The 57,671-nt window shown below is 37.9% G+C and carries 52 protein-coding genes (2 of these 52 running past the window's edge); 34 read left to right on the forward strand and 18 right to left on the reverse strand.

The annotated features are described in order from the left end of the window. Positions 1-699, reverse strand: partial view of an MFS transporter gene (locus I6F54_RS08010; RefSeq protein ID WP_197140664.1) — the 5' portion only. The gene continues 474 nt to the left of window position 1, outside the view; 699 of the gene's 1,173 nt are visible here — the first part of the coding sequence; the start codon lies at positions 697-699; the stop codon falls past the left edge of the window. A 106-nt stretch (positions 700-805) separates the two neighbouring features. Here I6F54_RS08010 and I6F54_RS08015 point away from each other — a divergent pair, with 106 nt between their 5' ends. Continuing rightward, a complete protein-coding gene (locus I6F54_RS08015; protein WP_197140666.1) occupies positions 806-1,729 on the forward strand; it encodes a LysR family transcriptional regulator in 924 nt (307 codons plus the stop codon). 100 nt (positions 1,730-1,829) lie between these two features. On the opposite strand, the gene I6F54_RS08020 is transcribed toward I6F54_RS08015, so the two are convergent. Next, positions 1,830-3,038 (reverse strand): porin, encoded by a 1,209-nt coding sequence (locus tag I6F54_RS08020; protein ID WP_010552780.1) that lies wholly within the window; start codon positions 3,036-3,038, stop codon positions 1,830-1,832. A 902-nt stretch (positions 3,039-3,940) separates the two neighbouring features. Here I6F54_RS08020 and I6F54_RS08025 point away from each other — a divergent pair. The 5 genes from I6F54_RS08025 to I6F54_RS08045 all read left to right on the forward strand — a co-directional run bounded on the left by I6F54_RS08025 (position 3,941) and on the right by I6F54_RS08045 (position 11,262). After that, positions 3,941-5,530 (forward strand): ABC-F family ATPase, encoded by a 1,590-nt coding sequence (locus I6F54_RS08025; protein ID WP_076916407.1) that lies wholly within the window; start codon positions 3,941-3,943, stop codon positions 5,528-5,530. A gap of 161 nt (positions 5,531-5,691) precedes the next feature. Further along, entirely contained in the window at positions 5,692-6,174 is a 483-nt protein-coding gene (gene purE, locus I6F54_RS08030; RefSeq protein ID WP_002962540.1) for a 5-(carboxyamino)imidazole ribonucleotide mutase, read from the forward strand. 2 nt (positions 6,175-6,176) lie between these two features. After that, positions 6,177-7,325 (forward strand): 5-(carboxyamino)imidazole ribonucleotide synthase, encoded by a 1,149-nt coding sequence (locus tag I6F54_RS08035; protein ID WP_197140668.1) that lies wholly within the window; start codon positions 6,177-6,179, stop codon positions 7,323-7,325. 124 nt (positions 7,326-7,449) lie between these two features. Next, a complete protein-coding gene (locus I6F54_RS08040) occupies positions 7,450-8,625 on the forward strand; it encodes an endonuclease/exonuclease/phosphatase family protein (RefSeq protein ID WP_197140670.1) in 1,176 nt (391 codons plus the stop codon). A 132-nt stretch (positions 8,626-8,757) separates the two neighbouring features. Next, the gene (locus I6F54_RS08045) at positions 8,758-11,262 is read left to right on the forward strand and encodes a S9 family peptidase (protein WP_197140672.1); all 2,505 of its coding nucleotides are present in this window, start codon (positions 8,758-8,760) and stop codon (positions 11,260-11,262) included. An 88-nt stretch (positions 11,263-11,350) separates the two neighbouring features. Here I6F54_RS08045 and rrtA read toward each other — a convergent pair whose 3' ends face one another. Then, positions 11,351-11,935 (reverse strand): rhombosortase, encoded by a 585-nt coding sequence (gene rrtA, locus I6F54_RS08050; RefSeq protein ID WP_197140674.1) that lies wholly within the window; start codon positions 11,933-11,935, stop codon positions 11,351-11,353. A gap of 97 nt (positions 11,936-12,032) precedes the next feature. Between rrtA and ggt the strand changes: the two genes are divergently transcribed. The 3 genes from ggt to I6F54_RS08065 all read left to right on the forward strand — a co-directional run bounded on the left by ggt (position 12,033) and on the right by I6F54_RS08065 (position 16,527). After that, entirely contained in the window at positions 12,033-13,811 is a 1,779-nt protein-coding gene (ggt, locus tag I6F54_RS08055; protein WP_197140676.1) for a gamma-glutamyltransferase, read from the forward strand. A 142-nt stretch (positions 13,812-13,953) separates the two neighbouring features. Next, positions 13,954-15,648 (forward strand): NAD-dependent malic enzyme, encoded by a 1,695-nt coding sequence (locus I6F54_RS08060; RefSeq protein WP_007586692.1) that lies wholly within the window; start codon positions 13,954-13,956, stop codon positions 15,646-15,648. 153 nt (positions 15,649-15,801) lie between these two features. Continuing rightward, positions 15,802-16,527 carry an SIMPL domain-containing protein gene (locus tag I6F54_RS08065; protein WP_007586691.1) on the forward strand — a complete coding sequence of 242 codons (726 nt, stop codon included), beginning with the start codon at positions 15,802-15,804 and terminating at the stop codon, positions 16,525-16,527. 15 nt (positions 16,528-16,542) lie between these two features. On the opposite strand, the gene I6F54_RS08070 is transcribed toward I6F54_RS08065, so the two are convergent. Next, on the reverse strand, positions 16,543-17,895 hold the full coding sequence (locus I6F54_RS08070) for a DUF2254 domain-containing protein (RefSeq protein ID WP_197140678.1): 1,353 nt from the start codon (positions 17,893-17,895) through the stop codon (positions 16,543-16,545). A gap of 153 nt (positions 17,896-18,048) precedes the next feature. Here I6F54_RS08070 and I6F54_RS08075 point away from each other — a divergent pair, with 153 nt between their 5' ends. From I6F54_RS08075 to I6F54_RS08140, 14 genes are all read left to right on the forward strand, one after another. Beyond that, the gene (locus I6F54_RS08075) at positions 18,049-18,420 is read left to right on the forward strand and encodes an MAPEG family protein (protein WP_007586689.1); all 372 of its coding nucleotides are present in this window, start codon (positions 18,049-18,051) and stop codon (positions 18,418-18,420) included. A gap of 14 nt (positions 18,421-18,434) precedes the next feature. Beyond that, entirely contained in the window at positions 18,435-19,067 is a 633-nt protein-coding gene (locus I6F54_RS08080) for a sulfotransferase (RefSeq protein ID WP_197140680.1), read from the forward strand. 47 nt (positions 19,068-19,114) lie between these two features. Then, the gene (locus I6F54_RS08085) at positions 19,115-19,687 is read left to right on the forward strand and encodes a tRNA-(ms[2]io[6]A)-hydroxylase (RefSeq protein WP_007586685.1); all 573 of its coding nucleotides are present in this window, start codon (positions 19,115-19,117) and stop codon (positions 19,685-19,687) included. Positions 19,688-19,900: 213 nt separating this feature from the next. Further along, positions 19,901-21,820, forward strand: coding sequence for a pilus assembly protein N-terminal domain-containing protein (locus I6F54_RS08090; RefSeq protein ID WP_165728636.1), 1,920 nt, complete (start codon positions 19,901-19,903; stop codon positions 21,818-21,820). Then, positions 21,817-22,494, forward strand: a complete 678-nt coding sequence (locus tag I6F54_RS08095) for a tetratricopeptide repeat protein (RefSeq protein WP_165728635.1) — start codon at positions 21,817-21,819, stop codon at positions 22,492-22,494. The genes I6F54_RS08090 and I6F54_RS08095 overlap by 4 nt, the downstream gene beginning before the upstream one ends. Positions 22,495-22,866: 372 nt before the next feature. Beyond that, complete coding sequence (locus I6F54_RS08100) at positions 22,867-23,256, forward strand: hypothetical protein (protein WP_010552792.1); 390 nt, start codon at positions 22,867-22,869, stop codon at positions 23,254-23,256. Positions 23,257-23,353: 97 nt separating this feature from the next. Beyond that, positions 23,354-24,118: a hypothetical protein gene (locus I6F54_RS08105; RefSeq protein WP_165728634.1), complete on the forward strand. Its 765-nt coding sequence runs from the start codon at positions 23,354-23,356 to the stop codon at positions 24,116-24,118. 6 nt (positions 24,119-24,124) lie between these two features. Next, on the forward strand, positions 24,125-25,423 hold the full coding sequence (locus I6F54_RS08110) for a CpaF family protein (RefSeq protein WP_165728633.1): 1,299 nt from the start codon (positions 24,125-24,127) through the stop codon (positions 25,421-25,423). Further along, a complete protein-coding gene (locus I6F54_RS08115) occupies positions 25,416-26,291 on the forward strand; it encodes a type II secretion system F family protein (RefSeq protein WP_197140688.1) in 876 nt (291 codons plus the stop codon). Before I6F54_RS08110 ends, I6F54_RS08115 begins: the two co-directional genes overlap by 8 nt. Next, positions 26,288-27,103: a type II secretion system F family protein gene (locus I6F54_RS08120; RefSeq protein ID WP_165728631.1), complete on the forward strand. Its 816-nt coding sequence runs from the start codon at positions 26,288-26,290 to the stop codon at positions 27,101-27,103. The genes I6F54_RS08115 and I6F54_RS08120 overlap by 4 nt, the downstream gene beginning before the upstream one ends. A gap of 9 nt (positions 27,104-27,112) precedes the next feature. Further along, a complete protein-coding gene (locus I6F54_RS08125; RefSeq protein WP_197140691.1) occupies positions 27,113-28,279 on the forward strand; it encodes a hypothetical protein in 1,167 nt (388 codons plus the stop codon). Next, positions 28,276-31,155 carry an ATP-binding response regulator gene (locus I6F54_RS08130; RefSeq protein WP_197140694.1) on the forward strand — a complete coding sequence of 960 codons (2,880 nt, stop codon included), beginning with the start codon at positions 28,276-28,278 and terminating at the stop codon, positions 31,153-31,155. The genes I6F54_RS08125 and I6F54_RS08130 overlap by 4 nt, the downstream gene beginning before the upstream one ends. Positions 31,156-31,192: 37 nt before the next feature. Then, positions 31,193-31,618 (forward strand): response regulator, encoded by a 426-nt coding sequence (locus tag I6F54_RS08135; RefSeq protein ID WP_010552799.1) that lies wholly within the window; start codon positions 31,193-31,195, stop codon positions 31,616-31,618. A gap of 460 nt (positions 31,619-32,078) precedes the next feature. Next, complete coding sequence (locus I6F54_RS08140; RefSeq protein ID WP_165742007.1) at positions 32,079-32,903, forward strand: alpha/beta fold hydrolase; 825 nt, start codon at positions 32,079-32,081, stop codon at positions 32,901-32,903. A 420-nt stretch (positions 32,904-33,323) separates the two neighbouring features. Here I6F54_RS08140 and I6F54_RS08145 read toward each other — a convergent pair whose 3' ends face one another. The 6 genes from I6F54_RS08145 to I6F54_RS08170 all read right to left on the reverse strand — a co-directional run bounded on the left by I6F54_RS08145 (position 33,324) and on the right by I6F54_RS08170 (position 40,180). Continuing rightward, a complete protein-coding gene (locus tag I6F54_RS08145) occupies positions 33,324-34,283 on the reverse strand; it encodes a sugar-binding transcriptional regulator (RefSeq protein ID WP_197140696.1) in 960 nt (319 codons plus the stop codon). A 248-nt stretch (positions 34,284-34,531) separates the two neighbouring features. Then, a complete protein-coding gene (locus I6F54_RS08150) occupies positions 34,532-35,533 on the reverse strand; it encodes an ABC transporter ATP-binding protein (protein WP_007377154.1) in 1,002 nt (333 codons plus the stop codon). Between the two features lie 10 nt (positions 35,534-35,543). Beyond that, positions 35,544-36,374 carry a carbohydrate ABC transporter permease gene (locus I6F54_RS08155; RefSeq protein ID WP_197140699.1) on the reverse strand — a complete coding sequence of 277 codons (831 nt, stop codon included), beginning with the start codon at positions 36,372-36,374 and terminating at the stop codon, positions 35,544-35,546. Between the two features lie 2 nt (positions 36,375-36,376). Next, positions 36,377-37,249, reverse strand: coding sequence for a carbohydrate ABC transporter permease (locus I6F54_RS08160; protein ID WP_002960879.1), 873 nt, complete (start codon positions 37,247-37,249; stop codon positions 36,377-36,379). Between the two features lie 145 nt (positions 37,250-37,394). Then, positions 37,395-38,699, reverse strand: a complete 1,305-nt coding sequence (locus tag I6F54_RS08165) for an ABC transporter substrate-binding protein (protein WP_197140702.1) — start codon at positions 38,697-38,699, stop codon at positions 37,395-37,397. A 152-nt stretch (positions 38,700-38,851) separates the two neighbouring features. Then, entirely contained in the window at positions 38,852-40,180 is a 1,329-nt protein-coding gene (locus I6F54_RS08170; RefSeq protein WP_197140705.1) for a hypothetical protein, read from the reverse strand. A gap of 529 nt (positions 40,181-40,709) precedes the next feature. On the opposite strand from I6F54_RS08170, the gene I6F54_RS08175 reads away from it, so the two are divergent. The 5 genes from I6F54_RS08175 to I6F54_RS08195 are packed head-to-tail and all read left to right on the forward strand — an operon-like array spanning position 40,710 to position 46,305. Next, positions 40,710-41,093 (forward strand): response regulator, encoded by a 384-nt coding sequence (locus tag I6F54_RS08175; RefSeq protein ID WP_197140708.1) that lies wholly within the window; start codon positions 40,710-40,712, stop codon positions 41,091-41,093. Positions 41,094-41,106: 13 nt separating this feature from the next. Beyond that, on the forward strand, positions 41,107-42,012 hold the full coding sequence (locus I6F54_RS08180; RefSeq protein ID WP_197140711.1) for an AAA family ATPase: 906 nt from the start codon (positions 41,107-41,109) through the stop codon (positions 42,010-42,012). Between the two features lie 6 nt (positions 42,013-42,018). Continuing rightward, positions 42,019-43,005, forward strand: coding sequence for a DUF58 domain-containing protein (locus I6F54_RS08185; protein ID WP_197140721.1), 987 nt, complete (start codon positions 42,019-42,021; stop codon positions 43,003-43,005). After that, entirely contained in the window at positions 43,005-44,975 is a 1,971-nt protein-coding gene (locus I6F54_RS08190) for a transglutaminase family protein (RefSeq protein WP_197140731.1), read from the forward strand. The genes I6F54_RS08185 and I6F54_RS08190 overlap by 1 nt, the downstream gene beginning before the upstream one ends. Before the next feature lie 7 nt (positions 44,976-44,982). Further along, the gene (locus I6F54_RS08195) at positions 44,983-46,305 is read left to right on the forward strand and encodes a Na+/H+ antiporter family protein (RefSeq protein WP_010552808.1); all 1,323 of its coding nucleotides are present in this window, start codon (positions 44,983-44,985) and stop codon (positions 46,303-46,305) included. A gap of 271 nt (positions 46,306-46,576) precedes the next feature. Here I6F54_RS08195 and I6F54_RS08200 read toward each other — a convergent pair whose 3' ends face one another. Genes I6F54_RS08200 through I6F54_RS08210 form a run of 3 tightly spaced genes read right to left on the reverse strand, consistent with a single transcriptional unit; the run spans position 46,577 to position 48,682 of the window. Then, the gene (locus I6F54_RS08200; protein WP_010552809.1) at positions 46,577-47,008 is read right to left on the reverse strand and encodes an acyl-CoA thioesterase; all 432 of its coding nucleotides are present in this window, start codon (positions 47,006-47,008) and stop codon (positions 46,577-46,579) included. A gap of 5 nt (positions 47,009-47,013) precedes the next feature. Then, positions 47,014-47,832 carry a M23 family metallopeptidase gene (locus I6F54_RS08205; RefSeq protein ID WP_197140734.1) on the reverse strand — a complete coding sequence of 273 codons (819 nt, stop codon included), beginning with the start codon at positions 47,830-47,832 and terminating at the stop codon, positions 47,014-47,016. After that, on the reverse strand, positions 47,825-48,682 hold the full coding sequence (locus tag I6F54_RS08210) for a 6-carboxytetrahydropterin synthase (protein WP_166378931.1): 858 nt from the start codon (positions 48,680-48,682) through the stop codon (positions 47,825-47,827). The genes I6F54_RS08205 and I6F54_RS08210 overlap by 8 nt, the downstream gene beginning before the upstream one ends. A gap of 203 nt (positions 48,683-48,885) precedes the next feature. On the opposite strand from I6F54_RS08210, the gene fabA reads away from it, so the two are divergent. Further along, positions 48,886-49,401: a bifunctional 3-hydroxydecanoyl-ACP dehydratase/trans-2-decenoyl-ACP isomerase gene (gene fabA, locus I6F54_RS08215; protein ID WP_007582756.1), complete on the forward strand. Its 516-nt coding sequence runs from the start codon at positions 48,886-48,888 to the stop codon at positions 49,399-49,401. 67 nt (positions 49,402-49,468) lie between these two features. On the opposite strand, the gene rmf is transcribed toward fabA, so the two are convergent. After that, the gene (rmf, locus tag I6F54_RS08220) at positions 49,469-49,639 is read right to left on the reverse strand and encodes a ribosome modulation factor (RefSeq protein WP_002960897.1); all 171 of its coding nucleotides are present in this window, start codon (positions 49,637-49,639) and stop codon (positions 49,469-49,471) included. A 409-nt stretch (positions 49,640-50,048) separates the two neighbouring features. Here rmf and acuR point away from each other — a divergent pair, with 409 nt between their 5' ends. The 3 genes from acuR (at position 50,049) to I6F54_RS08235 (ending at position 52,215) form a co-directional block, all read left to right on the forward strand. After that, positions 50,049-50,684, forward strand: a complete 636-nt coding sequence (gene acuR / locus I6F54_RS08225; protein ID WP_197119871.1) for an acrylate utilization transcriptional regulator AcuR — start codon at positions 50,049-50,051, stop codon at positions 50,682-50,684. 49 nt (positions 50,685-50,733) lie between these two features. Beyond that, positions 50,734-51,726: an acrylyl-CoA reductase (NADPH) gene (gene acuI, locus I6F54_RS08230; protein WP_197140737.1), complete on the forward strand. Its 993-nt coding sequence runs from the start codon at positions 50,734-50,736 to the stop codon at positions 51,724-51,726. Between the two features lie 72 nt (positions 51,727-51,798). Next, positions 51,799-52,215 (forward strand): VF530 family DNA-binding protein, encoded by a 417-nt coding sequence (locus tag I6F54_RS08235; RefSeq protein WP_007582761.1) that lies wholly within the window; start codon positions 51,799-51,801, stop codon positions 52,213-52,215. A 102-nt stretch (positions 52,216-52,317) separates the two neighbouring features. Here I6F54_RS08235 and I6F54_RS08240 read toward each other — a convergent pair whose 3' ends face one another. Next, on the reverse strand, positions 52,318-52,749 hold the full coding sequence (locus I6F54_RS08240) for a DUF3859 domain-containing protein (RefSeq protein ID WP_166378937.1): 432 nt from the start codon (positions 52,747-52,749) through the stop codon (positions 52,318-52,320). A 206-nt stretch (positions 52,750-52,955) separates the two neighbouring features. Between I6F54_RS08240 and I6F54_RS08245 the strand changes: the two genes are divergently transcribed. Beyond that, positions 52,956-53,963 carry a YHYH protein gene (locus I6F54_RS08245; protein WP_197140741.1) on the forward strand — a complete coding sequence of 336 codons (1,008 nt, stop codon included), beginning with the start codon at positions 52,956-52,958 and terminating at the stop codon, positions 53,961-53,963. A gap of 13 nt (positions 53,964-53,976) precedes the next feature. Continuing rightward, a complete protein-coding gene (locus tag I6F54_RS08250) occupies positions 53,977-54,501 on the forward strand; it encodes a hypothetical protein (RefSeq protein ID WP_197140744.1) in 525 nt (174 codons plus the stop codon). A 110-nt stretch (positions 54,502-54,611) separates the two neighbouring features. On the opposite strand, the gene I6F54_RS08255 is transcribed toward I6F54_RS08250, so the two are convergent. The 3 genes from I6F54_RS08255 to I6F54_RS08265 all read right to left on the reverse strand — a co-directional run. Continuing rightward, on the reverse strand, positions 54,612-56,429 hold the full coding sequence (locus I6F54_RS08255; protein ID WP_197140748.1) for a protein kinase domain-containing protein: 1,818 nt from the start codon (positions 56,427-56,429) through the stop codon (positions 54,612-54,614). Positions 56,430-56,628: 199 nt separating this feature from the next. Continuing rightward, on the reverse strand, positions 56,629-57,078 hold the full coding sequence (locus I6F54_RS08260; protein ID WP_166420336.1) for a hypothetical protein: 450 nt from the start codon (positions 57,076-57,078) through the stop codon (positions 56,629-56,631). A 267-nt stretch (positions 57,079-57,345) separates the two neighbouring features. Next, positions 57,346-57,671 carry the 3' portion of an NADPH-dependent FMN reductase gene (locus I6F54_RS08265; RefSeq protein ID WP_197140752.1) on the reverse strand. The gene runs 334 nt beyond the window's last position, so 326 of the gene's 660 nt are visible here — the last part of the coding sequence; its start codon lies beyond the right edge, outside the window — the gene reads right to left on this strand; its stop codon occupies positions 57,346-57,348.

The following is a 57,671-nucleotide window of genomic DNA, read 5'->3' on the forward strand; positions in this document are numbered from 1 at the left end:
CCAAAGCACATTAAATGATGCAAACCAAAATGCGCCCGAAAGTGTAAAATGCTGCAGTGATTTATGTTTAATAAACAACGCCAACATACTTTTAATGAGAGGCCAGTAACGCAAATTAGTGTGTGGCTTATTGCTAGGTAAAAACACGCGCAGTAATATACCAAATAATGCTGCGAGTACTGCCGACATTAAAAATACACTTCGCCAACCAAATTGCTCACCTACAAACCCACTTAACGTTCTTGAAAGTAAAATACCGATAGTTAAGCCCATCATTAATGTGCCTAACGTGGCACCTTTTTGCTCGCTCGATACAAGCGATGCTGCAAAGGGTATTAATTGCTGGGTTATATTGGCGCTTACACCAATTAAAAATACCGATATAAGTAATAAAGGTAAGTTAGGTGCAAGCATTGCTGCACTACAAGCCACTACTAATAAGCACGACAAAATAGTAATTAAATGCCTGCGAGCAATCGAGTCACCCAAAGGAGAAATAAATAATAACGCAAACGCGTAACCAATTTGTGTAAGCGCGGGAATACTCCCAAGCTGCGAATCAGTTAAATTAAATTCGTTCGCTATAAGCGGTAAAATAGGCTGGTTGTAGTACAAGTTTGCTGCTGTTGCTGCAATTGCAGTGGTCATTAGTAATAAAATAAATCGACTTAATGACTGATTTTGTTTGGGTTTGGTCATAGCTGTCTTGTGTTGTTAACATATAGCTATGGTATGAGTTCTTTACCTATAACAAAAATGATATTATTTTATAGAATCTATACAGATAATGTATTTAAGGTGCATGATGGATATTAAAACATTAAAAAGTTTTGTCAGCGTGGCTAAGCATCAGAGTTTTTCAGAAGCGGCCAAAGAGCTACACACCGTGCAACCTGCAATAAGTAGGCATATTGCACAGCTCGAAAGCGAGCTTGATGTTGTGCTGTTTATAAGAAACTCACGCGATGTTGCAATAACTCAAGCGGGTGAGCAGCTATTAAAAGATGCACGCGCTATTTTGGCTCTAGCTGACAAAGCTAAAACTCAGGTTAAACGTGCCCACAACGGGCAGGTAGGTACACTTAATATTGCGCACTTAAGCTCGGCATGTTTAACCTTTATGGCAGCACTGGTTCGAGAATATAAACAGCAATACCCAAGCGTGCACGTTACATTGTTTGAAATGACTGCAACTGAGCAGATACATGCGTTTAAAAATGATTTAATTGATGTGGGTTTTTCACGGCCTTTACCTGATTCAATTAATGATGAATTTGTAAGTCATACTATTTATGTAGATTCATTGGTGGCCATCGTTAATCAAAACCATGCGCTGGCAAATTATAAAAATATTGATTTAGCTAAGCTAAAAAATGAACCCTTTATTATTTTTAATAGAGAGGAAGCACTTGGTCTTTTTGATGAAACCATTTTGCAATGCAAACAAGCTCATTTTTCACCTAACATTATTAGCCAACCTAGGCATATGCAAACATTAGTTACTGAAGTGGCTGCTGGCCTTGGTGTGGCCATTGCGCCTTATTGCGTACGTAAATTATATAGTGAAGGGTGCCATTTTATAAAACTGAGCGACGTACTCACGCAAATCCCGGTGCTATTACAAATTAAAAAAGCAGATACCAATGCGGCTGTTAATGCATTTGTTGAAATAGCCTTAAATGCAAAATTGAGTATTGAAAAAAGTATGGCAGAAAAAAAGCCCAGTTAAAAAAGTTAAAAGGGCTAAAAGGGTTGTGCTTAGGGAAGTTGTAGTCGTTTTTAACTTATATTTAGAGCTTATATTTAGAGCTTATATTTAGAACTTATATTTAGAACTTATATCTAAAACCAAATGCTATACCGTCATCTTCCGACTGCTCCATTTGTGCTTGTTGATCGTCGTTATCACTTTCAAAGTCGCTAAAGTCTTTACGCGCTTCTACGTAGGCAATAGTGTCTTCGTCAATTAAGTAGTGAAGGCCAATAACAGCAAACTGACGCTTAAATACATCGTCTGGATCGGCGTTAAAGTTTGGCTGAATTACGTAGTCATCACCTGCATCAAACACGTTGTAGGCAATAAAAGGGCGAAAATCGTTATCAAAGCGGTAAGATGCAAATGTTTCTACACCTATTGCGTCATCAATTAAGCGACCAATATTATCGGTGTCGTGGTTTTTGTTTTTATTTATGTTGGCAGCAACGTAAAGGCCGGGCTTATCAATATTGCCCCACATAATGCCTGCACCGTAAATTAAATCTTCAACATTGCGAGTAGAACCATCGCCAAACGTTAAATCAAACTCGCCACGGTTAATACCCGCTGTAAGCGTGAGCATATCGGTAGGGGTATATGTTACAGATGCACCAAATGTGTAGTTAAATTCAACTTCTTGGGCTGCACTATCGCCAGAGTTCCATAGCGTTTCGCATTCTTCTTCTGAAATATCGCTTACGTCACAGGTATAAAATTCGCTGTTTTTAAGCTGCGCTTGTACTGCAAAACTAAAATCGTTATAGCTATTGCGGTACTGCACTAACTTATCGCCACGGCCAGTGCCATTTACAGCGCCATCGTCTTTGTTATAGGTGTAAACGCCAGCTGCATTACCATCCCATACAAAGCTATTATTTGTGCCATAAACTACGTCGTACCATGCACCCCATTGTTTACCAATGGTAAGTTGACCATACTTTTCGTGTGAAAGGCCTGCGTAACCTAAACGGTTATACAAAAACTCGTCCTGAATTGACTCAAAACGATTGTTATAAATTATATCGCTACTGCCTACAGGGTTTACACCCCATTCTACGAGTGCAAGGGCAGTCCAGTCTTTCTTGAGCTTTCGGGTAAAGCCAAAGTTAATGCGCGAAGTACCGTTAACAACTTCGGTTTCGTTTTGTGTGTTAATTACACGCACATCAAGATATCCACCTACTTTTAGAGTGTTTTTATCATCTTTGTATAACTCTACCGCCGAAACAGCGGGTGCTAATACAATACTTGCGCTAATCAGTGTCGCTAATTTTTTGCTCATCTTGTGTGTTGCCCTGTGTAAATTTCAGTGTTTTTACGTAGGTAAAAATTCAGGTTCGAAGATTAACAAAGCAATAAACGGCTCAAAAGTGAAAAAAAATCAACAAAATTGGACGGCAAACTTAATTGACATTCACTCGAGGTTAATTTTGTTTTTCAGGTGTTGCTGAGGTTTGTTTTTTTAGTTGTTTTGTAGGTAAAAAGGATTGGTAATAAGTGGTGTGTTAAAATTCTAATTTGAATTAATTTCATCTTGGTTAAAAAATAGCGACTAGTGCAAAAGCTCTAAAAGTGCTTTATTTTCATAAATATAACTTTTTATTGTTATAGGTTGTACAAAAATGAGTTAAGTAAACACACAAACACGTTAAAAGTGTTTTTACTCTAGGGTCTGTTGATCTTTGCGGATTGAAATTTGTTCAAACTAGGGGCTATTTAATTGCGGCGCGAAGTTTGTAACCTAGTGGGCTAAGTAAAAACCGAGCAACAAAGAGTAAATAGCCCCTAGGGAGAACCCTTTGGGCAGCGCCTGTTTGGCATTAATGCTACGTTATCGCCCATTTATGGGGAATAACCACACTGTATAGGCTCTGCCTTGCCTAAATACCAAACAGACTGCTGGAAATTCAACCTTAAAAGATCAACAGACCCTATTTATATACCAAATTCTAAACGCTCATATCGGTTTATTATGAATGTATTTATGAATTTTAATTTATCTAAGTTGAATAACAATTTGCAAAAACACTAAATCTAATTTGTTATTTTAATTACGAGTAGCTCAGTGATAATAATTGCCTTAAACGACGAGGTTTGCCTTTAAACTTTCATAGAAAAACAGGCCATTTTGGTTTAAACTGCGCGCAATTTAAATACATCATTACTCCTTTGGAGGGTAGCGCTATTATTAGTACAGCTAATGTCACCATGCAATTTGGTGCTAAACCATTATTTGAAAATATCTCAGCAAAATTTGGCGACGGAAACCGTTACGGTTTAATCGGTGCAAATGGTTGTGGTAAATCAACATTTATGAAGATTCTAAGTGGTGAGCTCGAAGCGTCTTCAGGTAATGTAAGTACTGATCCAAATGAACGTGTTGCTAAACTAAACCAAGACCAGTTTGCCTACGAAGAATACTCAGTAATTGATACTGTGATCATGGGTCACAAAGAGCTGTGGAAAATAAAACAAGAACGCGACCGCATTTACTCTTTACCAGAAATGAGTGAAGACGACGGTATGAAAGTAGCCGATCTTGAAACTGAGTTTGCTGAAATGGATGGTTACTCTGCTGAATCTAAAGCAGGCGAGCTTCTATTAGGCGTAGGTATTGGCACAGACCAACACTTTGGCCCAATGTCAGAAATTGCACCTGGTTTTAAACTACGTGTGCTACTTGCACAGGTGTTGTTTTCAGACCCAGATATAATGCTACTTGATGAGCCTACCAATAACTTGGATATTTACACCATCAAGTGGTTAGAAGACGTGTTAAACCAACGCGACTGTACCATGATAATCATCTCGCATGACCGTCACTTTTTAAACTCTGTGTGTACTCACATGGCCGACATTGACTACGGTGAGCTACGTATTTACTCAGGTAACTACGACGAATACATGTTTGCAGCAACGCAAGCACGTGAGCAACTACTTAGCGAAAACGCGAAGAAGAAAAACCAAATTGCTGAACTTCAACAGTTTGTATCACGTTTCTCTGCTAACGCATCTAAAGCTAAGCAGGCAACATCGCGCGCTAAACGTATCGACAAAATTCAGTTAGACGAAGTTAAAGCGTCTTCACGCCAAACGCCGTTTATTCGCTTCGACCAAGAAAAGCAGTTATTCAGAAACGCGCTTGAAATGAATAACTTAACGCAAGGTTTTGAGGACAATACGTTGTTTTCTGGACTTGAAGGTTTAGTAGAAGTTGGCGAACGTATTGCTATTATTGGTGAAAATGGTGTTGGTAAAACAACATTACTTAATACATTAGCAGGGCGCTTAGCTCCTAAAGCCGGTGAGTTTAAGTTCTCTGAAAACGCGAACATTGGCTACTACGCGCAAGACCACGCTGATGAGTTTGCGACCGACATGAACTTGTTTCAGTGGATGGAGCAATGGCAACAAGAAGGCGACGACGAGCAAGTGGTTCGTAGCTTCTTAGGTCGTATGTTGTTCTCTCAAAACGATATTAAAAAGTCAGTTAAAGTAATTTCAGGTGGTGAGCAAGGCCGCATGCTGTTTGGTAAAATTATGATGCATAAACCAAACATATTGCTAATGGATGAGCCAACCAACCACATGGATATGGAATCTATTGAAGCGCTTAACTTAGCACTTGAAGCCTACGAAGGCACATTAATGTTTGTATCGCACGATCGTCAATTTGTATCATCGGTAGCTACCCGAATTTGGGAAGTTAAAGATGGTAAAATCATTGACTTTAGAGGCAACTACGCAGAATACCTAGCGAGTAAAGAAGCTTAATTAGCTATTTACACGTTAACCCTAAAAAGCCATGTTTAAACATGGCTTTTTTTGTTTTTGTGGCTTTGTATTAGTCGCAATTAATATGGCTTTGGGTATAATACCCGGCTTAAACAGGACATAAGTCCGCTATTTTAAAAATACATTACTGAGGAGTATTTATGACTGTTGGCATTATTATGGGTTCTAAATCAGATTGGCCAACCATGGAACATGCAGCACTTATGCTTGAGCATTTTGGCATTAAGTACGAAACTAAAGTCGTGTCTGCACACCGCACTCCTCAATTACTTGCTGATTACGCAAGTTCAGCCGCAGAACGCGGTATTAAAGTTATTATTGCTGGCGCTGGCGGCGCGGCTCATTTACCAGGTATGGCTGCTGCTTTTACGTCGCTTCCTGTACTGGGCGTGCCTGTAAAATCAAAAGCATTAAATGGTGTTGATTCACTTTTATCTATTTGCCAAATGCCTAAAGGCGTTGCAGTGGGCACACTTGCAATTGGTGAGCCGGGCGCAGCAAACGCAGGTTTACTAGCCGCACAAATTTTAGGGTGTCAAAATCCAGAAATTTTTGCAAAAATTGAAGCGTTTCGTAAAGCTCAAACCGATACTATATTAGCTAATCCAAACCCTGCAGAGTAATAATGAATATTTTAATATTAGGTGCAGGGCAACTTGCACGTATGATGAGCCTTGCAGGCGCGCCACTTAATTTAAACGTAGTGGCGTACGATGTAGGCAGCAAGCAAATTATGCACCCGCTAACTGGCGAGGTTTATACCACATCACTTGAGCAAGCAATATCAAACGCAGATGCAATTACTGCAGAGTTTGAGCACATTCCTGATGACGTACTAACACTTTGCTGCAACAGCAATAAGTTTTACCCAGGAAAAGCCGCGATTAAAACCGGTGGCGATCGCTCGCTTGAAAAGGCATTGCTAGATAAAACAAACGTAACTTGTGCGCCGTACCAATTAATTACTGAAAAAGCGCATTTAGAACTTGCCGTTAAAACCCTAGGTAAGCCACTTGTTATTAAAACATGCCAAGCGGGTTACGATGGAAAAGGCCAATGGCGTTTAAAATCGGATAGTCAAATAGACGAAATTTGGTCACAAATGTCTGATTTTATTGCATCGGGCACCGAGCTTGCGCCACATACAATTATTGCAGAAAAAATGATCCCGTTTGATCGTGAAGTATCTATTATTGGTGCGCGCGATAAACACGGTAACGTTGCTATTTATCCGCTAACAGAAAACGAGCACACAAATGGTGTATTAACGCTTTCTATTGCTGGTAAAAATAATCACAGCGTTGAAGCGCAAGCAAACGATGCATTTACAAAAATAGCAAACGAGCTTAACTACGTTGGCGTATTAGCTATTGAGTTTTTTGATGTACAAGGTACGTTACTCGTTAACGAAATTGCACCGCGCGTACATAACTCAGGCCACTGGACGCAACAAGGCTGCCATTGCTCACAGTTTGAAAACCACATGCGTGCTGTTGCAGGTTTACCGCTTGGTAATACAGAGCTTAAACACATTACCGCGATGATAAACGTACTAGGGCAACCTAATATTCCAGCTGACGTACTAAAATACGCAGATGTGACTAGCCATTGGTACGGTAAAACTGCAAAACCAGGTCGTAAAATGGGCCATATAAACGTATCAGCCACTAGCATGAACGACCTAGCAGATAAATTAGGTGAGCTTACTGAATATTTACCTGAGCAAGACTACCCAGGTATTTTAAAAGCGGCAGCTAATTTAATCCTTCATTAAACGGCTAAATACTCGTTTTATTAAATGCCGAGCTTGCTCGGCTTTTTTATGTTTAAAAAAGGCGCGTGGATACCCAGTTTGTGAAATAATGATTGAGTCTAAAATTTTACAGTGAAATTATTTAATGAAACTTAAAGCAATTTATAGCGCACTACTTGTTGCCGCTTCTTTTAGTACTTTTTTTAGTAACAGTGCATTTGCATCAGACTCTCTTCGTGTTGCTACATTTAATGTAAGTATGGATGCAACTAATCACACGCCTAAAGGTGAGCAAATTAAAAGTGATGCTTTAGTTAACGCACTTAAAGCAAACCACCAGCAAATTAAAAACATAGCCGAAATTATTCAACGTGTTCGCCCTGACATTATTTTACTTAACGAATTTGATTACATCCCAAAAGAGCAGGGCATTGAATACTTTAATAAACATTTTTTAAATGTAGGTCAGCAAAAACAAAAGGCTATTAACTATCCTTACTCTTATATAGCCCCGGTAAATACAGGCCTAGCTACCGAGTTTGATTTAGATAATGATGGCAAAAAAAATGGCGTGATGGGCGATGCACAAGGCTTTGGTTTTTTTGAAGGCCATTATGGTATGGCTATTTTGTCAAAATACCCAATCGATTTTGATAAAGTAAGAACTCTTCAAACCTTTAAATATAAAGACATGCCAAATGCACTAATGCCAGTGATGCCTAAAACAGGCGAAAACTGGTATAACGCGCAAGAATGGCAAGCACTTAGGCTCAGCTCTAAATCATTTTGGGATTTACCTATTACCGTAAATGATAAAACCATTCATGTTATTGCATCTCACCCAACACCGCCTGTATTTGATAGCGAAGAGGACAGGAATGGCAAGCGTAACCACGATGAAGTAAGGCTAATTGCCGACTATGTATCAAACGCCAAGTATATTTACGATGATAAAGGCCAAAAAGGCGGATTAAAAACTTACTCTCGTTTTGTTATTTTAGGCGATTTAAATGCCGCACCAGAGGGCGATAAAGCGCGTACAAATACCACCGACCAACTGCTTAAAAACCCACTTATTAACGCTCAATTTGTTCCAAAAAGTGAAGGCGCTAAAGAGCAATACGATGTACCTTATGCACAAAATTACAGTGCTAATTGGCAAGCGCGTGTTGATTACGTACTACCGTCAAACTATGGCTTAAAAATTAAAGACGGTGGGGTGTTTTGGCCAACTAAAACCAGCGATGAATATCGTTTAATTAAGGACAGAAACGCATCGAGCGATCACCGTATGGTGTGGCTTGATTTAATAGTTGAATAGCGTCCACTAATAAAGGGGGCGTTAGTAAACTGAGCTTTACCCTGTTTAATGGCTATTTATCTTAAAAAATTGCAATAACTTGAGTGCTTCTGCTTAAATACGGCTTAATTATAATAACCGTATAGAAGCACTATGATTTTTAATTTTTCTTCATCTAAAACGTTAGTGGCCTTAGCTGTTGCCTCAAGTGTAATGCTTGCAGGTTGTAGCGCTACTGCTAACACCTCTTCAACACAGCAAAGTGTATTACCAGCAACTAAGATTGCTGCGGTTGTAAACACACCAGCAGATATCGGCTCACAAAAAATAACGCTAGAACAAGCAATGGCCGATCCAGATTGGATGGGTAATCAGCCAGAGAGTGCTTACTGGGCTAGCGATTCGGCTACTATTATTTATGCTCAAAAAGAGCAAGGTAATACACTACGCGATTTATTTAGCCAATCGGTTACTAGCCAAACAGCAGAGCAAGTAGCACTTAATAAGCTTCATACTGTGGGTTCAAATAAAGCTGTTTATTCAAAAAATAAAACAATGGCGGCCTACACGTTTAAAGGCAATGTATTTGTTAAAAACCTAAAAACGGGTGAACTTAAACAAATTACAGCGACATCAGCAAGCGAGTCTAAACCACAATTTTTAAACAATGGCGATTTAGTTTATCGCCAAGGCAATGTATTTTTTAAAGTTGATTTAAAAACAGGTTTAACGAGCGAGCTTGCTAACTTAAAGCTTGCCGATGAGCCTAAAGGCATTGAAGAGCCAAGCACTTATATTGCTAAAGAGCAGCATAAACTGATTAAATTTGTGGCGCTTCAGCAAAAAAACAAAAAAGATAAGCAAGCGCGCAGTGAGCAAATTAATGAACAAAACGATTCAATTGCTAACACGGCTTATTACTTAGGTGACGGTAATAAAGTATCTGAGGCACAACTTTCGCCAAATGGTGATGCGCTGTTAGTTGTTGTACAAAAGCAAACAGATTGGCGTGGTGAGGGCGATATTATGCCTAACTACATTACAAATGACGCCACTATAGAGCCTAAAAAAGCACGCCGCCGTGTAGCCGATGCTAAAGAAGAAACCTCAAAGCTTGTGTACATCAATTTAACTAATAAAGAGCAAACATCACTTAGCTTTAATACCTTACCGGGTTTTGATGAAGATGTTTTAGCCGCAGTTAAAAAAGAAAATTATGCACGTGATGGTAAAACATATAAGTCTAAAAAGGCGCCTCGTGGCATTAACCTTATTATGGACTGGGGTTTTGAGCAAAGCCCAATAGTATGGAACGATGACGGGTCACAAGTTGCTATCATGCTTGAAGCCTGGGACAACAAAGATCGTTGGCTTGCAACTGTAGATTTTAAAAACAACAAACTTGTTTCGCAGCACCGCCTACATGACGATGCATGGATTGCTTATGCATTTAATGACTTTGGTTGGTTGCATAACTCAAACACGCTTTATTATCTATCGGAAGAGTCGGGTTATAGCCAGCTTTATAAAAAACCAGTAAATGGTAAAGCAACTGCGCTAACACAAGGCCAATTTGAGGTTTCTAATTTAACGCTTACCAGCGACGACAGCGCTATTTATTATAAAGCGAATGTTGAGCACCCAGGTCTTTACGAAATTTACCGTGTTAACCCGCAAACAGGTAAGAGTGAGCAAGTTACTGACTTAAATGGCATGACTGACTACACGTTAAGCCCTGATGAAACCAAGTTACTGCTTAAGCACTCTACAATTACCATGCCTAATGAGCTTTACGTAGCAGATGCACAAGCCAATACAAAAGCCACGCGCTTAACCCATACTGTGTCGGATGAATTTTTAGCTAAAAAGCTAACTGCACCTAAAATTGTTGCCGTGCCATCGAGCCATACTGATCAACCTATATACGCTAAAGTGTACTACCCAGCTGATTACGTAGAGGGTGAAGTAGGCAAAAACCGTAAAGCGGTTATTTTTAATCACGGCGCAGGCTACTTACAAAATTCACACATGGGCTTTTCGGTTTATTTTCGTGAATTTATGTTTCATTCATTATTAGCTGACGAAGGCTATATAGTAATGGACATGGATTACCGTGCGTCTAAAGGTTACGGACGTGACTGGCGTACTGCGATTTATCGTCAAATGGGCACACCTGAAACACAAGATTTAGCCGATGGTGTTAAATGGATGGCTCAAAATGCCAATGTTGATACTAAAGCAGTCGGTACTTATGGCGGCTCTTACGGTGGCTTTATGACCTTTATGGCCTTATTTACCGCGCCAGAGTTATTTCAATCGGGTGCAGCACTTCGCCCTGTTACCGATTGGGCGCACTACAACACAGGTTACACGGCTAATATATTAAACCATCCTGATGTTGACCCGATTGCCTATGAACGTAGCTCGCCAATTTACTATGCTGAGGGTTTAAACAAGCGTTTATTAATTAACTCACCTATGGTTGACGATAACGTGTTTTTTCAAGATTCAGTACGTTTAGTACAGCGCTTAATCGAGCTGGAAAAGCAAAACTTTGAAACAGCGATATTCCCAGTTGAACCACATGGCTTTGTACAGCCTTCAAGCTGGTTAGACGAATACCGACGTATTCATAAATTATTTAAAGAAACGCTTTAATTCTTAAAATAAAGTATAAAAACAAAAACGCTGCGTTAGTTTAATAAACTAACGCAGCGTTTTTATTGTATGAGCAATAGCTTATGCGCTATTTTTGCTTTTTTAAGAGCTCTATAGCCAGTGGTATGGCAAGTAGAGTCCCGCCAATTACACCAATTAAATGTGCATCAATGGCCACAGTGGAGTTAATAAGTTTTCCTATATCGGCATTTGGGCCGCTAAATTGCTCAAACGCTATTTTAATCCATACGCCTATAAATAATAAATAACCCGACTTAAGCCCTACAGTTATATCTTTAACTGCCCCCCAAATAATTACACCATGCAGTAGAGCACTTAATCCGGTGTAAATATGTATGCTTGGGCAAAACCAATACACGCCGAGTCCACACCAAAGTGCTAGCGCAGTTGTATTAAAAGCGTAGCGAGTAGGGGATGTGTATTCGCCATGTAGTAACCATATTAGTAAAATACCACTGGCATTTAGTCCCAAATGAGCCCAATTAGCATGAACAAATTGGCTAGAAAAGATTCGCCACAGTTCGCCTTCATCAATTAGGCTTCGGTTAAATTCAAGTAAATTATTTAAATCAAATGCAGCAAAAATGGTACTAAATAGCAGCAGAATAATAGGCGGTAATATATAACGTGGTTGAATAGGTAAATTAAGCATTTTATTATATTTTTTTAGTCAAAATTTTTGCATATTGTGCCCGTTTAACTTTAAGATGCCAAATACAACTACGTAATTAAGTGTTTTTAGTATTTTTATGCATTTTAAACTTAACTCATTATTTGCCATTGGACTGTGCGCAGTATCACTGCCTTCATTTGCACAGCAAGCAACTCAAATTGAAACTCGCGAACCTGAAGCCGCTACTGGATTAATCCATAAAAAAGTGGTGCAAGGTGATAAATACATGGTTGCTGCTGCAAATCCATATGCCTCAAGAGCCGGTCAACAAATTTTAGCCCAAGGCGGCAGTGCCGTAGATGCTGCCATTGCTACTCAACTAGTGCTTACTTTAGTTGAACCGCAATCGTCAGGTATTGGCGGTGGTACATTTATGATGTACTACAACAAAGCAAACAATAAGCTGACTAGTTTTGATGGCCGCGAAACAGCACCTGCAAATGCAGACGAAACGCTGTTTTTAGATAAGCATGGTAAAGCCGTTAAATGGATTGAAGCTGTAGTAGGCGGACGCTCTGTTGGTGTGCCTGGTATTTTACATGCCTTTGCAAGCGCGCATAAACAATACGGTACCTTGCCGTGGGAAGAACTTTTTAAACCAGCTATTGAACTTGCAGAGCAAGGCTTTGTAATTTCGCCGCGTTTACATGGCTTATTAGCACGCCAGTTAAACCCAGGCGTATTGAGTATGCCGATTATTAACGAATACTTTTACCCAAATGGTAAATTAATCGAAGCGGGTAGCGTTAAAAAGAATCAACCACTTGCTGATTTATACAAAGACATTGCAAAGCAGGGCATTGATGCATTTTACAAAGGCGAAAACGCTAAACAAATGGTTAATGCTGTACAGCACTCTAAAGTTGCCCCTGGTAAATTAAGTGTGGAAGATTTAGCAGATTACAAAAGTAAAGAACGTGATGCGGTATGTATACAATACCGTGCTTATAACGTGTGTTCTATGGCGCCACCAAGTAGTGGCGGTGTAGCAGTACTACAAATGCTTGGCCTACTTGAGCATAAAGATATGAGCGCACTTAAACCAAATGGCGAAAAGGCGATTCATTACTTTAGCCAAGCTTCGCGTATTGCATTTGCCGATCGCGATATGTACATGGGCGATCCCGATTTCACTCAAGTACCTACAAAAGAGCTTTTAAATAAAGATTACATTGCCTCACGCGCTAAATTAATTACCGAAACAGACCAAAAAGCCGTAGCCGGTAATCCAGTAGGGTACTTAAGTTATGCAATGGATGATTCATACGAGTTACCTTCTACTTCGCATGTCTCTATTGTAGATAGTAAAGGTAATGCAGTTTCGATGACCAGTTCAATTGAGATGGCGTTTGGCTCTACGGTTATGGTTAACGGCTTTATTTTAAATAACCAACTAACTGACTTTTCGTTATCGCCACGTAAAAACGGCAAGCTTGTAGCAAACCGTGTAGAGCCTGGTAAACGCCCGCGTAGCTCTATGTCACCGGTAATGGTATTTAATAAAGATGGCAGCTTACGTTTAATTGTAGGCTCACCTGGTGGTAGTCGTATCATAGATTACGTTGCACAAGTTGTTGTGGGTGTTATTGACTGGAATTTATCAGCGCAAGACGCCATTAACTTACCGCGTACAACAAATCGTAACGATTACACCAGCCTTGAAAAAGGCACAGCCATAGAAGCTATTGCGCCTGCGCTTACTAAACGCGGCCACAATGTACGTATTATTGATTTAAACTCAGGCTTACACGCAGTTGAAGTTAAAAATAATACCTTATATGGCGGAGCTGATCCGCGCCGTGAAGGTGTTGCGTTATCTGATTTAACTGATAATAACGCCACTATACAATTTTAAATTATGTATAATATGCTTGCGGGCAGTGAAGCCCGCATGTGTTTTCTCTCAATGGTCTGACTAGCTTAATTGTCGTTGCAATTAAACCTTTAATACTGATAATGACAGATCATAACTTAAGACTCCGTTAAAGCCTGGAAATATGACAACTAATACTGATCCTAACTACTTATATATTCATCATTCTGGCCCTGGCCTAATTGAAACACCGCTATTAAATAAAGGCAGTGCCTTTAGTAAAAAAGAACGCGAAAATTTCAATCTTGCTGGTTTACTTCCTCCTCGCTTTGAAACAATAGAAGAGCAAGTTGAGCGTTGTTATCAGCAGTATTCTAGCTTTACCGACAACCTTAATAAGCATATTTACTTACGTGCGATTCAAGATAACAACGAAACACTTTACTACCGTTTAGTGCGTGATCATCTCGAAGAAATGATGCCAATCATTTACACGCCTACAGTTGGGGATGCTTGTGAAAAATTCTCAGACATTTATCGCAGCGCACGTGGCTTATTTATTTCGTATGAAGATCGTTACCAAATTGACGACATTTTACGCAACGCTACCAAAGGTAAAGTAAAAGTGATTGTTGTAACTGATGGCGAGCGTATTTTAGGCCTAGGCGATCAGGGTATTGGTGGCATGGGTATCCCAATTGGTAAATTGTCACTTTACACTGCGTGTGGTGGTATAAGCCCAGCATACACATTGCCTGTAATGCTTGATGTGGGTACTAATAACGAAAAGCTTTTAAACGATCCTATGTACATGGGTGCACGCCATAAGCGTATTGCTCAAGACGAATACGATGAGTTTTTAGATTTATTCATTAAAGCGGTTAAACGTCGCTGGCCAAATGTATTACTTCAGTTTGAAGATTTTGCACAACCAAATGCAATGCCGTTACTTAAGCGCTACCGCAATGAAATTTGTAGCTTTAACGATGACATTCAAGGTACTGCGGCTGTAACGGTCGGTTCTTTACTTGCTGCGTGTCGTGTTAAAAATTCAACCCTAAGCCAACAAAAAGTAGTTTTTGTGGGTGCAGGTTCTGCTGGTTGTGGTATTGCTGAGCAAATTATTAGCCAAATGGTTTTTGAAGGTATTACAGAAGCTCAAGCGCGTAGCCAAGTATTTATGGTTGACCGTTTTGGCCTACTTTCAGAGGGTATGGAAGGCTTACGCGATTTCCAACAAGCACTTGCACAACCGCAAGGCTCGTTAAGTGATTGGACTTACAGCGGTGAATACGCATCACTTCTTGATGTTATGCACTGTGCACAACCAGACATTTTAATTGGTGTTTCAGGCCAACCTGGTTTGTTTACTGAGCAGGCTATTCGTGCAATGCACGCCGGTTGTGAACAGCCAATTATTTTCCCATTGAGTAATCCATCTAAGCAGGTAGAAGCGCATCCTGCTGATGTGATTAAGTGGACTGACGGTAAGGCGCTTGTTGCAACAGGTAGCCCGTTTGATCCGGTTGAACACAACGGTGAAATTTTCCCAATCCCACAATGTAACAATAGCTATATTTTTCCTGGTATTGGTTTAGGGGTTATTGCCGCTAAAGCAACACGCATTACAGATGCTATGTTAAGTGTGTCTAGCGAAATGCTTGCAGAGTCGTCGCCGCGTGCAAACACAGGTAAAGGCAGTTTATTACCAGCCTTAACTGAAATTGAAACGCTAAGTAAGCGTATTGCATTTGCCATTGCTAAAAAAGCAATCGAAGAGGGCGTTGCTCTTGAGATTACTGATGATGCGTTATGGGCAGCAATCGACAAAAATTACTGGTTACCAAAATACCGTAACTATAAACGTTGTAGTGTTTAATTAGGTTTATACGTAATTAAAAATAAATAACGTTGTAGGCACAGTTACAACGCTTAACAAAAAACAGGCAATTGCCTGTTTTTTTGTGCTTGTTCATATTTAATTAACCACGTAAGGTCTTTAATAGCATTTACAAAATTAAAGGATCGACTAATGAAAACACTGACTCTTGTTTTAGGTAGTGCACTGGCTTTAAACGTACTTAGTTTTGATGCACTCGCGGCAGCGACACCCGATGCTCCTCATATTTATGTTAAGGGCGAAGCGACTCTTACTACAATGCCAGATTACGTACAGCTTAGTGTAGGTATTACCGAAGTTGATAAAGACTTAATTGCAGCTAAAAATAAAACCGACTTAACCATCGCTAAGGCAATTAAGCTCGTAAAAGAAATTGGTGTTAAAGAGGGAGATATAAACGCCGGGCAAATCTCAATAAACCGTGATAGCCAATACAACCGCACTACCGGTAATCAAGAATTTAAAGGCTTTAAGGTTTCTCGTACGTTAACAGTAAAACTCAGCGATATAAATAAATACCCAGAGTTACTACAAAGCTTAGTTAACAACGGTATTAACGAAATTAATCAAACGCAATTTTTAGCAAGTAACTACAACGAGCTGCATAAAAAAGCGCAAAAGTTAGCAATTAAAGACGCACGGGATGCAGCAAAAGAGTTTAGTGAAGATTATGGCGTTGATTTAAAAGGATTATATAGCGCGTCACTAAGTCCACTCAATGTGCAGTCGCAGCCGTACATGCGTGCAGAAAAAGTAATGATGGCTGATAGCGCACCAAGTAACTATGTACCTGATGCCTACCATGCTGGAGAGATTAAAGTAACAGCGTCAAGCTATGCTGTGTATTACATAGACTAAAATTGTTAGATATCTTTACTTTTGGTGGTGCTCAAAACGTGCCACCAACTTCTCACCTTGCTCCTGGCTAATACGCGCTATTGAGTTAAGCATATTAGTTACTTCGCGTCTGTCGTATTCATTAGTTACATGCTCATTTATGTCATCAACAATTGCATTTAAATAATTAAATAAACTGTTTCGTGCATCGGTATCTTTATGGGCAACAAACAAAATATTTTTAAATGCCTCAAGCACGTTTGTCATTACGTATGCATCGCCTTTGGCGTAATTACGCAGCGGTGTAAAGTTGTCGTGTAATAACTCATCAAAGCTTGTTTCATGAAGGTATAACAATGGGGCATTATCACTGTGCTTAAACGAGTAGTTAATATCGTTAATTGACAGCCTTTGGATAAGTAAAATACTCAGCATATCAATTGATTTAACCGCAGTACCTGGATCGTTGATACCCGGGCTCATTGCCTTAACTGCAATCTCAGATATTTGCGTTAACCCATAACGGTAATGATCGCTAATGTACTCTTCTATATAAAAAATAAAGCAGTCGAGAATTTTATTTATCAGCTCTTCATCGTTTGCTATATCTTTATTACATTTTAAAAACGGGTAACCTTTAACTGTAAAATAGCCTTGGTTAACAGAGATATACACCTTTATATCTTGCTCTGCCAAAATGGCACACAGCTTATCGGTATGTACGCCTTTATAATATCCCTCTGTTTTACTGCTTACCGAATGCCACTTGCTAAAGTCTGGAAAGTCTTCAACTGGGTTCTCTTGTTGTCTTAGTATTATTGTTTTAATTTCGTTTTTAGTTTGGCTAAACAAGCCATTTAATACGTTATCAACCTGAATGGCACGAGAGATTGAATGTATAAAAAACACAAATAAACCTAATGAAATCAAGCCAAAAACAAGTGCAAACAACACACCAATTGAAGGAATAGCCGTACTGCCACCTTCAAGTTTATTAATGTTTATAAGCATAATAATTGAGTAAATTATGCTGCCTAAATAAAAGCCCAAAACCATTTGGTGTGATTTACGCGTAATAAGCCCAGGCACTACGCGGGGCGATAAACTCGCACTGGCCGAATTTAAAACCACCATTACCATCGAAAAACTAAACACGGTAAGCGAAATAATACTCCCCGCTAAAGTGCTTAAAATAGTACGCGCGTTTTCGGCGCTATCAACAAGTACAACCGATATAAACGATTTTAGCTGCTCAATAGGGGCTAAATATTCAACCGACATAGTTATAATGGCAAATACTAAAAAGCCCACTGAAAGCATAGAAGGGTAAAAGCCAATACTGTTAATCATTTCACGGTAACTGTCGGCTACTTTGCGAGGTACAAACATAAAATCCTTATGTAATTTTCTACTTACTTAATACCCTTAGCTTAGCATAGGCATTTATTAAACTTCTGATAATGCTGCTCAAATTTATATGTTATTATCACGCCCACAATAATAAAGCGCATGCTTATGCGATAAAAATAACAGGAAAACGCCGTGATCATTTCAACTTATGCTGCATTACTTGCATTCTTTTACATTTATTTGAGCTTTAACGTAATAAAAGTGCGCCGCGCGGAGCAGATATCACTTGGTGATAATGGTAACGCAACGCTACAACGTGCTGTGCGTGCCCACGCTAACTTTATGGAGTACGTGCCAATTGCTTTAATTTTGCTTTTTTTAGCAGAATACCAAGGGCTTGCTAGCCATTACTGTCATATATTAGGTGGTGCGTTATTAATAGGGCGTGTGTTTCAAAATTTAGGCATAGTAGAAAAAAGCCTGAAATATCGCCAAATTGGTACCATTACTACATTTTTGGTGATTATTGTTAGCGCCTTTGTATTGCTAGTGACACGTGGCTAATTAAAGAAAAGTTAATGAGCAAAATATTTATAATAGGTTTACCGCGTACCGGCACTACTAGTGTGTGCCACGCATTTTTAGAGCTTGGTATTACAACGGCGCATACCGCGTATACTAATGCTTGTTTTGAAAATGCTAACGCGATTGCCGACACTCCCATATTTAATGACTTTAAAGCGCTTGATATTCATTACCCAGACTCTAAGTTTATTTATTTAGAGCGCGAACTTGGTGCATGGCTTGTATCAATAAAACAGCTTTTAACGCGTATGCACACTAATTTAACCCGTGCAGACGGGGGCTTTAATATTCATATAAAACGCTGTTATTTAAATACGTTTAGTGAGCTTTCGCTTAATAATATTAGCGACGATAGTTACTTAGCTCACTGCTATAAAACACATTTTAATGATGCTCAAACGTACTTTAATAACCGTGACAACGATTTTTTATCCATTGATATAGCAAAGCCTGATAGCTATAAAAAGCTATGCAATTTTTTAGCGTTAAAAAGTGATAAAACTGATTTTGAAAAAATGAATATGGGCGGCAAAGTTACCGCGTGGAACGATATTAAACACCCGTTAAAAGTTGAATCTACGGCTAAAGGGCGGATAGATAAATTACTGCCTTACAAGATTTTTTAAATCAAATACGTTAAAATCCCCGCATTATTATTTAAGTTGTACAGAACATGTTTGAATTAAAATACCACACCCCATTTGAATGGACCGAAGTTGTCCTTGCTGACTTTAATACTTTTTTACAAGATCACGCCGCTGCAGAAAAAAAAGCATCGGGTATGGCTATGTCTATGCTTTCGCATTATCCAGACAAACGTAAATTAGTAAAAGCTATGACCGACTTAGCGCTAGAAGAATTAATACATTTTAAACAAGTACTTAAATTGCTTTTAGAGCGAGATGTAAACTTAGGTGACGACAAAAAAGACCCGTACATAAAACAAATACGTGCACTGTTTAGACACGGTCGTGATGGTTTTTTAATGGACCGATTACTGGTTGGCGGTGTAATTGAAGCACGTGGCCACGAGCGTTTTTCTTTAGTTGCACAAGCGCTTCCTGAGGGTAAAGAAAAAGACTTTTATGTTGCTATTGCTAAGTCAGAAGAAAAACATAAAAACCTATTTGTAGAACTAGCTTACGAATACTTTGAAAAAGAAGAAGTTGATGTTCGTCTAGAAGAGCTGCTTATAGCTGAAGCTAAAATCTGTGAAAGCATCCCGTTTACAGCCGCTTTGCATTAATTAAAACTAGCGTAAAGCGTATTTTCACTCGCTTTGCGCCACACACCTCTGCTCTTATTTCTTTGTTAACCTCTTCATGAATTGTTGATTTGCAATTTGCGAATCAAAATAATAAAAAACACGTTTATACATCTTAATCCACTGATTATAAATACAAAAACCCTTGGTCTCATACTTGCTACCTATACAGTAAGCAAATTGAGGGAAAGGCTTATGTTAAAATTTATTTTTATACTATTACTAATATCTTTTACCGCTATGGGCAGTGAAAGTCATTTAGATTATATAGAAAATGCAAATGGTGAGCGGGTACAAAAAGTATCGCACTTAGTTAAATGGACGCATACTCGCTTTGTGTTTACCCGTGATATTTCTCGTATTGCACTTGGCCACGAAACAACACTTGATGTGAACGTGGTAAATGGCCGTGAGCTACTAATTTTAGCTAAAAAGTTGGGCCGTACATCTATGATGGTGTGGTACGACGATAAAAGCTCTGAAACATTTTTACTTGGCGTAACCGAAGACTACAGCGTACTAGAAAATGCCTTAAACGACATCCATCCTGACGTACAGCTAACCATAGCGCCTGATCGCCATGCTGTTGTATTACGTGGTGAAGTACCTACTATAAATTATCGTCATGCCGCTTATGAAGCTGCAAAAAACTACCTTTATGCCAGTAGCTCACAAGCATCACAACCCGTTATCACCTCAAATCCTAACCAAGGTATGTTTAATTCACTTGCTCAACGCTTGCAAGGCTTGGGTAACGCAAACGGCGGCAGCTCTCAAAACTCGAGTAAAGTCGCTATTATTAATTTAATAAAAGTAACTCAAGCACCCAAGCCTAAAGAAGAACGTATTAGCGAAGTAATAAAATCAATGGGCGCAGATAAAGTGACCATTAAACGCATCTCGGTTGATGAGTTATCAAATGACGACAACGATGTGTTTTTACTTTCCGGCTCTGTAAAAAACCAGATAGAGCTAGTGCGCTTATTAAATACAATTAATAAATTATTCGAACCAGAGCAAGCATTACAAACTCAGGGTTCTCCTCTTGATCCTAATAATTTAATGGGCGGCGCAACGCAGGATAAAAGTTCAGGTATTGAAGTACTTGCCAACGAGTCAGGCGGTTTAATAAATGATGCTACCTCAGGATTAAATTTAAGTAATGTGAGTTCTAATATTGCAAGAGCAACGTTGCTGTCAGTGGCTGGCGGTAAAGTTTTGTCGAGTATTGAAGTTGAAGATTTACCGCAAGTGCGTGTATCGGTGCAGCTATACGAAGTAAATCAACGTAGGTTAAAGCAATGGCGCCCAGATATTAGCGTGCTCTCTAATGGATATGAAAAAGAAGCGGGTTTATTTGGCCGTGACGGTATGACTAATCGTGAATCTGGCTCTGCAACAATAGAAAATGCGCTGCAATTAATTGGCGGTCAATTAACTAATAACTTACAGCTTTCTACCTCACAGTTTGCCATTGATATGTTATTTTCATTACTTGAACAAGAAGGTATTTCTCGAACGCTTTCTCGCCCTACAATCACGGTTTTAGCCGGTGAAAGTGCCGTGTTTAAAGTCGGTGGTGAAGTACCTGTACCTACAAGTTATAGCCCTTCAGGAATTACAAGCGGGCAGCAAGGTAGTAGTGGGTCGGTGTTTAGCGGTACAGAATTTAAATCATTTGGAGTTGAATTAAATGTACGCGCCATGGTTGACGACAAAGACAGAATAACACTTGATCTAAACCCTGTAATTTCATTACCCGATACCACGTTAACCGCCGAAATTGCACAAAGTACAGGCAGCAGTTTAAACAGTAGTGCATTTAATACACGCAGCATGCAAACATCAACACGTTTAAAAGACGGACAACCTCTTATTATTGGTGGCTTAATTAGCACCGATAACAACGCAAGCCACGACTTTGTACCTGATGGCAACGGCAATAGCATGCTAGGAAAGTTAAGCGAAACAACCAGTAAAAGTGAAAACAACCGCGAGCTAATTATTGTTGTTACTCCAAACCTGGTGCGTGAGCCAATTAATACCTTACGTTCGTGGGAGCAGGCAAATATAGACACCCAGTTACTTAGTTACATACAGGAGCAAGGCCTATGAAAATATTTTATATAATTTTACTGCTTACTTTATCGGGTTGCGCTCATATTGATTACAAGCCAACAGTAAATCCTTACAACGCGTTGAGTGACATCGTTAAAAAATACCAATTAAATTCCCAACCATTAAAGTGTGAAGGTATAAATGCAAGTAACTGTTTAAACCTAGTGCATGAGGTGAATCAGTTAATGCTTGAACACCCCGATAACAAGGCAATACTTTCAATATCGGCCTACGTACTTTATAAAAGTGGCCGTGCTAATCAATCTCAACAAGTTATAAACACATTACTGAATAAAGCTAATCCACCATTAAATGCAATTACTTTAGGGGTTACGTTAGCAATAGAGCAAGGTAATTTAGCTAAAGCAAAAAGTATTGCTCAATACGGCGTTGATGTTTTTGGTACACATGCTTCACCATACCTGCAAATGGCCTCTATACATTATGCTCAGGGCAGTTACGTTATAGCTTCAAACTACTTAGAGCTTTCGGTTAAGTTTGGTTTAAATAGCACTGCCTATTTTTACCATAAAGGGTTAATTGAAGAAGCTAATACCAATAATTTATTGGCTTGTGGCTACTATGAGCAAGTTTTACGTGCAGAACCCACGCATAAAAAAGCACTTGCTAGGCGCGGTAAACTCTCCGTTTTAGGTAATTGTTATTCTTAAGGCCTTCTGGCCTTTTTTTATACCTAAAATTTGGCATTATTTAGGGCCAAAACCACTTTATTATTTATCAAAAATACAAGTAAAGCTTACGCTCATCCTACGTTTTATACGTAACCTCACAAGACTGCTTTTAATATTTACCCCTTACACTATCCATCAGTTTTAATAATACTTTCAATAACGTAAACCTAGCATTATTTATCTAAAATATTTTTAATATTGATTTGCATTTTGCAAATCAAAAATTAAAACATCTAATAAACAGTAACCATTAAAAACATAACCAACTGTATTTAATAGTTATTTATAGCTGGCATGGTCCTCGCAATATGTAAAGTGAGCATAAGCTCTTCTAATTTAAAGGCTACGATTATGAAAACTATTAAACATAACTTAAATAGCAAAAAGCAAAAAGGTTTTGTACTAACGTCAGAGCTAATCATTCTTTCTACTTCAATGGTAGCAGCACTTGTAATTGGTTTATCTACATTACGTGACTCGGTAACCAGCGAACTTGAAGATGTAGCTGAAGCAATTGGCTCACTTGACCAAAGCTATGTATTTGACGGCATGATTAACGCCGAAGGCACTGCTGAAGTGTCTGGCTCTGGGTTTGTAGATTCAGTTGATGTGTACGCAGGCGATGGTAGTTCATTCACTTTTGTTGCATCAGACTTTAGTGAAAGTGCCGCACTTGTTAATGCTACACCAAGCGGCGATGCTGCAACTCGTACAGCAGCTGGCGGTTCGCAAGGTAACTAACGCAAGGTAACCAATATAAGGCAACCAGGTTTGAATACCAAGCTTAAGGCTCACTGCCACAAAAGTGTGGCAGTGAAAGTTACTCTGGAGGAATATTATGAAAAGTAAAAGTAACAAAGGCGCAACCACAGCGGCTCTCACATTACTCATCACCTCTGGCATGTTAGCTTCGGCTTTGGGCATTAGACAGGTAAACGATGAAAATAGCGTAACAGCGTGGGTAGTAAACAAAAATATGTCGGCCGGTCAAACAGTTACCGTTCATGATGTAGAGCAAAAAAGTATAGATCCAAGTAACTACTCAAATATTGCACTGAGCGTTCAAAATCCGCGTGCATTAATTGGTCAAAAATTAGCAACTAATAAAATGGTTGAGCAACCCTTGTTCGACACTGATTTTATTAGAGCGAAAAGCCAAAATTTGTCAGAAGCCATACCGGCAGGGCGTGTTTTATATACTTTAAAACTAAATACCTTAGATATCCCGCTTTCGCGTATACACAAAGGAGACCGACTCGACATAGTCGCTAAAACTAATCGCTTAGTAAGAACAGTTGCCCGTGATGTACAGCTTATTGGTGTTTCGAAAGGTCCTAAATCTCAAGCCGCAAAAAGTGGCGTAATGGATAATTTAGCAAAAGAGACAAGCTCCGCTGGCGGTGTTTCGTTAGTCCTTGCGGTACTTCCAAAAGATGTTTATTCATTGGCTGGTATAGATAATGCCGACAAAGTATCAATTATTGTGCATAGCGCTTATGACATTGAACAAGGTCGTTTGCAAAACTTTTCACGCTTACAAACCAGTCGCACAATCGAAGTGGTTAAAGGCGTTAAAAATGAAGCTGTATATGTAGCTAAGTGAGTTTTTATGTTTAATTTTTCAAGCAAACATGAAGAAGTTCAAACCAGTTTAAGTACCTTTGAAGAGCTTAAAAAGCTATTGCACGATGCCGTTATCGAAGAGTACGAACAAGAACCAACCGCGCTTTTATCAAGTAACGTTCTCGAAAAAATCTCTGCTTTGTGCAGTGAAATTCCACAATTTAATCAATCTTCATTTAATCAACACCAACAAGAGCAGGTTGTTCAGGCTGTATTTGATGAAATTCAGGGTCTGGGTCCTATTGCACAGTTTATGCTGGACGATCAGGTGAGTGATATTTTAATAAACGACACGCAAGATATTTGGATTGATAAACAAGGCAAACTACTTTGCACAGCCAGTAAGTTTGATGACGAACGCCATTTACGCCGATTTGTTGATCGCTTACTTGATGGTTGTGGCCGACAAGTGAATGCGCTTATGCCAATTGTTGATGGCAAACTAAAAGATGGTAGCCGTGTTCATATTATTGTACCGCCTGCGTGTACCAGCGCAGCTATTGTGTCTATTCGTAAGTTTAACCATAAAAAAATAAACGATGACTTTTTAGTTAATAACCATTTTTTAGATAAAAACATCCTATCATTTTTAAAAAGTGCAGTTAAAACAGGCGTTAATATTTTAGTATGTGGCAATGCCGGGGCTGGTAAAACGTCATTATTAAACGTACTTGCCAACTCAATTAATCCGAATGAACGTGTTGTAACCATTGAAGAAAGTGCTGAGCTTAATTTGCATCACAACCACGTTGTGCAATTAGAAGCCCACGACACAAACAGCGATGGTAAAGGTGCAGTTAGCCTAAGAGATTTAGTAAAAGCAGCCCTTAGAATGCGCGCAGATAGAATACTTGTTGGAGAGGTACGCTCAGGCGAGGTAATCGATATGCTCCAAGCAATGAACTGTGGTCACCAAGGTTCGATGACGACCATACATGCTAACAGCGCAAATGATGCCGTTATTCGTTTATCTACCTTAGTGCAGTTACACAATGCACAACTGAGCGATACCCATACAAGTTCGCTAATCGCGTCGAGTATTCAACTTATTGTGCATGTTTCTCGCTCAACTAATGGCACCCGAACTCTAAAAAGTATTGGTGAAATTAAGCGTGTTAATGGCGGCGCACATTTTAGCCCGCTTTATAGTATTAACGAAGCAGAGCCTGTACAAAGTGAGTTAATAGATAACTCAAGTGTTATTGAGTTTATGAAAGGCCAAGGCGCAAATGCAAAAGAATTAAAAGCATTACTGCACAATAACCCGGAGGCTAACAATGACTAAACTTGATTATTTATTAGCTATAGCGGCGGTTATAACCTTTGTACTTGCAACTAGTGTGTTGGTTTCTTTGTATGCTAAAAATAAAAGCAGCCAAGGCACTAAAAAAGTAGATATTTTAGAAGAAAAAGACGTACTTACTCTGTCACTACGAGTGCTAGGCTTAAACATAAGTAACGCATGGTTTATAAGCATGGCGTGCTCGCTCTCTAGTAGCTCATGGTTTTTAGCTAAATTATATTATCCAGAGGCATCAACCAGCGCGTTTATTATTTCAATCGTGGTTTTTGTAACCTGTTTTATAACTGTGATTGACTTGGCTCATTATAAATTAGCAAAATTTGAGCATCATTTTTTAGAATTTATTGAAACCGTACAATCGTGTTTAAGCACTGGGCTATCGCTACAGCAATCAATGCAGTTTGCTGATGAACATGCAGACCCATATATAAAAAAGCAAAGCACCTTACTAATACAACGCATGAGCATGGGTAGTGATGCCGAAACATCATTTGCTCCTTTAATCCAAAGATACAACTGCGAAACAGTTAGATTGTTTGCCCATAGCATCATTACTCATACACAAAGCCAGTGTGATTTAACTGACATGCTAAAAAGCGTATGTAACATGATGTCACTCAGAACTCTCGATCGCCAACAGCTAAAAGCAAAGCTATCGGGTACTAAATATGCGGCTGTATTTAGTGGCTTTTTACCTTATGCCTTAATTCCTTTATTTAGCTATACCGATCCTACCTGGTTTGAACCGTTACTAAACGATCCCAAAGGAATCGCATTTATAACAGTTGCACTTATTTGTCAGCTATTTGGATTTTTGTGGCTACGCCTTAGCTTAAGGGTAACATTATGATTGATATACTTTTACTTATCGGACTTTTAGTAAGTATGGGGTCATTTATCCATATTCATAGGCAATCTCTTAAAGTTGAATTAGATAAACCCGATACTAAAAACATTAATTGGTATCCGCTAATCATCATCTCTAAACGTCAACTAAGACAAGCAGGGATTCAAATTAATAAAATATTAATAAGTCTGTACTGCTTCAAAGTGGCTGCTACTTTTAGTGCATTTACGGTTATAGAACTAACAGGTTATGAGCTGAGCCAATCGATTAAATTATTACTGTGTTTTATGTGTTTTTTTGCACCCGAATGCTGGTTTTTATTACGTAAAAATCAACGTCAAACCACTATTAATAATAGTTTAGAGTTTTTTTTACGGGTGTTACTGGTTTACATGCGCGCTGGATTTTCACTAGAGCGCTCATTTGCACTGGCGGTTGATCATGGATTAAATCAAAAACACCCATTGTACAAAGAGCTAAAGTTATTTTTATTCGAACTAAGCGCAGGTAAAGATCGTGAATTTGCATTTAATTCACTTTTTGAAAGAACCGGCGTATTAGGAATTAAAAAGCTCGCCAACTTAATGTTAATAGGGTCAAAACTTGGTACGCCACTTATCCAAGCAGTAGAGGCTCAACTTGAAGGCCTAGCTCTAAAAAAGAACATTTTACTCGCTAAAAAGGTAAACAAAAAAGCGATGCACACAACCTTTCCAATTATCTTAATTTGTTTTCCGATGTTTTTGGTATTGGTGTTTTTTCCCGCAGCATTACAAGTAATGAACGTACTTAAAATGCTTGTAGAAGTGTTATAGGAGCCTGATATGAAAAAGCATTATCAACAAGGGTACATACTTACTATTGAGCTTATATTAATTATTACAATTTTAATTATTGGCTCAATTGGTGGAGTTATTTTAGTCAGGGATGCCCTTATTAAGCGCCATCAAACTAAAGTAGATAATCAAATTACTGTCGTTGATGCTAACAATAGACCACTCGGTATTGCAGTAAGTTTTGATGAGCACCAAGCACCACTCGTTTTTTATACAGACCGGGGAGCAAACAGCACATACAGAGCACTAATAGGCATACGAGATGATAGGTTTACCTCGCGAGAAGCTGTTTATTACGATGCTCCAAATTGCCAAGGTAATCCGTGTTTAAAGGACTTAAGCGACGAAGCAACAGACAGCCAAGGTGTGAGCAAACTAAATAATACCGGTAATGTAAGTTATATAAATGCGCTGCAGCAAGGTCCAAATTATGCAATAGGGCAGTTAGGTAATACCGTTATTGGTCAGTTATTAAGAAGTACACCACAACAATGCCCTGCTAATAGTGAACAAATTCTATCTCGTTATGTATCGCAAAAAGTAGTAACAGGCTCACCTTGTGAAAGCTTTGAAATAGATAAGCAGCCGGCCGACAGCAGTTGTTTAGTTGGGGTAACAGCTTTAGGTAATTCACTTTTAGGTACAAGCGATCAAGGTTTATCGCAATCGTGTGATACATGCCAAACGGGGTACGAATCGCAAGGTGACATACTCGATTTATATTTACCCCAGGTAGAACCGCTTTTAAATACAGCCCTTAATGCACTGTCATTAGTTGGTATTGGAACAAGTGTTGATATAGAGCTTGGTACAATATGCTGCCCAGAAGGGACACGCTTAGAAGAAGATGAAAACATTGTAGAGACACTTGTTTTCACTATTTTACAAACTACATTTGAGCTCGCCGGTATTGATTTAGTAAATAACCTTATTATTAGTGAAACACTGAGCTTAATAGGGATTGAGCCAGGCATTACATATTGCAAAACATCACTTAATTTAGTTAATGCAGAACAAGTAATTAATATCACTACAGGCGAACCTGCACTTAGTAGCTTAACACCACCATTTAAAGTTTTACTGCCAGTACACAGCGGCCAAAACAGTACAACGTGGATACATACTCCCCCTAAAGGGGAAGGAGAACGTCAATGAACGCCTCAAATATATTTACCTCACATGCTAATGTAGCAGATACACAAACTGATGAAATATCAACAGAAATTAAAGAAACGCTAACACTACTAATACAGTTTTATGATGTTCCAATTGTTAAATTTATCGATTTTAGAGAAGTTTATTCAGAGCAGTTAATAACCTGCAACGATAAAGAAAGCGTCGAAAATGAGTTATTAAGCTATCAAAAACGCTGTACACAAGAAAAACTATATCTATTTGAAGATACTTTTTTTGATGATGTATCAAACAACACGCACAAATTAATTCGTTTTTATGCACAATATCCAATTTATAGTGTCACTAATAAATTAATTGGCGTAGTGCTGATGGCCGATTTAGCACCTAAAACATTAATAGGTTCACAAAAAGATCAGTTTATTTCATTTGCTCAATTATTGCAGACACAGTTAAATAAAAATTCAGATTTAGTAAGTAATCAAAGTACTAATCCTGCGAAAAAAAATTATAGGGAAAAGTATATTCATATATTTAGTTTAGCGCCCGTCGCATTCTTAATTGCATTAGTATTATGTTCATTCACTGCATTACTTCTTTATACTATTGAAAAAAAGGAGCTGCAAAGTAATTACAATCAACAAACCCAGCAATTACGTAAAACGTTATTTAATGCATTAGAGCGATTTGATAATCAAGGATTGTATATATCTCAAAAAGATTTAGTTATTGCAGGCTTTTTGCAAAGCCAAAATAACCATAAAAAAGAGCAACTTAGTAATTTAGTGCAGAGTCAGGTTTCACAAAATTTAACTTACAAAGGGTATGTTGTGTTTGATTATGAGTATAACCAGCTTGCACTTTGGTCAAAAAACAATTTTGATTTAGCCGCGTATGGGTTTACAAACTGGTTAGAAAAATTTAATAAAAGAGCGAATAAACAAGCAGTAGAAGTATTTACGGTTGCTGATACGGCCTTCTTAATTTCTGAAATAAAAATAAAACAAGGTTCTATTTATACGCTTACAGCATTTGATTTAAGTAAGTTTTTAAAAGCCGTTATTGGAAAATTAAACACTGAAAATTATAACGTTTTTATAGCAACACCACAGTTTACTTTAGGAAAACAAGGAGAAGTAAACCCGAGTATAATTAAAAATAGTATTAGCGCTTTAAGCAGTCGTTTTCCACCTACTTGGCGTTTGCATGTGCAACCAATGAATAAAATAGTACGACCACAAATAACTAAATACAGTTTAATTAGATTAGGGTTAATCTCTTTTTGTGTATTCGCGTTTGTGTATTATTTTTTACGTTTACCAAGGCGTTTACACAGTGAAATAAAACAAAAAAATCAGTTAATACTCAATAGAGAGGAGCTTTTTTCAAGTTCTCTGGATGCACTGCCGCATGGGTTTGCTATTTTTAATAGCCATGAATTTCCTGTGATTACCAACAATGCTTTTAATCTTTTATTTGCACAGGTGAATAAACAAAACAGTCAGCTATCGTATAGCCAGCTGATAAGTATTGCGCAGCAGCATAATATTATAAATCACTACCATGAACATCATAAGCTTGATGATGACCGTAACCAATTAATAGATATAGGTTTTACAGACGGGAAGTGGATAACTGTATTACAAACACATACAGATTTTAATGGTTTCGTTTGCTACTTTAGAGATGATACAGAGGCACATCAAAAAGAATGTTTACTCGCTGATGTTCTCGAAAAATCAAAACAGACAAATCAATTAAAAGAAAAATTTGTTACAAGGCTTAGCCGTCAGTTAAAAACGCCTTTATCATCTTTAAAGTCATTAGTTGAAATATCTAAAGATCCAATAAGCTTTAACGAATTTAAAAACAATGTGGGGAATATTTCTGATGCATGCGACCAGCTCGAAAGTGTAATTCAGCAACTCGTAAATATAAATAAATCGGAAATAGGTAAGTTAAAGCTTCAGGCCAAAAACGTAAACCTAAATCAAATGATCAATAATAATATGTCGATTTTAGCTAAAGAGGCTGAAAATAAAAGAATCGTTCTTAAAAATAATATTACGCCTGAATTAATGGTCGCAAGCGATGAAAAGTTAATTTCTCAATTGGTTATTCAATTAGTGACTGAGGTTTTGGATTCATCAAATAATACAACGCTTTCAATTAACGCTCAGATTAAAAATGAAAGTAAACGTAATTACTTATACCTCGATTTTTCATTAAGTAATTTGATCGACAGTAGTAACTTTATAACTGAGCTTAAAAGTATATCGGGTGATGATATAACGCGCTTTATAGATGATAAAGACGTGTCATTAGAGTTAAAGTTTTTTATTTCAATATTTAAAATGTTAGGTGGTAAAGCGATAATTGTAAGTAGTAACGCGAATAAATCAACGATATCACTTTCTATGTTGGTCAACATAGCAACCAAACAAGGTAAAGACAATGAGCAAGAAGTACCAAGTAGCTCGTTAACAAATAATGATTTAGTAAAAGCTAGTTTAGTAACTAACAAACACCAAAACACGCTATTACTGGTTGATGACGATCCTCTTGTTGAGATTGTAATTAGAGCGATGCTAAAAAATGAGAATATTAAAATAGATTACGCGCGCAGTGCAATAGAAGCGATGTTGATGGTATCGCAAAACAGTTACGACATTATTTTAATGGACATAGTAATGCCAGAATTGTCGGGAACTGACGCTATGTTAAAAATTAAAAAACACAGTGACAATTTGAAAACTAAAATAATTGCGCATACATCGACACCCGATACAGATTCAAAATACGTTAACCAGGGCTTTGATGACATGCTATTAAAACCAGTAAAACAAGGTGTATTAATAAACCAAATAACACGCATTTTAAAAGATAAGTCGTTATAAATTAGCGTATATTACTGGAACAGTAATGAGGTAAAACATGAAAAACACTATTGAAAATATGGCTGAAGTTATCGAGTTTAAAGTAACGCCAATAAATAAAACTAAACGACTGCTTTTAGTAGATGATGACTTGCTAATAGAAATAGTAATTAGAAAAATGCTTAACGAAGAAAATATTTTAATAGATTTCGCATCAAGTGCTATAGAGGCGCTACTTATGGTTTCTCAAAATATTTACGATATTATTTTAATGGATATAGTAATGCCGCAATTTACAGGCACCGACGCAATGCTAAAAATAAGAAAGCATGCTGACGCATCAGCAACAAAAATTATCGCTCATACATTTAGTGAAAATGAAAATAGTGATAACAAGTATGTAAAGCTTGGGTTTAACGGCCTGTTATTGAAGCCAGTTAAGCAAAGTGTATTAATAGAAAATATTAGATATTTTTTGGAATGATAAATAGAAACAGTAGGGCGGTTAACTATTTTTTATTTATAGCTTACTAAAAAGTTAAATTATAATTTTTGAAAGCACTAATATTTATTAGTGCTTTTGCGTATATGAACCTTTAATTTATTTAAATTTGTAAAAGTTCTTTAATAAGAATAATTATTTCAAATTATTCCTTCAAAGTATTACAAACTACGCTTTTGTAATTGTTGCATATATAAGAGTCATCGTTTCACACTTCCTAAAGCAATTTAATAATCATAATTATTAAACCTATAATTTTATGGGGTAAGTAAACTAACTTAGCCTAGAGCCTACGTATCACAAGGGTTTAACTTTAAAAACATTATGATGCTTCAATAACTAATAGATACTCATCTTGGGATGAAATTTGCTTTATAGGCTTATATTCCGGTTTTATCGGTTACTAAATATTATAATTTTTTAAAATTAACGAGGCAGAAATATGAACAAAACACAGTACGTTACAGTAGAAGGTCATAAAATTGCATACCAAGAAATGGGTGAAGGCACACCTTTATTATTAATACATGGTATACCAACCAATAAATTTTTATGGCGAAATGTGATGCCAAAACTTGCATCACAACATCGAGTAATAGCGCCTGATTTACTAAACTTTGGTGAATCTGATATGCCAATTAACACCGATGTTTCTATAAATGCGCAATGTAGAATAATGTGTAAGTTTATGGATGAACTCGGTATTTCTAAAGTTAATATTGCTGCACATGATATTGGTGGTGGTGTTGCTCAATTAATGGCTGTAAATCATCCGGATAAAGTAAACGGGTTGGTTTTAATTGATAGTGTATGTTTTGATTCTTGGCCAATACCAGAATTTGAACCTTTGCTAGAACCAGGTGTAGAAGAAAAAACAACTGTAGCTGAATTTGTGGATACATTAAGAGATTTCATGCCCAAAGGTGTTTACGACTCGAGCGTAATGACTGAAGAGTTGATGAAAATATACTTAGCACCATGGAGTAATGAAAAAGGAAAAGCCGCTTTATTTAGTAACATGCGCAGGCTCAATAAAGAATATACCGAAGCTATTACAGGCGATCTTAAAAGCTTACCTCATGAAACACTCATAATATGGGGTAAAGAAGACAAGTTTCAAAAGCCAAAGTATGCGCCAATGTTAGAAGAAGCAATTCCAAATTCATCATTGATTTGGATAGATAGAGCCGCTCATTGGGTTATTGATGAACATCCAGATAAAGTGTCTGATCTTATTAGTGAATTTATGAATGATAAAACATTCTAGTGAATTACTAGGTTTATTAAAAAGCTATTTGTTTCAATACGTTAAGTTTGATTGGGTAAAGTAGCGAATAGGCAATCATTGTAATACCGCTTGATAATATTAATAACCAAGCGGTATTTTTATATGTTCAAGAAGCTAATACCGTAAATGGGTAAGACACTGACTATTAAGATAAGTAGGTTAATGCTTATTAAATAGTCAAAATATCGCGTTTATACGTTAATTAATGAAGGTGAGTAACTTGGTTATGTATTTATTTATGCTATTTAACATAATATAAATTATAGGTAGTTAATGCATATATAGAAAGAGCGCTTAAATGCGCCCTTACTATGTCCAATACTAGGCGGTATCGGACATTAGGTGGTTTTATTACAATAACAGGTATTACTAATACAGATACTTTATTTATCAATTTGTTTAATCAATACTTAATAAACGCTCAGCTGTATATTCGTTAGTAATTAATCCACTGATCATGTTTGACCTTACTGCGCCTAAAATGGCTAACACTTTTTCTTCGCCAGCAGCTATCGCATAAATCTGTTTGTTAGCATTTGTTTTTAATGGCGTACTTGCTACACGCTGATTAACTGTACAATCTAAAAGCTTACCGTTTTTATCAAACACCCAACTAATCATTTCACCAATGGCACCGAGTTCTTGTAACTCTTTAAGTTCTTGCGCATCAATAAAACCATCTATATGTAATGGCGATTTTTCACCTAAGCTACCAATACCCACAAATGTTACATCGGCATCTTTAGCGAGTTTTAAATTACCGGTAATATTTTGTTGTGCATGTAACTGTTCTTTTTCTTCAATACTTCTTGGTAAAACTGGCAATGGCATTGGGTAATGTTTTGCATTGGTGTGTTCGGCCATTCTTACTACAACATCATAAGGTGAAGCCGATCCATCCAAAGCCATATTACCTAGCATTGCTACAATTTTATGTTGCGGACAATCAACAGTTCTTAGCTCATCTACACATGAACGTAAAACTCGACCGGTTCCCATAGCAAGTACTTTGGGTTGTTCTGATTTTAAATGACGTTCTATTTCAGCCGCGCCAGCTTGAGCCAAACCAAGCGTAGACGATGGTTCAGACGGATCGCTCGGTACAACTTCACACGAATCTAACCCAAAACGGCTTTTTAATTTTTCGGCCAAGTCCATACATTTAGCAATCGGGTGGTCAAGTCTAACTTTAATTAGACCTTGGCTCACAGATAATGCGACCATTCTTTGTGCAGATTGACGAGATATATTTAGCTTTTTAGCAATTTCATCTTGTGTGTTACCGCCAACATAATATAACCACCCTGCTCTGGCTGCATCATCTAGCTTTCTAATTTCTGTATTTGATAGCTTTACCACGTAAACCTCTTAAAATAGAAGGAAAACTAAATCCTTATTTTCATTACATAATTTTAATTATATGTGCTGCTATATAAATTATTTTATTAATTTTGGAATATCTATTTATCAATAACGTTTTTGTTATTTATAATTGTAAATATACCATTCCTTAATAAAAAATACCTCGGTTTCATAGGATTATGTAATTAGAATTTAGTTAATAGCACCCTTATAAAGGTGCTATTTAAGGTAATTAAAAATTGGCTTTAGCGAATAGTTAAACCGTTATTATCAAACTTTAATACTTTATCTGCTGGTGCGCTTAGGTAAATACTGTCGCCATATTTTAATGGGCAATCACCATCTGCTTTTACTGTTACGGTCCCTTTGCCTTCAATATTTATATGTAAAAAGCTCTCCGATCCTAAATGCTCAATTACACCTACAGTTCCAGCCCAAGTACCTTGCTCAGTAGAGAGTGTTATATGCTCTGGTCGTATACCAATACAGCTAACATTCGCATCTTCATTTTGTGGAGCATCTATAAAATTCATTTTTGGCGAACCAATAAAACCAGCTACAAATTTGTTTACAGGGTTTTTATAAAGCTCTAAAGGTGTGCCTACTTGTTCAATAATACCGGCATTAAATACCGCGATTCTATCTGCCATTGTCATGGCTTCAACCTGATCGTGTGTAACATAAATCATTGTTGTAGCTAAACTTTTATGTAATTCAGATATTTCTAAACGCATATTTACACGTAGTGACGCATCAAGATTTGAAAGTGGTTCGTCAAATAAAAATGCCGAAGGCTGACGTACAATTGCGCGCCCTATCGCTACACGCTGGCGCTGACCGCCCGACAATTGCCCAGGCTTTCGGTCTAAATAATCGGTCAAATTAAGTATTTTAGCGGCATTAGCAATTTTACTTTCGATTTCTGCAGGGCTAACCTTGGCTCTTTTTAAAGGAAAAGCAATATTGTTACGCACTGTCATATGCGGATATAACGCATAGGATTGAAACACCATTGCTAAGCCTCTTTTTGCAGGCGGTGTTTTTGTAGCGTCAATGCCGTCAATTTCTATATTACCACTGGTGGTATCTTCAAGACCTGCGATCATACGTAATAATGTTGATTTACCACAGCCCGACGGACCGACAAAAACGATAAACTCACCGTCTTTAATTTCTAAGTCGAGCGGTTTAATTACGTTTACTTCATCAAAGTTTTTAGTGACTTGTTTTAGTGTGATGCTGCCCATGTGTATTCTCCTATTTTACTGCGCCGAAACTTAATCCACGCACTAATTGTTTTTGACTAAACCAACCAAGTATTAAAATTGGCACAATGGCCATGGCAGATGCTGCCGATAACTTAGCGTAAAATAACCCCTCAGGGCTTGAGTAACTGGCAATAAATGCCGTTAAAGGTGCAGCATTTGCAGCGGTTAAAATAAGTGTCCAAAACGCTTCGTTCCACGACAAAATAACATTGAGTAATAGCGTTGAGGCTATACCCGGTAAGGCTATTGGCAATAAAACATGGAATATTTCTTCACCAATTGTTGCGCCATCCATACGAGAAGCTTCAAGTATTTCGTTTGGTATTTCTCTAAAGTAGGTGTAAAGTATCCATACCATTATTGGTAAGTTAATGAGTGTCATTACAATCACTAAACCTAATTTTGTATCGAGTAACGCAAAGTCACGAAACAATAAATAAATCGGAATAAGTACGCCTACTGGCGGTAACATTTTGGTTGAAAGCATCCACATTAATAAATGCTTTGTTTTTTTAGTTTGTACAAAAGCCATAGACCACGCAGCAGGTACCGCAATTAATAACCCTAGTAAACTTGAACCTAGCGATATAACCACAGAATTCCAAAAATGGGTAAAGTATGGCGAACGCGACAGTACATCGCGGTAATTTTCGAGCGTCCAATCAAACGCATATAAGCTTGGGCTTGCTGAAATTGCTTCGGCTTCCGTTTTAAAACTGGTGATTAACGTCCATAAAATTGGAAAGAAAATCATGCCGCTTATTGTCCATGCAGCAATGGTATAAATTAGTTTGGAACGACGGCTATCTTTTATAGTCATAATTAACCCTCCAAGTTTTTGCCAATTAAGCGCATTAAAAATATAGCGACTATATTTGCAATAATAACTGCAACTATGCCCCCTGCCGAACCGCCGCCTACATCAAACTGAAGTAGCGATTGCGTATAAATTAAGTACGTTATATTGGTTGACGAATAACCAGGACCGCCACTAGTTGTGACTAATATTTCAGCAAAAATTGACAGTAAAAATATAGTTTCGATTAATATAACCGCAGTTACAGCGCGCGATAAGTGCGGTAAAACGATGTAAAAGAACTTACTAAATGGGCCAGCTCCGTCCAAATCAGCCGCTTCTAGTTGTTCGCGGTCTAATGATTGTATTGCTGTTAGCAGTATTAAAGCTGCAAACGGTAACCACTGCCAAGACACAATTATGATGATTGAAAATAACGGCATTTGAGCAAAAAAGTCGATAGGTTCAAAGCCAAGCCAAATCGCAAAGTGTGCAAATAAGCCATTAACTGGGTTCATTAGCATGTTTTTCCATACCAATGCCGACACAGTTGGCATTACAAAAAATGGAGCTAATACCATAATGCGAACGTAGTTTCGTCCCCATATTGCTTGGTCTAGTAAAATAGCTAAGCCAATACCACCACAAATAGTGATAAGTAAAACCCCAGTTACTAGGTAAAGCGTGTTAAAAAATGATTCAAAAAAAGCCGGATCAGTTAGAAAAAATTCATAGTTTAAAAAGCCTACAAACTCTTTATCCCCTGGAACGAGTAAGTTGTAATCAATAAATGAAAAATACAGTGTCATACACAGCGGAACTATCATCCAAGCAAGTAATAAAATTACACTAGGAAGAAGCATAAACCGAGCAAGCGTGCGCGAGTTAGTTGTTGCCATAAAGGTGACCTTAAAAAAGCCAATACTATTTACTCTTAGCTACCGAGTGAAAATCAGAAACCCTTGATAGCGTTTATAACTAACAAGTAAATAGAGTTGACATAAAATATTGGGTAAGTTTGAGTACTTACCCGCCCATTACATGCTATTTAGGATAGCGAGCTTTACGCATTGTTCGCTCAACAAGGTGCTGAGACGTTCTAAGCGCTTGCTTAACGCTCATTTGGCCAGTTAATGCTGCTGAGAATTGTTGCCCAACAGCTGTACCAATTCCTTGAAACTCAGGAATAGCAACAAACTGAATACCTACATAAGGCACCGGTTTAACGGTTGGATTTTTAGGATCTGCAGATTGAATAGAATCTAAGGTAATTTGCGCAAACGGTGCTGCGTCCATGTACTTTTGATTACTGTAAAGTGATTTACGTGTACCTGGCGGTACTTTTGCCCAACCTTTTTTGTCGGCTACAAGTTGAGTGTATTCTTTAGATGTTGCCCAGCTAATAAATTTCATTGCGGCATCTGGTTTTTTGCTGCTTGCCGGTACGGCTAAAGTCCAAGACCATAACCAGTTACCGCGTTTACCCAGACCGTTATCTGGCGCAAGTGCAAACCCTACTTTATCGGCAACTTCTGAATCTTTTTTGTTAGTAACAAATGCGCCTGCAACGGTTGCATCAATCCAAATACCACATTTTCCGGTTTGAAATAGTGCAAGGTTTTCATTAAAACCGTTTGCAGATGAACCAGCAGGACCAGATTCTTTCATCACATCGACATAATACTGAAGGGTATTTTCCCACTCTGGGGTATTAAACTGTGGCTTCCAGTTTTCATCAAACCAACGAGCACCAAACGAATTTGCCATGGATGTAATAAGCGCAACGTTTTCGCCCCAACCTGCTTTACCACGTAGACAAAGGCCATAAACACCTTCTTTTTTATCGGTCATCGCTTTAGCAGCTTTGCGTATAAAGTCCCATGTTGGGGCTTTAGGCATAGTTAGCCCTGCTTTTTCCATTAAGTCAGTGCGGTACATAACCATTGAACTTTCACCATAAAATGGTGCAGCATAAAGCTTATCGTTAATCGTTAAACCGCTTCGGATTGCAGGTATTAAATCGTCTAAATCGTAGTTTTCACCTAAATTATCCAGCTCTTTTAGCCAATTTTGCTTGCCCCAAATAGGTACTTCATAAGTACCTATGGTCATTACATCGTATTGGCCGCCTTTTGTTGCTACATCGGTAGTGACACGTTGGCGAAGAATGTTTTCTTCTAGCGTTACCCATTTTAGGTCTATGTCAGGGTTTTGGCTGGTAAAGTCACTGCTTAATTCTTTCATGGTAATCATATCACCATTATTTACAGTGGCTATTGTAATCGTTTCTTTTGCAACAGCGCCCATGCTTATAAAGCCACACGCGAGCATAATTAATTTATTTTTCATCGGGTATTCCCCATACACATTATGTTTTAACAAGTGCTATTAAATTTCAATCAATTACCAATTCTATTTATGGCAGTTTTAACGCATAAAACTGCCCGCAAAGTGCCTTTTTAGGTCCTTTGTATAAATAGTTAGACTAGTTGGATAATGACTTAAAATTTAACAGATATTTCAGAAGTGAAGCCGTCAAATCCTTTACCGATTTGGCCGCCCGAATTAACACCTTCTACTTGGTTAACATACTCAACTTTTAAAAGCGTTTTATCGTTAAACCAGTAACCTGCGGCTACTTGAATACGCTCTACTGTGTTGTCTGTCTGTTCAATTAAGTCGGAAGTGTTTTCGGCTTCTGCATAACGAGCCGCTACATATAGCTTTTTAGGGATTAGATATTGTTGTGCTTCAAACACGAAGTACTCAACCGATGAGTCGCCTTCTATTACACTGTTTGAATCAAAAGTCGTGCCATTTTCATCAGCTATGCCGTTTGTACCAAAGTAGGTAATACCGGCAACTGCATTACCAGCGGCATCTGCGAACGTGTAGTCATCAGATGATTTACCAACCATAAAAATTAAGCTAGTTTCGTCAGATGGTTGATAAGCTAAGTTAAGCTGGATGATTGATTGCTCAAGCCCTGGCATTGCGCCAACATGAGTGTCACGCTCGTTCGAAGGTGACGCTGAGAAGTTATAGTTTTCACCATCGCCAAAGCGATAGTTTGTTGTGGTTACACCATCAAGACTGGCTACACCGTTTTCAAAACGTAACTGGTCGCCTTGATTGGCTTTTAATAAGTTTAAACCTGCTTTAAAGCCACCTTCAAATTCTAGAGTACCTTGAAGTCGGTAGTTATAACCTCTGTCTTCTTGAAACGCTTCACCGAAACTTGAAGTCGTAATGTGACCTGTAACATTATAAGCACGTACTACACCACTATCGAAAGTTTCGCTGTAACTTAGCTGTGCGCCGTTTTCTGCGGTTGCGTAATCGGTAATACCATTACCAATAAGTGCATTACTTTGGTTATCTGCGCCGTCTTGAAAACCTTTAAATTGAAATGGTGAGCCACCAATATTACCCAAACGCAGTGTTAAATTTGCGTTTTCTTTTGGTGTGCCATAAAGACCTAGTAGGTCAAATTCAACACCTGCAAAATCGTTGTGAAATGAAAAGTCACGATCTTCGCCACCAAAGTCATTAGGCTCTTCTGCAATATCTATATCGGCAGTGATGAACTCGTTAATATGAAATTTAAGCATTAGATTAGCTCTAATACGGCCAAATCCTGATTCTTGTTCTTCATCTTCTGGACGAAATGCGCCGTCTTTAGCTTGAATTGACTGAAAGTTTTGCATTAGTAAAAAGTCTACGTCAACGCGATCTAAATATTCAGAAATATCAGCCTGTGCTGGAGCCGATGTAGCCATAGCTGCCGCTATGAGAGAAATTGCAAATTTAGTCTTTTTATTATTCAACATAATAAGCTCTTTATTTAGTGTGGTGTGTGATGCCAACTTTATTAAATTGCATATTCATTTAATGAAATTGGTATTAATTCAGTGTGTATAGATGAGGCTGGCTGAGCAAAACATTAAATAGTTAATGAAATTGCACTTGTGAGCATAAGCCCATCTACTGAGCATAATCACAGAATGAATTTAGAAGGTCAACGATTTTTTATTACAAAACGTTTACAAAAAATCGAATTTTTATGTAAATATTTTTGAATCAATAAGTTAAGTAGCAAATTTGTTACATCAGATTTTGAGGAAATAAAGTGTAGGATTAAGGGATTTATTGTAGATACGTCATTATTGTTCAATACAATTAATAAAAATATAAGTTAGTAGAAGCTATGAAAGCAGGTAATCCTTTAAAAATAGGTTGTTGGGCAAACCTATAAACAGTTTATTTATTAGTGTTTTTTAAGTAACGTTCTTGAGCTTATGATGGGGTTAGCTTAGTATTAAAGCACTTAGATGTATTCAAAATAGAAGTAACCTACATATGGAATTTGTTCGCCCGCTAGAGCCCATCCTCATTATTGATGACGTTAAGGAAATTCGTGATTATCTAAACCAAATTTTAACTGACTTAGGGTTTGAAGATATATTAGAGAGTGCTGATTTTAGCTCTGCCAAACCTATTATGGACAATAAACCGCCAGGCGTTATATTTATAGACGTTGATTTACCTGACTCTGACGGTACGGATATATTGGAATACATTAATAGTACCTACCCGCATACTCATGTTGTTATGTGCTCTGGCCATAATAGCCTCGAAAACGTGCAAAATACGTGGGAAATGGGTGCTAAAGGCTTCATTGCAAAACCATTTAATACAAAAAAAGTAGACACCGTAATGAAGCGTCTTGAAATAATAGAATAATAATAAGGTTAACATGCAAAGCACTGTTACTGCGATTATAGAAGATCTTTCGAGTGTTATATTTGGTAAACAGCAACAAATAAAACTGGCACTTACTTGTTTATTTAGTGAGGGACATTTACTCATTGAAGATTTGCCAGGTATGGGAAAAACCACCCTTTCTCATGCATTGTCGGCTGTGCTAGGTTTATCGTATCAACGCATACAATTTACTAGTGATCTTCTTCCTGCTGATATTTTGGGTACTAATGTATTTAATTCTACCGAGCATAGCTTTACGTTTCATAAAGGTCCTATATTTAGCCAAGTAGTTTTAGCTGATGAAATAAACCGCGCAGGGCCTAAAACACAGAGTGCGTTGCTTGAAGCAATGGAAGAGCAGCAAGTAACAATAGATGGTAAAAAATATACGCTGCCAAATCCATTTTTTGTTATTGCAACACAAAACCCGCTTTATCAATCGGGTACTTATCCGTTACCCGAGTCGCAATTAGACCGTTTTTTAATGCGTATAAGCTTGGGGTTTCCTCCTAAAGAGGCCGAAAAACGCTTAATTTTGAATATGCAAAAACGAGATTACAGCCAATTACCGCAGCGAATTAACAAACAAGAGCTTGCTGAAATTCAATCCAAAATAAGCAAAATCACACTAAGTAGTCCAGTGGTTGACTACATTATTGAACTAGTTAATTACACTCGTACGAGCAATGCGTTTGCAGCATCGCTATCACCGCGTGCAAGTATGGCTTTGGCTAAAGCAGCTAAGTCATGGGCTTTTATTGATGGCCGTGATTTTGTAATGCCAGAAGATGTTCAAGCCGTATTTGCAAGTGTGTGTCAGCATCGATTAGGTTTACATAATGAATCGGGTGAATCACAGGTAAACGATATTTTAAAAAACGTTTTAGTTCCGGTATAAACTTTTATGCCAAAAAAAATAGTTAAACGCCCTTCTTTATTTAAGTCATTTAAGCAAAGTGTATTTAATAAGTTATTAAAAAATAAACATTTAAAAAACTCAATTACACTTGAACACAGAACAATTTATGTATTGCCGTCATCCCTTGGCTGGTACTTTGTTATTGTGGCTATTTTAAACTTTGTGATGGGTATTAATTATCAAAATAATTTAATTTTAATAATGTCCTACCTTATGTTTGTGGTAATAATTATTGCTGTGCTAATGGGTTACAGCAACGCCAAAGGCTTAACGGTTAAATTTAAAGATGCGTTTAATAGTTACTCGCCTCAAAAGCCAAGTATTCGATTTGAATTACAAAGCCCCTCAGTTACCCAATCTATTAATTTAACGTATCAAGGTAGTGAACAAACTCAACAACATACTGATGAAGTGGATAGTAAAACGCAGCTACTCACACTTAACTTTCCTTATAGCTCACGCGGTAAATATGCAGTACAACGCATTAAAATTTCGAGTAACTATCCGTTTGGTTTAATTACTGTTTGGAGCTACATTCAATTACAAACAGATATTTTTGTATACCCGTCGCTTGAACAAGTACTTAGTGATACACATACCTCAATGCTTGACGAACAAGCTGATAAAGGGATATCAAAAGAATCGGGTAGCGAAGAGTTTGAGTCGTTAATCCCACATTTACCTGAGATGGGTTTACAAAGAATATCGTGGAAGCATTACGCTAAAACACAACAACTATTAGTCAAAGAGTTTGCAGATTTTAAAACCGCGAATGCCCTATTCGATTTTACATTGATGAATGGGGATACAGAACAACGTTTAAGCCAATTATGCTTTTTAGTATGTGAAGCAACCGAGCAAAACATGCCTTTTATGTTAAAGCTACCTGGTAAAACAATAAATACTAATACCGGGCAGCAGCATAAGCAGCAATGCTTAGAGTTATTATGTTCATTTAATGGTGGTGTGTAATGGGCATACTCAAAAACGAAAAAATAATAAATTACTCACTGTGTTTTATATATGCATGTTTGATTGTATTTTTTATAGCGCATTTACCGTTGGTTTTTGTAGGCGTACTTGCACTTATTTGTGCATGGAATTTTTACATAACGCTGAGTAATAAACCAAAGCCAAATGCTTGGCTGGCAAATATACTCGCAGGTGTGTCACTAGGTTTAATGCTCTACACAGTAGGCATGTCGGATACGGTTATTTTATTTGTAGCTATGTTACTGCTTGCTAGTTTATTTAAGCTGCTGCAGGCTAAAACCAAAAAACACTATCATGTAATTACAACGCTTACATTTTTTTCACTCTCATCGGTGTATTTATTTAACCAAAGCATTTTAACGACTTTAACTGTAAGTGGTTTATACATATTAAACTTTGCAGTACTTGGCTTACTCGAATCCAAACATAATTTAAAAATAGCCTCTAAGCAAAGTGGTAAATTACTACTTTTAGCGCTTCCATTGGCTATATTTTTACTACTTTTTTTACCAAAAATGCCCGCCTTTTGGCAGCTTCCTGGGCCTAAGCTTGCAAAAACAGGGCTTTCTGAACAAGTCGATCCATTCGATATTGCAAAACTTTCAAATTCAGATGAGCTGGTGTTTAGAGCTAAATTTAACGAAGTAAAACCTGTAGCCCCTTATTACTGGCGAGCAATAGTGCATGATGAATTTAATGGCAATGCGTGGCTAACGTCTGACTTTTTAAAATATAATAATTTAAAAAGTAATATTAAGAGTACTAATGACGAGCAACTTATTGCAAGCTACTCAATTATTACTGAGCCCGCTACGCAAAAATGGCTCTATGGTTTAGCGTATTCAAGCAGCAACTCACAAAATGTTGAAGGTAATTCACTCGGTTTATTACGAAAAAAAAGCCGCCAAGCTAAAAGCTTACAATACGATGTAAACAGCTTTAGTTTTTCAGCTTTACCACTTGGACAATTTGAAGAAAAACGCTACAAATATCTAGCTCATAAAGAGAATGTTAAAACATCATCACTTGCTAAAAACCTAAAGAAAAATACACACTCTGACCGTGAATTTTATAATAGCCTATTGCAATATTTTGTAAATAAAGGATTTACTTACACGCTAACCCCTACACCTATGAGTGGTGATAACACGATTGATCAATTTTTATTTGATAATAAACGAGGCTTTTGCGGCCATTACGCGAGTGCTGCGGCTTATATTTTCAGAACTGCTGGTATACCCGCTCGATTAGTCAGTGGCTATTTAGGTGGTGAACTAAATCAAGATAATAATACGCTGACTGTTCGCCAGTACGACGCACACGCGTGGGTAGAAGTATATTTACAAAACGAAGGTTGGGTTATTTTTGATGCAACTGCTGTTGTTGCACCAGAGCGCTTAAATGGTTCACTTTCACAAAACGAAGAACTAAATACAGAATTTAAAAGTAATCTAGATTTTGGATTAGTGAGCTTAAGTGATTTTCCGGGTATTAATTGGTTAAGGCTAGAGCTCGAGAATTTAGATTATCAATGGTCTAGCTGGGTACTTGGCTTTGATGAAGAAAAACAAAACGATTTTTTAAAATCTCTTTTTGGTAGTAAAAACATTTGGCTTGTTCCATTAATGGTATTACTCACTGTAGGTTTTTGTTTTGTTGGTTACTTTGTTTATTTAAACTTACCAAAGCGCCCGGCTAAATTAGCGCCTATGGTAAAAGAGTTTAATGAAATACAAGCATGGGCAAAAAAACAGAAGTTTAATACGCCCGAGCATTTAACACCCAGCCAAAGATTACAGCTATATGCTTATCAAAAACCTCAAGCTGCTCAATCAATAAACACTTTTAGCCAATTATTTAACCAAGTACGCTATGGTAAAAAACCTTTTACTAAAGAGCGTAAAACTCAGGCTAAAGATCTGATAAAATTAATTAAAACATCCAAATGAGAATACTATGAATGCTGTTGTTATAGGCGTTATTTTAATGCTCGGGCTATCTTTGGCCCGCGTTAACGTCATTGTAGCTATGATTATAAGTGCTTTAGTTGCGGGTTTAACCGCAGGATTGGGCATAAAAGAAAGTGTTGATGCATTTAATTCTGGCCTTTCTGCGGGCGCCGAAATTGCACTGAGCTACGCTATGCTCGGTGCATTTGCCGTTGCTATTTCTAAGTCGGGTTTAACACGCATACTTGCCGATAAATTACTTGCCAAAGTAAATGCAAAAGGCAGCGGTAATGAAACGTTTTTAAGCTACTTTATTTTATTGATTATTTTAGGCTGTGCGATTTCTTCTCAAAACTTAGTGCCTGTGCATATTGCCTTTATTCCTATTTTAATTCCTCCACTACTCGTGGTTTTTAATCAGTTAAGGTTAGACAGGCGTGCTATAGCGTGTATTTTAACATTTGGATTAGCAACCTCTTATATGGTGCTGCCTTATGGTTTTGGTGGTATTTACTTGTATTCTATTTTACATAAAAATCTAGTTGATAACGGCCTAGACATTGTAAATACACAAGTCCCTATGGCGATGATAATTCCTGCATTAGGTATGTTTATTGGATTACTTATTGCGGTATTTATTACCTACAAAAAACGTCGCGAATACACAGAGCTCCCATTAACAACTCAGAGTAAATCGGCTGAGGTAGAAAACCCTAAAAAAGTAATGATCGTAGGGCTATGTGCGGTACTTGCCTCACTTGTTGCACAAAACCTAAGTGGCTCAATGATTTTAGGCGGTTTAGTAGGTGTAATGATATTTAGTGTATTTGGTGTAGTTAAGTGGGAAGAAAACGGCGACGTATTTAGTAAAGGCGTTGCGATGATGGCGATGATTGGTTTTATTATGATATCGGCACAAGGCTTTGCATCGGTTATGCAGGCCACTGGCGACGTAGCGAGCTTAGTACACAGCACAGCCGCACTTTTTGATGGTAATAAACCTTTGGCCGCCGGTGTTATTTTGTTAGTCGGGTTATTAATTACAATGGGAATTGGTAGCTCGTTTTCAACAGTGCCTATTATTGCAACTTTGTTTGTTCCTTTGTGTTTAGACCTCGGGTTTTCTGTTATGGCAACCGCTGCACTTGTTGGTACTGCGGGCGCTTTAGGTGATGCAGGCTCCCCTGCTTCAGACTCAACGCTTGGACCAACATCAGGTTTAAATGCCGATGGCCAGCACGACCATATTAGAGACTCTGTTATTCCAACGTTTATTCACTTTAACATTCCACTGCTGATATTTGGCTGGATTGCAGCAATGGTGCTTTAAGTAGTATGTATGCATATAAGTATTCGTAAATTTAATTAAAAGCTAAATGTAACTAAAAAGGTATGTTTAAAGCATACCTTTTTTGCTTCTAACAACTCTTATCCCTATCAATTTCTCTTTTATTTTGATTAGTTTATTAGTAAATATTAACTGAGGTGTTGAGATTACATTTAATAATTATTTATTATGATGTGTTCTTTATGGTTTTTTATATAAGCACCAATTAAGGTGCTTATATAATGTTACTCTACCGCGTCTTTAAAGCTCTAAATTACTCAAAACCATAAATCATTTTATCGCATACTACCGGTGTTGGTCTGTGATTATCATCGACAGCAACAAACGTAAAGCTACCACTAATGGCAGAGTGCTTATCATCTCTGTGCATAGTTTCTAATAGTATATCTACATCAACTTTTAAGCTGGTGTTACCTACATGGACTACTTTAGCAATTAACTCTGCAAAAGTACCTGCTGGTATCGCTTCTTTAAAATCAACTCTATCGGAAGATATGGTAACCAAAGGCTTACGGCAAAAACGAGTCGCTGCTATAAATGCCACTTCATCCATCCACGCCAGTGCATCACCACCAAATAAAGTATTGTGATGATTAGTACGCCCAGGAAACACGGTCTTAGTAACCGATGTAGTTGAGTCTTCAATACGCTGAGCAATTATTGCATCGCGATTTACGTCAGTCATAATCTCTACTTTTTGTTTGCTAATGTATCTTGCATTAGTAATGCAGGATCGAGGCGTTCGCCTTTCCAGTTAAAACGCCAATCTAGGTGAGGACCCGTTACACGCCCTGTTGCACCAATTTCAGCCACTTTGTTACCTTGCTCAATTTTGTCACCCACTTTTACATCAAGCTTACTTAAGTGAATGTAAGTTGAGGTAATGCCATGGCCATGATCAATAATTAATGTACCGCCTGAGTAGTATAAATCAGGTTCAGCAAATACCACGGTACCACTAATAGGCGCGTAAACAGGAGAGCCTGTTTTATTAGCAATGTCTAAGCCAAAGTGCGGACGACGAGGCTCGCCATTAAAATAGCGCTGACTACCATAAACACCCGATATACGCCCTTCTGCAGGCTTTAACACAGGGTCTAAAAAGTACAGTAAATCAGAGTCTACTTCTCTCGCTTTACGAACAGCAACTGCTTCGCGGCTTATACGTGCACTGACTTCTTTTGCCGGTGAAACATACTTCTTAGCCACGCCGGTAATTTTATCAATTTCATATTCACGCTTAGTTATGGCTAGCGGCTGAGAATGCGATTTACCCGTGTTATCTACCCATTTTAAAGTATGAGTCGTTTCAGCGTCACGCCCAAAACCAAATACAAAGTCACCATTTGGCGAAAGTTTTAAGCTTTTGCCATCTAAGCTTACTGATTTAGCGTTTTCTAGCTTTCCAGTAACTAAACCGCCTTGTGTTAAATGCCCTTTTAACTCAAGCGCCATAGCACTAAAGCTAGCAGAGGCAACAAGCGCTGTTGCTAAAAATGTTTTAAACATAACTAATCGATCCTTTTCCAACACCTTCATAAGCGGTCACTTTCACTGCTTTTTCTGGATATTGAGCTTTAATTTGGCCAGCTACATGTTCAGCAATACATTCTACAGTGGTGTCTACTGGTAAAATGTCGCAACGGGATTCGCTAATAGCCATTTCAAAATAGCCTTGTGCCGACGTATAAGCAAAACATACATCACCCGCTTTGGCTGTTATGTGTTTTAAATCAGGTGCGTTAATTTGATCTTCACTGGTGGCTAAGTAAATATCTTCCCACTTTTGAGACCATTCTTTTTGCAAGCGCGGCATAGAGATGCCGTCTAGGCTAATACCAATTTGAGAACGATGCCCATGAATAATACGTTGGCAATTACCGTCATGCTTTTTAAGGCCATGGCTGTAATGATAGTAAAAGCTTTGGCTGTGCTCAGGCTTAAGAGACAACTCAATTTTTTCAATGTTATCTGGTAGCTTCGGTAAAATAGTCGCAATTAAAAATTCAGTAACCGATTCAACCGTTACTTCGTCTGCGTTAATCATGCAATAAGCTTGATGAGGAGCACTCATAGCTAAGTGGTTGTTTTCACCAAATGTACAGTCGAGTGTTTTATGCTCGTTAAATTCAGATACAGTGCCATTAAGGCCCGTAGGAATTGCTAAACGGTGATCAATACACTCATCTATAATGCCTTTAATTTGCTTTTTAACTAAACCAAAGTCTAAAACCATAGACTCTTCGTTAAGTTTACCGTGCAAAGTTAAATCAACAATCCAGCTCTCGCCAACGGCGCCGCGTTTGTTACATAAGTAAGAAAAATCAATCACAGTTAGTGAGTTAACAAAAAGGATCATAAACTTCCTTTAGACTGGTTATAAGACAGCGTTAATTATAATGATTTCTGATTGTAATTGCGCGGTTTTATAGTGCAAAAACCAATCGCGCTGATTGATTGATGATTTAATATGCAATATTTTGATTTTTTAACTGCTCCGAGTTGTTTAGCGTACAAGTGTACGCTAAAGTACTTGGCAATTTCTAAGCGAAGATAAGTGTTATGGAACCTAAAAATAGCTATACAAAAGAAGATTTGATCCTGTGTGGTCAAGGTGAAATGTTTGGTGAAGGCAACTGCCGTTTACCAAGTGACAACATGTTAATGATGGACCGCATTACCTCTATTACTGCTGATGGCGGAATTCATGGTAAAGGTGAAATTGTTGCTGAGCTTGATATTGACCCTAGCCTGTGGTTTTTCGATTGCCATTTTAAAGGCGACCCAGTAATGCCAGGTTGTTTAGGATTAGATGCTATGTGGCAACTAGTTGGCTTTTACTTAGGTTGGTCTGGTGGCCCAGGTCTTGGCCGTGCGCTGGGTGTGGGTGAAGTTAAATTTACTGGCCAAATTTTACCTACTAATAAAAAAGTAACTTATCGCCTTGTAATGAAACGCGTAATTAAACGTAAATTATTTATGGGCGTTGCTGATGGCACTGTAGAAGTAGATGGCCGAGTAATCTACGAAGCAAAAGATTTAAAAGTGGGCTTATTCCAAGACACTAGTGCGTTTTAATTTTTAAATGCACAAACAAAAAGGCCTCCAATGTGGAGGCCTTTTTGCTTAAATTCGATTATTGATTTTAGGTTTTGTACATGTTGCGGTTTTCAATCGCTTCACGCCAACCTCCTAACCACTCTGATTTTGGATCTACTTGTTGATAAGGGCATAGCTCTTTTGAGCGACCTGCTAAACCTGCTTTAAAACCTTGAGAATGAGCTCTTTCTAAACGATCTCTTTTCTGTCTCTTCATCGGTAATATCCTCACCTTTTTATTTATATATTGTGTAGCATTAGTGAAATCTACATTTAATGAATAGTTAATAAAAATGTAAAATTCAAATTGTAAAAGCAATTAAATTGTTTGACTTTAACTAAGCTGCTGATGCAAAAATGAATTAACATTTAAAAAAGTAAGTGGTCATACAACATTTAATTTGACCGGTTCGTAATAACAAATTGGCGATTTAATAATCGCTAAAAAGCACTTGTGTGCTTTAATTGTGACCGACTAATATTGACTAAGTTCCAAACAAAAATGTAATCGTGACACTTTTATTTCATTAATCTTAAATTAGTAGCCCGCCCCTAAATTTGAACTATTTTTAAACAATTTAAATTTATACTTGATTATTTAAAGTCGATCGGTCTAATATATGTTCATGAACAAAAATACATCAACACCAATACGCCGTGGTCGCCCACCTAAAATAGCCAGAGAAAACGCCGATACAAAAGCGTTACTTATTCGCACGGGCCTAGAAACCCTAACTGAATTTGGTTTTAGCGCCACGGGGCTCGATACAATTTTAAAAAAAGCGGCTGTACCTAAAGGCTCTTTTTATCATTACTTTAAAAGTAAAGAAGCCTACGGTATTGCGTTAGTTGATGCATACGACAGTTATTTTATTGCCAAGCTTACCCATTACCTACACCAAGAAGATGTTCCCCCACTTGAGCGAATCGTTAATTTTACTCAAAGCGCAATTAAAGGGATGAAAAAATACGATTACAAACGTGGCTGTTTAGTCGGTAACTTAAATCAAGAGCTTAATCATTTAAGTGATGAGTTTAAAACCAGATTAATGCAAAGCTACACCGCTTGGCAAAACCATGTAGAGGTTTGCTTAAACCAAGCTAAGCAACAAGGCACTATTGCAAGCCATGTAAATACAAAATTGATGAGTGAGTACTTTTGGATTGGCTGGGAAGGTGCTGTTATGCGCGCCAAGCTCACAAAATCAAATACTCCACTTACTTTGTATACAGAAATGTTTTTACGCGCATTATTAACCTAATGCGTTTTTATTTACCAATTAAAAGACGATCGGTCTAAAAGGATATCCCATGAGTAACCCAATTAAAGCCATTGTTATTAATAAAGAAGATAATAACTATAGCGCTTCATTATCAACTATCGAAAATAGTGATTTACCAAACGAAAACGTATCTATCGACGTGCTATACAGCACACTTAACTATAAAGATGGTTTAGCAATTACTGGCAAAGGCCCCGTTGTACGCAGTTTTCCTATGGTGCCAGGTATTGATTTAGTGGGTACGGTTACAAATTCCACCAGCGATGAATTTAAAAACGGCGATAACGTAATATTAAATGGCTTTGGTGTAGGTGAAAAACATTGGGGCGGGCTTGCTCAAAAAGCAGCACTTAATAGCGATTGGTTAATCCCCTTGCCTTCAGGTATTTCACCAAAGCAAGCGATGCAAATAGGTACAGCCGGTTATACCGCCATGCTAAGTGTTATAGCACTTCAAAAACAAGGTATTACGCCTGAATCTGGCGAAGTACTGGTAACTGGTGCTAATGGTGGCGTAGGCAGTTTTGCTATTTATTTACTAAACCAACTTGGGTTTAACGTAACAGCGGCAACGGGTCGATTAGATCAAAGTGAGTATTTAAAAGAGTTAGGCGCTAAGCAGGTAATTGACAGAAACGAGCTTTCAAACTCGGGTAAGCCTTTGCAAAAAGAGCGATTTGCAGCGGCAATAGATTCAGTAGGTAGCCATACACTTGCCAATATTTGTGCATCATTAAAGTATGGGGGTGTAGTAACCGCCTGCGGACTTGCGCAAGGTATGGATTTACCAGCATCGGTGGCACCCTTTATATTACGTGGTGTATCTCTTATAGGGATTGATAGCGTAATGCGTCCTAAAGCCGACAGAATTGAAGCATGGGATCGCTTAGCTAAATTAGTAAGTGCTGATTATTTAGATAAAATTTCGACAGAAATATCACTTGAACACGTAATTGATAATGCAGAGCAACTTATGGAAGGAAAAATTCGTGGTCGTGTTGTAGTTAATTGCCAAAGTTAAGCTATTTACTCTGTTAAAGCCTCGTTATTAAATTTATAATGCAATTTGTATTTTAATAATGAGGCAACACCTATGAGCAACCAAGAACTTTTCAGTAATAACCCACTGCAAGGCGTAAAATTAGAACAAGTGGTTGAAGAGCTGGTTGAACAATACGGGTGGGAACTCCTACACGCTTATTTACAACTTAACTGCTTTAAAAATAATCCTGATGTTAAGTCTGCGGTTAAATTTTTACGTAAAACACAATGGGCACAAGAAAAAGTAGATAACTTTTACCTTTATCGTCTTAAAAACTTACCTAAGCCTGATGATGTGCAATACGAATTACCGCCACGAGATCGCGTTATCCCCGCTGATCATAAACCTGGTGAGCCGTGTGAACTTAGTTTTGTTGATGCTAAACGTATTGTAGAGAAAAAAGAATCTAAGCAACGTGCTCGCGATCGTAAACAGCGTTCTAATTCTAGTAACCCTTGGGGTAACTAAAAACTTATTAATTTAAGGTTGAAGAGCTGTTTATAAATAGCTCTTCGACTATTTTCTCATTAACTTCAATTATATCCGCGTCACATAGCCAATAAATAACAATTAGTACCCTCGGTTTTTCCAAAAATCTGTTTCAGTGCGCTCTGCCTCTAATGCCACATTAAAAGTTTTATCAGCAATGATTTTTCCATTTAGTTCAATCGTCATTCGCCAATCACCCAATTTATTTTCTATTGGCAGCCAAAGTGTATCGCCTAAATAAAAGTTCCAATCACTGTTTTTAACGTATACATCGCCTTCAAAAGGGTCCATCACATCACCGTTACTACTTGGAATATCAGGATGGTAAATACAATAATGAAGCTTTTCGCCTTTACCTTTTTTGATATTTACGATTAAGCCAAACTCAATATCTACCTCAGCTATTACATTTGTTGTAAATTGCTCTATTTGTGGCAACGCTTTACTTTCACTATCCCACTTAGAGTAAATACCGTGACTTTGTAACGTCACTACAGGTTTTGTTTTAGCCATTAAGGTAGCCTTTTATGTTAGCTATTTTGGCATTAGTTTAACTTTTTGAAATTTTAAAATAAAACACAATCTCATAAAGTTAAATCTCAACTTAGCTTTAATACTCCGCCTATTTACATAATTGCTAATTTGTCATCATTGTTTACACACTATTTGCACAATTGCTGATTATTGTTTGAGTAACTTAATTGATCAGGTAGGCAGCAATGAAACAATACGCACTTAATAATAAAAATCGAAATAGGATAAATGCTTTAAAGCTCACTTCTCTTGCTTTAATTGTTTCATCGTTAGTTGCATGTGGAGGTGGAGAAGGCATAGCTGATAGCTCAGAAACTACAGAAACCTCATCACAAACCACCACAGATAATGGCACAGGTACCAGCATTTCAACCCAAAGTGTACTTTGTGAATATAGCTACAGTGAATATAACGAGTCAGAGTCAGTACAAGCCACCAGCGCTGCAGATTGGTCATGCACAGGAACTACACGCGACTTAGTAGCTAATGGCATACCCGATCACGAAGTAGGCACATTCCCTAATGCTGATAACCCAAATACTATTTCTGAGCAATCAGTAAATGAAAGCTACACACTTGAGCCTATAGAAACAACACAAGCAACCATGCTTGGTGGTCCTCGTGGAATGATAGGCGTTGTACTTAATGGCATTAAAATAGACGCTGGTACAGGCGGAAGTTGTGATGATTCTGGAACCGATTGCGATTTAGGCGACAATAGCGGCAACTGGAATATAGAAGCCCTAAGCCAAGACACGTTTAGTTTTGGAACAGACGACAACAATGCACACGTACAACCCGATGGTACATATCATTATCATGGTATGCCTGAAGGCTTTGTAGCAATGCGAGGTGGCAATAGCACCACTATGACTCTAATAGGTTGGGCAGCAGATGGCTTTCCTATTTATGCACGTTACGGCTATTCAGACTCAAGTGATGCAACTTCAGTCCTAACCGCAATGACCGGTAGCTATCAACGCGTAACAACCGTAAGCGCAAACCGCCCTTCTACCGATATATACCCATTAGGTACATTTGCACAAGATTGGGAATACGTAGCAGGCTCTGGTGATTTAGATGAATGTAATGGCCGCGTTGGTGTAACGCCTGAGTTTCCTGATGGGATATACCACTACTACGCAACAGACACTTACCCGTTTTTTCAACGCTGTGTTAAAGGCGAAGTTTAGTTAGGAGTAAGCTATGCCTTATATAAAAAGAGGTCTACTGAGTATGACCACCTTGTGCTTACTGAGTACACCAACCTTAGCAAACGCGCATTTAATGGTTGCAGATCACGGTACGCTGAATTTTGTTGATAATAACGTGTTTATTGTGCTTTCAATCCCTATGTCGGCTTTTAAAGGGGTTGATGAAGATAAGGATGGCAAAGTATCAATAGTTGAGTTTAATGCTCATAAAAAACAAATAAGTAAGCGAGTTAAAAAGAACGTTTATTTAGCGGATCATCAGTATAAATTTACTATTGACGGACTTTTGCTAAACCCAGAAGCGTCGCATACACATAAAAGCGACAATATAGACCAAGTAACCATTACTGGTCGCTACTCTCTTGCGAGTAAACTAACTAAAGTTAACTTTAACGTTAAGCTATTTAGTAACAATGAGCACAAGCAGCATTATCAAATATCAGCGACTAATAAAACGCAAAAACTTACTCATCAATTTGAGCTATCACCAACGTCGCCCTTTAGTAAGGTGTTTTAAGAAGTAAAACCTAACCGTATAATTAAGTAGCAAAGAGTACAAGTTAAACAAACTTGTGCTCTTTTTTATATTTTACTTCTTATTTAATACTCTTTAGTGAAGGGCTCTTTCTATAAAGGTACAAGCTTGGGGTTTTTAGGAAAGTAATGCTCTTCTTGCTGCTCACATAAACTAAACTCACGGGTGTTTTTATATGGGAGTTTCATAAAGCCCGCAACACCCACGTCCGTAATATTTACCGCGTATTGCATTAGTTTATTTAGCAAACGTTTAAACTCAACCTCTTTACTCGAATCGAGTAAGCGGTAGTAATGGTGAATCTTCATTCTGTCCGGCAGTGCTTCAAAAATAATACACCCCGTATGATGAATTTGGTTAAGCTCAAATACGCACTTAATAACTTTTTTAGGTAGCTGTAGTTGCTCATCAGGGTCTTTACCGTCTTCAAAGTATGAATGCGGGCGGGTTATGTCGTTTACCTTCATGCTTACAACTTCGTATTCAAGCTCTGGTAGGCTATCAAACTTAAATGCACCCGTGCCATCTCGCTCTAATTGAATGGTTTTACGGGCATCAAACAAACAACACTTAAATAACCCTTTTTGATTAATCGCTTGCGCAAGCATCACCGTGTTATTAATCGCATCACTAAAGGCATCACCCAATGATTCGTCATGCATAATTAAAGACGATTCAACAAACATCGACTCATCCTTCCAATGAAAACTAAGCCCACCAACAACAGGGTACTTAGCTAATCGGCTTATTGATGCTAAAAATGCTTTTTCGGTATCGCCGGTATCAAACAAAAACTCTTTATAATAACGGTCAAGTTGAGCATCGTTTATATCAAGTAATTGCTGATTATGATCGGCCTGGCGTAAAAACTGTTTTCGTGAACTATATACAACCGTGTCGGGTTGCTCGGCCTTGCCATACCAAAAAGGAATATCTGCTTTTTTTTGTTTTTTATCAAGCTCAGGTAAGTACGCTTTAGCCATAGTTGTAATATTACGCATAAAGTAATCACCGGCACCATCACGTTGTGCCTTACTTTTAGAAAGCATGCCATCAATCACTTTAGCCAGCTCTTTTGGGAGCCCTAAGCTGCTTGCAGGGATGGCTTGTGCACCAAAGCGACACGACTGCGCCGACGCTAGCGCATACAACGTTGCGGCTACACCTTGTTCATCAAATCGTGGGGATGATTGCTCCCCCGACATTTGCGCTTCACCAATAAAGTACACATCGCCCATACGAGCATTCGTTGTGCTTAAATCGCCCGACATTAAATCCATAAAGTTACTGGCAACAGGGTTACCATCACTATCGAGCTGTGCATACACAGAGCTTCCCCAATCCACTAACGACAGCGCATCAGTGTTTGCATCCCAAACAAGGTTTGAAGGCTTTATATCGCCATGCACTATAGGTTGTGGGCTAATGCCGTTTTTGTGACTGCGTAAATCAATTAATACATTACGTAACCTAACAGCTAGTGCCATTATTTGCGCGGCACTAAAGCGCCCTGTTTTAAGCGATACTTTTTCAAGGTCCTCTCCAATGGCGCGAGCCATCATTAAAATCCCTTGTTTTTTAATTCGCTCAAATGCATAAAAGGTAGGCACTAAGGGGTTATTAATTTGCGAAAGCATATACGCTTCGTCTTCTAGGCGGTCACGTACACTTTGGGCAAGTGTAATACGCGAAAACTTAAATACCCAAGGTAAGCCGTTATCGTCATCACCTGCAAATACAAAACCAAAAGCACCCGAGCCAATCATTTCAACGTTTTTGTAGCCCAGCAGTGTTAACTGCTTAATACAAATATTAAGCCACTGGCGGTGTTTTTTAGCATCGCGGTGCGAAAGCAAATAAACAGATTGCTCTTCGTTGATATAAAAATTGCGGATTTCTTTGGCTTTCAATACAGGTACTCAAACTTATAAAACTAACCAATTATTAGTTTTATGTAATGAGATTACAATAGGTTAAATAAGAGTTTTGAAATCGTGGAATAAAACAGCGCTAAAGTAGCGCCATAGCAGTAAATTTAAGTGTAAACGTTAAAGCTCAAAGTAAGCTTTTTACAATGCACTGTATATAAATACAGTGCATTGCTTTTTGCTAACTTTCAATAAAACGAAGCTGCTTAATTGATGACACAGCTATGTGCGTTTGATAATAATATTTATTAGTGGCTCTACCACGGCTCATAAAATCGATAGTTACTCGTTTAGCTTCGCCTGTTACTTCTATTGTTTTATCAATAAAAAAGGTGTCTGCTGGTTGTCCGTATTTACTTTGAAGCTCTGCTACTACATTAGGCGGTATTGATATCGTAATAGAACGTCTATCTCGATAATCAGTTTCGGTATTTAAATACAACCAACTCCCCTGAGCCCCCGCCGCTTTAATATGAAACTGGTAAGTGCCAGCAACACCCTTTGGTGCACTTTGCTCAGTTAAAGCGATAAGGTTCATATTTCCAGCCGTACTTTGGCTCATTTCAATTTTATGGGGAACAGAACTACATGCACTAAGCGTTAGCACACTTAGTAAGGCTAGATATTTCAAGACACAATTTCCTTGTTTTTTACACCAATTCGCATAATTAAGTAATCTATTTTGAGACAAGAAAATCGTGTTGATAACAAAGCAAAAATTTCGTTATTGAGTTGTTCTATATCAAAAATTTTTAATGCAGTTAGCGATTTAATCCCTTAAATTGATTAACTATTATTGAGAATTGGTATTATGCATTATTAAAAATATGTAGCGTTAATGATACCACTTTATGCAGCCATGTTTCTATAATCAATCCAAACAATTAGTTAGCGGGTATTAAGGTGCATTGCGCTGAGAAGGAGCTGTTTTAAAGCTTTTTAGTAAACTTTGCGGGTCAACCACCTCGGTATGCTCTTTAGCAGCCTGCGCCCACCATATTAGTTGGCTAAACGTGCGTGAGAAATAATTAAACCACGATGATTGACTCTCTCCTGCAACAGGTTTGCCATCCTCACTAAACACATCTTGCGCTTTTGGCACGTGGATCATAGCCGATACCGGCAAACAGCCAAGTTCAGATAAAAAAGTACGCATGCTAATGGCAGCTCTTACGCCACCCCACTGTCCTGCTGAGTAAGTTACTATTGCACTTGGTTTATACG

It is taken from the genome of Pseudoalteromonas sp. SWXJZ10B, assembly GCF_015864475.1.
Lineage (GTDB): Bacteria > Pseudomonadota > Gammaproteobacteria > Enterobacterales > Alteromonadaceae > Pseudoalteromonas > Pseudoalteromonas arctica.

Coding starts and splice junctions, on each gene's coding strand:
- I6F54_RS08015 (WP_197140666.1), top strand. CDS start 806: ATGGATATTAAAACATTAAAAAGTTTTGTCAGCGTGGCTAAGCATCAG.
- I6F54_RS08020 (WP_010552780.1), bottom strand. CDS start 3,038: ATGAGCAAAAAATTAGCGACACTGATTAGCGCAAGTATTGTATTAGCA.
- purE (WP_002962540.1), top strand. CDS start 5,692: ATGACTGTTGGCATTATTATGGGTTCTAAATCAGATTGGCCAACCATG.
- I6F54_RS08035 (WP_197140668.1), top strand. CDS start 6,177: ATGAATATTTTAATATTAGGTGCAGGGCAACTTGCACGTATGATGAGC.
- I6F54_RS08040 (WP_197140670.1), top strand. CDS start 7,450: ATGAAACTTAAAGCAATTTATAGCGCACTACTTGTTGCCGCTTCTTTT.
- I6F54_RS08045 (WP_197140672.1), top strand. CDS start 8,758: ATGATTTTTAATTTTTCTTCATCTAAAACGTTAGTGGCCTTAGCTGTT.
- rrtA (WP_197140674.1), bottom strand. CDS start 11,935: ATGCTTAATTTACCTATTCAACCACGTTATATATTACCGCCTATTATT.
- ggt (WP_197140676.1), top strand. CDS start 12,033: ATGCATTTTAAACTTAACTCATTATTTGCCATTGGACTGTGCGCAGTA.
- I6F54_RS08060 (WP_007586692.1), top strand. CDS start 13,954: ATGACAACTAATACTGATCCTAACTACTTATATATTCATCATTCTGGC.
- I6F54_RS08065 (WP_007586691.1), top strand. CDS start 15,802: ATGAAAACACTGACTCTTGTTTTAGGTAGTGCACTGGCTTTAAACGTA.
- I6F54_RS08070 (WP_197140678.1), bottom strand. CDS start 17,895: ATGTTTGTACCTCGCAAAGTAGCCGACAGTTACCGTGAAATGATTAAC.
- I6F54_RS08080 (WP_197140680.1), top strand. CDS start 18,435: ATGAGCAAAATATTTATAATAGGTTTACCGCGTACCGGCACTACTAGT.
- I6F54_RS08085 (WP_007586685.1), top strand. CDS start 19,115: ATGTTTGAATTAAAATACCACACCCCATTTGAATGGACCGAAGTTGTC.
- I6F54_RS08090 (WP_165728636.1), top strand. CDS start 19,901: ATGTTAAAATTTATTTTTATACTATTACTAATATCTTTTACCGCTATG.
- I6F54_RS08095 (WP_165728635.1), top strand. CDS start 21,817: ATGAAAATATTTTATATAATTTTACTGCTTACTTTATCGGGTTGCGCT.
- I6F54_RS08100 (WP_010552792.1), top strand. CDS start 22,867: ATGAAAACTATTAAACATAACTTAAATAGCAAAAAGCAAAAAGGTTTT.
- I6F54_RS08105 (WP_165728634.1), top strand. CDS start 23,354: ATGAAAAGTAAAAGTAACAAAGGCGCAACCACAGCGGCTCTCACATTA.
- I6F54_RS08110 (WP_165728633.1), top strand. CDS start 24,125: ATGTTTAATTTTTCAAGCAAACATGAAGAAGTTCAAACCAGTTTAAGT.
- I6F54_RS08115 (WP_197140688.1), top strand. CDS start 25,416: ATGACTAAACTTGATTATTTATTAGCTATAGCGGCGGTTATAACCTTT.
- I6F54_RS08120 (WP_165728631.1), top strand. CDS start 26,288: ATGATTGATATACTTTTACTTATCGGACTTTTAGTAAGTATGGGGTCA.
- I6F54_RS08125 (WP_197140691.1), top strand. CDS start 27,113: ATGAAAAAGCATTATCAACAAGGGTACATACTTACTATTGAGCTTATA.
- I6F54_RS08130 (WP_197140694.1), top strand. CDS start 28,276: ATGAACGCCTCAAATATATTTACCTCACATGCTAATGTAGCAGATACA.
- I6F54_RS08135 (WP_010552799.1), top strand. CDS start 31,193: ATGAAAAACACTATTGAAAATATGGCTGAAGTTATCGAGTTTAAAGTA.
- I6F54_RS08140 (WP_165742007.1), top strand. CDS start 32,079: ATGAACAAAACACAGTACGTTACAGTAGAAGGTCATAAAATTGCATAC.
- I6F54_RS08150 (WP_007377154.1), bottom strand. CDS start 35,533: ATGGGCAGCATCACACTAAAACAAGTCACTAAAAACTTTGATGAAGTA.
- I6F54_RS08155 (WP_197140699.1), bottom strand. CDS start 36,374: ATGACTATAAAAGATAGCCGTCGTTCCAAACTAATTTATACCATTGCT.
- I6F54_RS08160 (WP_002960879.1), bottom strand. CDS start 37,249: ATGGCAACAACTAACTCGCGCACGCTTGCTCGGTTTATGCTTCTTCCT.
- I6F54_RS08165 (WP_197140702.1), bottom strand. CDS start 38,699: ATGAAAAATAAATTAATTATGCTCGCGTGTGGCTTTATAAGCATGGGC.
- I6F54_RS08170 (WP_197140705.1), bottom strand. CDS start 40,180: ATGTTGAATAATAAAAAGACTAAATTTGCAATTTCTCTCATAGCGGCA.
- I6F54_RS08175 (WP_197140708.1), top strand. CDS start 40,710: ATGGAATTTGTTCGCCCGCTAGAGCCCATCCTCATTATTGATGACGTT.
- I6F54_RS08180 (WP_197140711.1), top strand. CDS start 41,107: ATGCAAAGCACTGTTACTGCGATTATAGAAGATCTTTCGAGTGTTATA.
- I6F54_RS08185 (WP_197140721.1), top strand. CDS start 42,019: ATGCCAAAAAAAATAGTTAAACGCCCTTCTTTATTTAAGTCATTTAAG.
- I6F54_RS08190 (WP_197140731.1), top strand. CDS start 43,005: ATGGGCATACTCAAAAACGAAAAAATAATAAATTACTCACTGTGTTTT.
- I6F54_RS08195 (WP_010552808.1), top strand. CDS start 44,983: ATGAATGCTGTTGTTATAGGCGTTATTTTAATGCTCGGGCTATCTTTG.
- I6F54_RS08200 (WP_010552809.1), bottom strand. CDS start 47,008: ATGACTGACGTAAATCGCGATGCAATAATTGCTCAGCGTATTGAAGAC.
- I6F54_RS08205 (WP_197140734.1), bottom strand. CDS start 47,832: ATGTTTAAAACATTTTTAGCAACAGCGCTTGTTGCCTCTGCTAGCTTT.
- I6F54_RS08210 (WP_166378931.1), bottom strand. CDS start 48,682: ATGATCCTTTTTGTTAACTCACTAACTGTGATTGATTTTTCTTACTTA.
- fabA (WP_007582756.1), top strand. CDS start 48,886: ATGGAACCTAAAAATAGCTATACAAAAGAAGATTTGATCCTGTGTGGT.
- rmf (WP_002960897.1), bottom strand. CDS start 49,639: ATGAAGAGACAGAAAAGAGATCGTTTAGAAAGAGCTCATTCTCAAGGT.
- acuR (WP_197119871.1), top strand. CDS start 50,049: ATGAACAAAAATACATCAACACCAATACGCCGTGGTCGCCCACCTAAA.
- acuI (WP_197140737.1), top strand. CDS start 50,734: ATGAGTAACCCAATTAAAGCCATTGTTATTAATAAAGAAGATAATAAC.
- I6F54_RS08235 (WP_007582761.1), top strand. CDS start 51,799: ATGAGCAACCAAGAACTTTTCAGTAATAACCCACTGCAAGGCGTAAAA.
- I6F54_RS08240 (WP_166378937.1), bottom strand. CDS start 52,749: ATGGCTAAAACAAAACCTGTAGTGACGTTACAAAGTCACGGTATTTAC.
- I6F54_RS08245 (WP_197140741.1), top strand. CDS start 52,956: ATGAAACAATACGCACTTAATAATAAAAATCGAAATAGGATAAATGCT.
- I6F54_RS08250 (WP_197140744.1), top strand. CDS start 53,977: ATGCCTTATATAAAAAGAGGTCTACTGAGTATGACCACCTTGTGCTTA.